This window comes from Micromonospora sp. NPDC005299 (genome assembly GCF_042872345.1).
Classification (GTDB): domain Bacteria; phylum Actinomycetota; class Actinomycetes; order Mycobacteriales; family Micromonosporaceae; genus Micromonospora.
Genome location: NZ_JBIAKG010000008.1, coordinates 110071 through 166579, shown reverse-complemented (window position 1 = coordinate 166579; position 56509 = coordinate 110071). Strand labels below are relative to the sequence as shown.

The window sequence follows — 56509 nt, the reverse complement described above, 5'->3', positions numbered from 1 at the left end:
GGACGAGACGCGAAGATGGCCACCGATGGTGCGATCCGCCAGAGGTTTTCATCGGAGAGGGGATCGTGCCTGCACTCGCAGTGAAGTCGCTCTACAAAATATTCGGTAACCGAGCCGACGAGGCGATGAGGCGCCTCGCGGACGGGGCGCCCCGCGCGGAGGCCCTCGCCGGGCTGCCGGCCACGGCCGCCGTCATCGACGCGAACTTCGAGGTACGCCCCGGCGAGATCTTCGTCGTGATGGGCCTATCCGGCTCCGGCAAGTCCACCCTCATCCGGATGCTCAACGGTCTGCTCCGCCCCACGAAGGGCAGCGTGCGGATCGACGGGGTCGAGCTAACCACGCTCAGGCCCGCCGCGCTGCGCAAGCTGCGCCGTGAAAAGATCAGCATGGTCTTCCAGCACTTCGCGCTGATGCCGCACCGGACGGTGCTCGAGAACGCCGGGTACGCGCTGGAGGTCGCCGGCCTCCCGAAGGCCGAACGGCGCGAGCGCGCACTGGAGGCGCTGCGCATGGTCGGCCTGACCGAGTGGGCGGACAAGCTCCCCCACGACCTGTCCGGCGGCATGCGGCAGCGGGTCGGGCTGGCCCGCGCGCTCGCCGCCGGCACGGACATCCTGCTGATGGACGAGGCGTTCTCGGCGCTCGACCCGCTCATCCGCCGGGAGATCCAGGACCAACTCCTGGAACTCCAGGCCGAGCTGGGCAAGACCATCATCTTCATCACCCACGACCTCAACGAGGCCATGCGCCTCGGCGACCGGATCGCGGTGATGCGGGACGGCCGGATCGTGCAGATCGGCACGGCCGAGGAGATCCTCACCGACCCCGCCAACGACTACGTCGCGCAGTTCGTCGCGGACGTCGACCGCACCCGCATCCTCACCGCCTCGTCGGTCATGGAAAAGGCGCAAACCGTGCTCGACGTCAACGTCGGCCCCCGGGTGGCCGCCCGCGCGCTGCGGGAGAACCAGACCTCGGTGGTCTACGTGACCGGGCCGAGGAAGCAGTTCCTCGGCACGGTCACCGAGGACGAGGTCCTGCGGGCGTTCCGCGAGGGCCGGCAGAGCCTGGAGGGGTACGTCTCGACCGAACAGGTCCGGACGGTCACCGCGGACACCGCCGTGGCCGACCTGTTCGCCGAGTGCGCGGAGAGCGTCCATCCGGTGGCCGTTCTGGACGCGACCGGCCGGCTGTCCGGCGTGATCCCGCGGATCACGCTGCTCGCTGCCCTGGCCAGCACGGCTCCCGACAGCTCACCGACGGACGACGTCGAGCCCGCGGTGGACGACCCCGTCGACAGCCGGCCGGCCGACGCGGCAGCGCCGGACGACCTCGACCTGATCAGCAGGAAGGAGGAGCCGGTATGAGGCTGACCCAGTCTCCGCTCGACTCCTGGCTGCCCCGGGTGCCGCTCGGCACGTGGACCGAGTCCGCCGTCGACTGGGCCACCGCCACCCTCGGCCCGGTCTTCGACGCGGTCGCCACGGTGGTCGAGGCCCTCGTGCGCCCGCTCAACGACCTGCTCACCGGCGTACCCGCGGTAGCGGTCGTGCTGGTCCTCGCCGCGCTCGGCTGGTGGCTGCGCGGCTGGAAGTTCGGCCTCGGCACCGCCGTGGGCCTCGGCCTGGTGGCCGGCATGCCGTACTGGGAGGAGACCATGAGCACCCTCGCGCAGGTGCTCGTGGCCAGCGTGCTCGCCCTGCTGCTGGCGATCCCGCTGGGCGTCTTCGTGGCGGAGAACAAGCGCGCGTCCGCCGTGGCCCGGCCGGTGCTGGACCTCATGCAGACCATGCCGGCGTTCGTCTACCTGATCCCGGCGATCTTCTTCTTCGGCATCGGCACCGTGCCCGGCGTGCTGGCCACGCTGGTGTTCAGCATGCCGCCGGGCGTACGCCTCACCGAACTGGGCCTGCGCCAGGTCGACAAGGAGATCGTGCAGGCCGCCGAGTCGTTCGGCGCGCCGCCGTGGATGGTGCTGCTCCGCACCAAGGTGCCGCTGGCCCTGCCGACCATCATGACCGGGGTCAACCAGGTGATCATGCTGGCCCTGTCCATGGTGGTGATCGCCGGCATGGTCGGCGCTGGCGGCCTTGGCGACGTCATCATGTTCGCGCTCTCCCAGGTCGAGGTGGGCAGCGGCTTCGAGGGCGGGATCGCCGTCGTGGTCCTCGCCGTGGTGCTCGACCGGCTCACCGACTCCGTGGGCGACCGGTTCCCCTCCGCGCGGGCACAGCGCCTCGCGCGGGAGGCCGCCTGACCGTCGCCCCCCGCGCCGGCACGCCAGTTCCCGCGTACGCGGGTCCGCCGGCCTGTTCCGCAACCGGAAGGACAACCCTGTGTTCACGACCATGAAGCGCGTCCTCGCGCTCGCGGTGACCGCCACCCTGGCGCTGGCCGGTGCGGCCTGCACCGCCGAATCGGACGGCGCCGGCAACGGCAAGAAGATCACCATCGGCTACATGGCCTGGGACGAGGCGATCGCCGCGTCGCACCTGTGGCAGCACATCCTGGAGGAGAAGGGCTACCGGGTCCAGCTCAAGAACCTGGAGGCCGGTCTCGTCTACGGCGGTCTCGCCGGCGGCGATATCGACCTGTTCCTCGACGGCTGGCTGCCCCAGACCCACGCCTCCTACCTGGAGAAGTACGGCGACAAGCTGGAAAAGCTCGGCATCTGGCACGACGACGCCAGCCTGAGCATCGCGGTGCCGAAGTACGTCGAGGGCGTCGACACCCTCGACGACCTGGCCGCCAAGGCCGGCACCTTCGGCGGGCAGCTCATCGGCATCGAGCCGGGCGCCGGCCTCACCAAGGCCACCCAGGAGAAGGTGCTCCCCGGCTACGGCCTGGACGGGGCCATGAAGCTGAAGACCTCCTCCACCCCGGCCATGCTCGCCGCGCTCGACGGCGCGATCGCCGACAAGAAGCCGATCGCGGTCACCCTCTGGCACCCGCACTGGGCCTACGCCAAGTACGAGCTGAAGGACCTGGCCGACCCGAAGGGCACCCTCGGCCAGGCCGAGCAGATCAACACCTTCGGCCGGAAGGGCTTCGGGAAGGACTTCCCCGAGGTCACCTCGATGCTGACCAAGTTCAAGATGGACGGTCAGCAGCTCGGGTCCCTGGAGGACCTCATGTTCAACGCCCACAAGGGCGACGAGAAGAAGGCCGTCGAGGAGTGGCTCAAGGCCAACCCCGACTACCTGAAGACGCTCGCCTGACCTGACTGGGGCCCGCCGGATGCCCCGGCGGGCCTCACTGTCATCCCGCACGCCGCCGGCGCAGCCAGGCCACGCCGCCACTGACCACCGTCGCGCCGATGGCGGTGCCGATGGCGACCAGCGCCGCTCCCACCGCCCAGAGCCCGGTGTCGTCCGTCGACGCGGCCCGCGCCGCCCAAGCCGCGGTGAACGCCACCGTCATCACCGGCGCCACCAGCCACGGGCTCCAGAACCAACCACCCACGGCGGCGATCACGATCAGGGTGAGCACGGCGCCGGCCACCTGCCACACCGCGTACGGGCCGCTGGTCGCGCCGGTCTCCGGGTCGACCGTGTAGCCCGACTCCCAGCCCAGCCAGGCCCACCAGGCGCCGACGGTCGCGGCCGCCAGGAGCAGGCCGCCGAGCAGGGTACGCGTCGTCTTCGTCACGGCCCGATCCTGCCGCGTCGCGACCATCGGGCGAATGAGCATCCGTACTCGGGTCGAGCCATCCCGCCGCTCAAGTGCGACGCCGGCCGGTCGCTACGGCGGCAGTATCCGCACCGTGGGCCATCGTCTGCCCGGCTCGTGGCGCGCGAGGCGAGCCCGGGACAGCTCGACCGTCACCCGCTGCGGGTTGCGTCGCCATATCCCGTCGAGCAGGTCGTTCAGCCCGAGCGGGGCACAGACGTGGAGCGTCCCGGCAGCGTCGAGACGTACCGCCACCGCGGTGGCGGTCTCGGGCCAGGTGGCCACCGCCTCGGCTACGGAGCGGAGCGCGTCGACCGGACCGGTGCCGAACACGCTCTCGTACCAGGTATGTACGGCGGCCTGATTGGTCGCTTCCCAGGGGATCGCCGGGTCGTGACGGCGTAGCAGTTCGGTCGCCGCGACGTCACCACTCCGGGTCAGATCGCCGGGATCGAAGAACGCGACGTCGACGTCCCGCACGTTCCGCGGATCGAAGCCGCCGCCATACCGTCGGCCCCAGACCAGGTCCCGCAGGGCACCCGCCCCCACCCATGCGTCCGGTAGGCCTGCTTCCCGCACCACCACCAGCACGTCGAGAAACCACGGACACGCCGCGATCAGCTCGGCCAGCTCGGCTGTCCGGGGAGCGCGTGGCTCAGTGGCAAGTGACATGGTCTTCCCGGGCCTCGCAGCTCATGGATACGGTCGTCGTCAGATTGCTTCCCACTGCGTCCACCGGCCGGATGCGGCTGGTGTCCGTTCGGTGCTGTCAGGACGCAGATCAACCACGAGCGAGAGACACTCTCGATGTCGGGCGGCCATGGGCCCGAGGTGCAGCTCGGCGCGGGGCCTGATCGACCCGGGCGCGCCTCGACCTTGATCTGCCGGGCTCCCTGCTCGCCGCGTTCCTCCGCTTGACGTAGAGCCGCATCTGTTGCGCGCAGCTCCCGCACAGCCCGGTCTTCCCTTACCAAACCTCGACGGTCACTCCAGGGTCCAGCTGATGTGTGGCGGTCGGACCCGGGCACAGAGCGGCCCGCCCTGGGCGTCCGTCAGCCGGAGCCGGCCGACCAGCACGCCGGCACCGTCGTGTCCGGCGCGGAGCAGCTCGGTCGGGATGTCACCGAACATGAGCTTCGCCCGGCGGAACATCTCGAAGCGGTCGTCCGTCACCGACCCCCAGCTGAGATAGAGGAAGCGCGCCCCCACGCGGCCGTGCACCCACGGCCCGCCGACGTCGAGCAGGCCGTCCACGTCGCGGCTGGTGACCTCGAACTGCCAGGACGCCTCCAACGCGTCGGCCGGGATCCGGTCGACCACCTCGGCCTTGCGCTGCATTCCCACGTGCACGTTACGCAGCCGCAGCTCGTCCGCCTCGGCACCGGCGCGCCGCCCTGGCAGGTCGCTGCCCTCGATCCGGATCAGCATCCCCCGACTCTAGGGCGGGACACCGACGAGTTCGGTTACCGGCCCGGTCGGGACCGATCACCTGTCGGGTGGGCTGAGCGTCAGCTTGGCCTGGGTATGGTCGAAAACGGCTGCGGTACCTTGCCGGAGTGAACCGCGAAGAGGTCGTCCTCAGGCTGAGTCACGACCAGGCGCTGGTGCTCTCGAACTGGCTTGAGCGGATGGAGTCCTCGCGAGCATTCGCCGAGGTGGTCGACGATCGAGCCGTCTGGTCTGCCCTGCACCGCATCAGCGGGACCCTCGACAAGTCTCTAGTCGACATCTTCAGGGCGGACTACACGCAGCGCCTCCAGGCAGCCCGCCTGCGGCTGTCGAAGACGCTAGGCGACTTCGATGCGGGGGCTGACGAATAGACGGGCCGCCGGTCTGGCGGGCGAGACGCGGGTCGGAGGGATCGGCGGCGTCGCGGTGAGATTTCTCCGGGGTCGTGTCGATCCGTGGGCCGCTCGTTCGACGTGTGGGTGCGAGGGCCGAGAGGCGGCCGCGCCGGATGAGGAGAACGCGATGGCGAAGTACCTGCTGATCATGCGGGGCACCGACGAGTCGAACGCGGCCATGATGGCCGACATCGACGAGATGATGGCCACGACCGGCCGGTTCATCGAGGAGATGGTCAAGGCCGGTGTTCTCCTCGCGGCCGAAGGGCTCGACGATCCGGGCCGGGGCGTCGTGGTCGACTTCAGCGGCGAGGCGCCGGTGGTCACGGACGGGCCGTACGGCGAGACCAAGGAACTGTTCGGGGGCTTCTTCCTGCTCGACGTCGCCTCCAAGCAGGAGGCGGTCGAGTGGGCCAAGCGGGTCCCGGCGGCCCCCGGGTCCAAGATCGAGGTTCGGCGGGTGCCCGGGAGCGACGAGGTCCCGCAGGTCGACAAGTGATCGTCGAGGACTGGGCCGGGTGCGAGAGCAACGGCCAGATCTGATGGGTACGGCCGATGTCGAGGCCGTCTGGCGGATCGAGTCGGCGCGGATCGTCGCCGCGCTGACCCGGTTCACCGGCGATTTCGGGCTGGCCGAGGACGCGGCCCAGGAGGCGGTGGCCGAGGCGCTGATGTCGTGGCCGCTCGCCTCCCCGGCCAATCCGGCCGGCTGGCTGATGGCCACGGCCCGGCGCCGGGCCATCGACGCGATCCGCCGCCGGACCGCCCTCCAGGACCGATACGCCCTGCTGGCGGCTGACCCGGCGGTCGACGAAGAAATCGACCCCGACAAGATCGACGACGATATCCTGGCGCTGATGTTCATCAGCTGCCACCCAGTGCTCTCCCCCGAGGCCCGGGTGGCGCTGACCCTGCGCGTGGTCGGCGGCCTGTCCAGCGAGGAGATCGCCCGCGCGTTCCTCGTACCCGTGCCGACCGTGCAGGCCCGCATCACCCGGGCCAAGAAGACGATCGCGGCGGCCGGGGTGCCGTTCGAGCTGCCGGCGGCCGGCGAGCGCCGGGAGCGGCTGGGCGGCGTGCTCAGCGTCCTCTACGTGATCTTCACCGAGGGGTCGACGGCCACGTCGGGTGACCGGCTGCTGCGCCCCGACGTCGCGTACGAGGCGATCCGGCTGGCCCGCACGCTGGCCGCGCTGCAGCCGGACGAGCCGGAGGTGCACGGCCTGCTCGCGCTGTGCGAGCTGACCGCCGCGCGCTTCCCGGCCCGGACCGCCCCGGACGGTTCGTCGATCCTGCTGGAGGACCAGGACCGGCGGCGGTGGGACTTCTCGGCGATCCGCCGTGGGCTGGCCGCGCTGGCCAAGGCGTCGACTCGCGGCCTCGGCCCCTACGGCCTGCAGGCCGCGATCGCCGCCGCCCACGCGTCGGCCCCCTCCGTCGAGGCGACCGACTGGGACCGGATCGTCGTGCTCTACGAGGCGCTCGGCCGGGTCGCGCCCTCGCCGGTGGTCGAGCTCAACCGGGCCGTCGCCGTGGCCATGGCCTCGGGTCCGGCGCAGGCCCTGGCCATCGTGGACGAGCTGATCGCCTCGGACCGGCTCCCCGGTTCGCATCTGGTTCCGACCGTACGCGGTGAACTACTGGCCCGACTCGGACGGCGACCGGAAGCGCGCGCCGAGCTGGAGCTGGCGGCCCGGCTGTGCGCCAACCAGCGCGAACGCTCAGTGCTGCTGCGCAAGGCGGCCACGCTGGGCTGACTTCTCCCGACCAGGCCGGCCGCCGACTGCCACGACGTCACCACCGGGCGGCAGCGGGCACACCTCGAACGGCTCTGGGCTGAGCTGCGGTGCCCTGCTCGGCGTCACCCCCGACGCGGCCACCGCCCCCACCGGCTCCGCGACCGTTCGGCACGCCTGGGAACTCGCCGAACAGGGCGTTGGCCCCGATCTTGACGCGGTGCGTCCGGGTCGTCGTCGGCACCCTGCCTGAGCAGGGCGTTCGCGTGGTGGGGCGGGCGGGACTCGAACCCGCGACCGAGGGATTATGAGTCCCCTGCTCTAACCCGCTGAGCTACCGCCCCGCTACCGCGCCGGATCGTAACCTGTTCAACGGATCACCGGCCATCATCCGTCGGGCCGGGTTGATGATCTGGCCGGCACGAAGGGCAACGCGAGGATAACAGCGCGCAGCGGTTCCATCGGTCGCGCCCGCGGTCCCGCTCAACCCGTGCCGCGCAGCTCCGCGAGCACCGCCCCGGCGGCCCGCCAGCCGCTCGCGAGGGCTCCCTGGATCGACGGGCTGTCCCGGTGGTCGCCGGCCACGAAGAGCCCCTCGCCGAGCACGACCGGCTTGCGCAGCCGGCCCTGCGGCGGCGGCGCGGCGGGCAGCGCCTCCGGCACCGACACGGTGGCCAGGTGGGTCCAGTCTGCGGTGGAGCGGCCGTAGAGGCGGTCCAGCTCGCGGCGGACCAGCGGCTCTGGCGGGGCCTGCGGGCCGACCACGGAGGTGGCCACGAGGTGCTTCCCGGCCGGCGCGTACGTGGGTGCCGCGTTGCTGACCACCACCGTGTTGGCGACGAGTTCCCGCCGCTCCCCGTCGAGGAGCAGGATCGGCTCGGCCAGCGGCGGGGTGTCGGTGCTGTGGTAGTAGGTCGTGTAGCCGTGCATGCGTACCCGTTGGAGCTGGGGCAGCAGGGTGGCCGCCGCCGGCGGGTCCGCGGCGACCACGACGGCGCGGCAGGCGATCTCGCCGGCCGGGGTGCGGACCCGGCCGGGCGCGACGTCGGCGACCGGGGTGTCCAGGTCGATCAGCTCGGCGGGGAGCGGGCCGGCGACGGCCGCGGGCAGCGCGGCCATGCCGCGGGCGGGCAGCCCGATCCGGCCCCGGGCGAACGCGCGCAGGAGGACGGCCAGCACGTGGCTGGAGGTGGCCAGCTCGCGGTCGAGCAGCACGCCGGAGAGGAACGGCCGGAGCAGTTCCTCGATGAACGCGGCGGAGAGCCCGGCCCGGCGCAGCGCGGCCTCGCTGGTGGTCTCGGGCGCGTTGAGGAGCCGGCCCATCGGCAGGGTGGCGCAGCCGGTGGCGAGCGCGGCGAAGCGCAGCCGGTCGACCAGCGACCCGACGCCCGCGGCCACCGTGCCGGCCGCGCCGGCCGGGTCGCGCAGCGGGTTGACCAGGCGTTCCAGCCGGGCGCCGCGGCGCACCAGCACCCCGGCCGTGAACCAGCCCAGGTCGAGGCCGCCGAGGTCGACCAGGCCGCCGAGCCGTGGGTACGCCGTGTTGAGCACCTGGAAGCCCCGGTCCAGCAGGTAGCCGTCGACCTCGTCGGTGGCGACCCGGCCGCCGAGCCGGTCGCCGGCCTCCAGCAGCCGCCATGGCACGCCGGCCCGGTGCAGCCGGCGGGCGGCGGCGAGGCCGGCCAGGCCGCCGCCGACGATGACGACGTCCGTCTCAGCGGGCACGCTCCACCTCCGCCCCGGCCCGGTCGCCGTTACGGTTCGTCCGCGACAGCCGGCCCGGCCACCAGATCTTCGGCCCGATGTCGTACGCCAGCGCGGGCACCAGCAGCGACCGGACCACGATGGTGTCGAGCAGCACCCCGGCGGCGACCGCCACGCCCAGCTCGACGAGCACCACCAGGGGCAGCACGGCGAGCGCGGAGAAGGTGGCGGCGAGCACGATGCCGGCGGAGGTGATCACGCCGCCGGTGACGGCCAGGCCGGTGAGCACCCCGGCCCGGGTGCCGCGCCGGACGGACTCCTCGCGGACCCGGCTCATCAGGAAGATGTTGTAGTCGATGCCGAGGGCGACCAGGAAGACGAACGCGAACAGCGGGAACGACTGGTCGACCCCCGGGAAGTCGAGGACGTGTCTGAAGATCAGCGCGCAGAGGCCGAGCGTGGCCAGGAACGACAGCACGACCGTGGCGATCAGCAGCACCGGGGCGAGCAGGGCCCGCAGCAGCACGGCCAGGATGACCGCGATGACCAGCAGCACCACCGGGATGATGACGTTGCGGTCCCGGGTGGACGCGTCGGCGGTGTCCACGTTGATCGCGGTGAACCCGCCGACCAGCGCGTCCGCGCCGCGCACCCGGTGCACCGCCACGCGCAGCTCGCGCACGGCGCGTTCGGCGCCGTTGCTGTCCGGCGGATCGGCGAGAGTGGCCTGCAACTGCACACGCCCGTCGACCACCTCGGGCGACCCGGTCGGTCCCTGACGGCTGAACGGCTGGACCGACGACACCCCCGGTACGCCCTGCGCGACCCGGGCGACCTGCTGGGCGGCGGCCTGGTTGGTGAAGATGGTGGCCGGGCTGCCGGTGCCGGCCGGGTAGTGGCGGGCGATCACCTCCTGCCCGGCCACCGAGTCGGTGCGCTGGGTGAACAGGTCGGACTGGCCGAGGGTGGTGGCGCCGAGCTGGGTCACCCCGAGGGCGAGCGCGGCCAGGACCACCGCGGTGACGATCCAGACGGTACGGGCGCGGCGCGCCACGAAGCCCGCGATCCGCCCCCAGATGCCGTGTTCGGTCCGCGGGTCGGCGTGGTCGAACCGGGGTCGTCGGGGCCAGAACGCCCACCGTCCACCGAGCAGCAGCAGCGCGGGGAGGAAGGTCAGCATCACCAGCAGGGTGGCGGCGATGCCGACGGCGCTCACCGGGCCGAGCGCCCGGTTGGAGTTGAGGCTGGACAGCAGCAGGCAGAGCAGGCTGACGATGACCGTGACGCCCGAGGCGATGATCGCCGGGGCGGCGCCCTTCCAGGCGGCCCTCATGGCGTCCCAGGGCCGGTCGTGCCGGTGCAGTTCCTCCCGGTAGCGGGCGATGAGCAGCAGCGCGTAGTCGGTGCCGGCGCCGAAGACGAGGACGGTGAGGATGCCCTGGGCCTGCCCGTTGAGCTTGATGACCTCGTTCTTCGCCAGGGCGTAGACGAGGAGCGAGGCCAGCGAGTACGACATCCCGGCGGCGAGCAGCGGGAAGGCCCAGAGCACCGGGCTGCGGTAGACGATCAGCAGGATGACCAGCACCACGACCAGGGTGACCAGCAGCAGCGGCCCGTCGATGGCGGTGAACACCTCGATCAGGTCGGCGAGCAGGCCCGCCGGGCCGGCCACGTCCACGGTCAACCCGTCCCGGTCGGAGCCGGCGATGTCCCGCAGCCGGTCGACCACGGCGCCGATCTGTTCGCCCTCGGCCGCGTCGATCGGGATGACCACCTGCACGGCCTGCCGGTCCTGGCTGACGATCGGCGGCGGCAGGGGGCCGACGACGCCCGGCAGTTCGGCGAAACGGGCCGCGTCGGCCCGGATCCGCTCCTGGTCGGCGGGGGTGATGCCGGAGGTGCGCTCGTACACGACGAGCGCCGGGGTGGTCTCCCGTTCGACGAAGCCGGCGGCGAGGTTCTGCGCCCGGGTGGCCTCGGCGTCGGCGGGCAGGAAGGCGGCGTTGTCGTTGGTGGCGACGTCGCCGAGCTTCCCGGAGTAGGGGCCGGCGATGCCGCCGACGACCAGCCAGCCCAGCACCACGACGACCGCGACCAGCGTCGCGGTCCAGCGGCTCCGCCCTCCGGCCATCTCCATCCACCCTTGAATCGACGCAGCAACCGACGCAGCGCGAGCCTCAGTCGACATCGACCATCCTGCCGGGCCGAGCAGCACCGGCGGGCGGAAACCGCGACCGCCACCAGCGACTGGGCGGAGCATGCGGAGGCACCGGGCGGACGGGCACTACGCGAAAACGCCCGTCGGCCTGGGCCGACGGGCGTCGCGTGGAGCGGAGCTCCCCCGTTTGGACTCGAACCAAAAACCTGCCGGTTAACAGCCGGCTGCTCTGCCAATTGAGCTACGGGGGACCGTAGACCGCCCGGCTGCGGATCTCTCCGTGCCGTGCGACGGGGACAAGAGTACAGGACATCGGGGGGTGGTGCGCCAGGGGGTTAACCCGACTTCCCCCGCCGGCGACCCGCTCAGAATATCGGACAAATCGCCATCTCGGCACAGGGAGGCATGAGCGGAGAGCAGGATGGGTAGTTAGCCGCCGACAGTGAATGCAGGCGCGAGAAGGTCGCTCCCGTCGGGAACACCCGCTGGGATCGGCGGCGCGTCAGGTACGGAAGGAGCCGCCATGCGCGGAAAGATCATGTTTCTTGGCGGGCTGGCTGCGGGATTCGTCCTGGGCGCCCGTGCCGGCCGGGAGAAGTACGAGGAGTTGGTGGTCCGTGGCCGCAAGGTGCTCGACCACCCGACCGTCCAGGAGGCGGCGGGGGTCGCGCAGGCCCAGGCGACCCGGCTCTACTCGGAGGGCAAGGACAAGCTGGGGCAGACCAAGCTCGGCGAGAAGCTGGGCACCGGCAACGGCAACGGCGGCAAGCCGGGGCTGACCGAAGCCGACAAGCCGTTCACCGGCACGCCGGCCGCCGTCGGCGCCAAGGCCGGCTCGACCGGCACGGGCTCGACCACGACCGGCTCGTCGACCACCAAGTCGTCCGGCACGAGCACCAACCTCTGACCCACCCGAAGCGGGCCGGTCGCCATTGGGCGGCCGGCCCGCTTTCGTGTGTCCGAACGAGACCCCGCTCCCACTTTCGCTGATCTTGAACAAAAGTGAAGCGGGTTTATCGAAAACTTTCGGCGTCAACCTCTTCTCTTTTGTTCCAGGCGCAAATATCGTCTCGCATAGAACCTGGCCAGGCTCTCGTCACTTCCAGCGACCTCCTCAGCCTCGTCCCGGCGCTGAGGCGGACCCGCCCGACCAGAGCGAGGTTCGATGCGCAGAAGACCGTTCGGCCGCAGGGCCGCCATCCATCTCAGCGTGCTCACGCTCGTCGCCGCGACCCTCGTCGCGACGGCGGAGCGGGCCCCCACCCCGGCGCAGGCCGCGCCGGTGCTCGCCGCCCCCGCACCCGCCAGCAACGGCATCCAGTACAAGGTGCTCGTCTTCACCCGGTCGGCCAGCGGCAACAACGCGGCCACCGCGGCCGGCGTGCAGGCCGTCCAGCAACTCGAGCGGGAGCGCCGCTTCACCGTCGAGGTCACCAACGACCCGCGCAAGTTCGACCAGCCCCACCTGAAGCAGTTCCGCGCCGTGGTGTTCCTGAACACCGCCGGCGACGTGCTCGACGACGCTCAGCAGGCCGCCTTCGAGGCGTACTACCGCGACGGCGGCGGCTTCGTGGGCGTCCACTCCGCCATCGAGGCCGAGCCGGACTGGTCGTTCCTCACCAACCTGCTCGGCACCCGGGCCACCGGCGCGTCGACGGCCGCGAGCCGGGCGACCGTCACCGTCGCCGACCGGGTCCACCCGGCGTCGGAGACGCTGCCGCAGCGCTGGTCCACCACCGACCGGTGGTACAACTTCGCGGCCAACGTCCGGGGCGTCTCGCACGTGCTGGCCACGGTGGACGAGAAAACGTACGCCGGCGGCAGCATGGGCTTCGACCACCCGGTCACCTGGTGCAAGGACTACCAGGGCGGCCGGTCCTTCTACACCGGACTGGGCGCCACCCCGGCGAGCTACGACAGCGCCGACCTGCGGGCCCACCTCGGCGGGGCGATCCAGTGGGCGGCCGGCGTGACCGACGGCGACTGCGGCGCCACGGTGCTCGCCAACTACCAGATGACGGTGGTCGGGGCGCAGCCCAACGTCAACGAGCCGATCGGCTTCGACGTCCTCCCCGACGGGCGGGTCATCCAGACCGACCGGCGCGGCGGCGTCCGGCTGCATGACCCGGAGACCAACCAGACCACGGTGCTGGCCCAGATCCCGGTCTACACCAACAGCGAGGACGGGATGTACGGCCCGGCGGTGGACCACGACTTCGCCACCAACAGGTGGGTCTACCTCTACTACGCGCCCCCGCTGGACACCCCGACGGGCAGCGCGCCGACCACCAGCACCGACCCGGCGGCGTGGGACCAGTGGAAGGGCTACTTCCAGCTCTCCCGGTTCAGGTTCGTCGACGGGGAGACGCCGTCGCTGGACCTGAGCACCGAGCAGAAGATCCTCCAGGTGCCGGTGGACCGGGGCGCCTGCTGCCACGTCGCCGGTGACATCACGTTCGACTCGGCGAACAACCTCTGGCTGGTCACCGGGGACGACACCCCGGCCGGCGGCGGCGGGTCCGGCGGGTTCTCCCCGCACAACGACTCGGTCAGCGCCGCCGGTGTCTACCAGGCCCCGTTCGTCGACGCCCGCCGCAGCGCGGCCAACACCAACGACCTGCGCGGCAAGGTTCTGCGGATCACCGTCGGCGCGGACGGGTCGTACACCGTCCCGGCGGGGAACCTGTTCCCGGCCGGCACGGCGAAGACCCGCCCGGAGATCTACGCGATGGGCTTCCGGAACCCGTTCCGGATCACCCTGGACAAGGACGACGTCGCCTACGTCACCGACTACTCGCCGGACTCGTCGACCGCCCAGGTGGGCCGCGGTCCCGCCGGCACCGGCCGGATGATGGTGGTCGACAAGCCGGCGAACTACGGCTGGCCCATGTGCGTGCAGCCGAACCTGCCGTACATCGAGATGAACTGGACCACCAATCCGATCTCGCCGGTGGCCCCGTTCGACTGCGCGGCCCCGAAGAACACCTCTCGGCACAACACCGGCCTGACCGACCTGCCGCGGGTGGAGAAGTCGGAGCGGTGGTACTCGTTCCAGGCCCCGACGCCCTGCCCGGAGTCCTACCTGTCGACTCCGACGCAGACCTGCCCGGTGCTCTTCCCGGAGCTGGGCACGGGCGGCGTCGGCCCGCACGGAGCGGCGAAATACGACTTCGACCCGGAGCTGAGGTCGGAGACGAAGTTCCCCGAGTACTACGACGACGCGATCTTCTTCGGTGAGTTCACCCGGGACACCCTCAAGGAGATCCGGCTGGACGACCAGGGCGACATCCTGAAGATCAACAATGTGTTGAACTGCGGGCAGGCGCCCACCACCCCGGCCAAGCCGTTCCTCTGCGACAACCCGATGGACATGCGCTGGGGCGCGGACGGCAACTTCTACCTGCTGACGTACGGCGACGGGTTCTTCAACGTCAACCCGGACGCGGCGATACTCAGGTTCAGCTACGTCAAGGGCCTGCGGGCGCCGACGGCCGTGCTGAACGCGACCCCGACCAACGGGCGGGCCCCGCTGACCGTGGCGTTCTCCAGCGACGGCTCGACGGACCCGGACCCGGCGGACTCCATCTCGTTCGCCTGGGACTTCGACGGCAACGGCACCACCGACTCGATCGACCCGAACCCGTCGTTCACCTACACCAGCAACGGCGTCTACACCGCCCGCCTGACGGTGACCGACTCCAGCGGCAAGACCGCGTCGGCGAACACCACCATCACCGTCGGCAACACCGCGCCGACCGTCACCGTCACGACCCCACTGGAGGGTGGCTTCTTCAGCTGGGGCGACGACATCCCGTGGACGGTCACCGTCACCGACCCGGAGGACGGACCGGTCGACTGCGCCCGGGTCGAGGTGACCTTCGTGCTCGGGCACGACAGCCACGGACACGGTGAGGCCAACCAGTTCGGCTGCTCGGGTGTGCTGCCCACGGACGCCGACGACGCCTCGCACGGCGGCTACATCTACGGCGTGGTCAGCGCGTCGTACACCGACCGGGACGCCAACGGCCAGCCGGCGCTGACCACGGTGGACCAGCAGATCGTCCAGGCCAAGCGCCAGGAGGTCGAGTTCGCCACCGCGGAGTCGGGCACCACGGTCGGCACCACCACCGACACCGGGGGCGGGCAGCAGCGCGGCAGCCTCGACCCCGGCGACTGGATCGCGGTCAACAACACCGTGAACCTGAGAAACCTGCAGTCGGTGACGCTGCGCACCTCCGGGGGCAGCGCCGCCACCGCCGGGCAGCCCCGGTTCGGCGTCCAGTTCCGGCTGGACTCCCCCACCGGCCCGCTGCTGGCCACGGCCACGGTCAACGCGACCTCCGGCAACAACGCCTTCACCAGCACCACCGTGCCGGTCACCGACCCGGGCGGGACGCACAAGCTCTACCTGGTCCTGACCACGGTCCCCGGCGGTCCGGCCGGCGGCTTCGGCAACCTCAACTGGGTCGAGTTCACCGGCCAGGGCATCGGCGTCACGCCGTGACGCCCGGGTGGGGTCGCCACCCGGCGGCCCCACCTGACTCTCTCCCTTCCACACCATCCAGCACCGTCAGAAAGGCAGTCAGCACATGAACGACACATCGCACGGCATGAGCCGTCGCCGGGTGCTCGGCACCATCGCCGGGGCGGCGGGCGCCGTCGCCGCCGGCGCCGCCGGGCTCGCCCCGTCGGCCGCCTTCGCCGGCAACGGGGTGCTCGTCCCGACCGGCAAGCGGGGCATCATCCTCTACAGCGTCCGCGACCGGATCAGCACCGCCCCGGACGCCACCGGCGTGCCGTACGGGTTCGAGCGGGTGCTCGCCCGGCTCGCGGAGATCGGCTACAAGGAGGTCGAGTTCGCCGGGTACACCCAGCACACCTCGATCCTCGGCCGGCAGATCACCCCGGCGGAGATCCGCAAGATCCTGGACGACAACGGGCTGCGTGCCAACGGCTCGCACGCCTCCGTCCCAAGCACGGTCACGCCGGACACCATCGCCGCGTTCGAGCAGACGCTGGACACCGCCGAGATCCTCGGCATGACGCACATCGGCACCGGCAACGACCCGACCGGCAGCAACTACAAGGCCGACTGGGACGCCGCCGTGGACCGGTGGAACACCTTCGGCGAGATGGCCGCCGCCCGGGGCCTAAAGCTGTACACGCACAACCACGACGCCGCGTACAACTTCCTGCTGGACAGCGGGCCGCTGGACGGGCTGGGCCGGCCGACCCGGTCCTCAGGCGTGCGCAAGCTGGAGTACTTCATCGCGCGGACAAACCCGGAGTGGGTCTGGTTCGAGATGGACATCTACTGGGCGCACGTGGCCCAGCACCGGTTCCGCAGCTACACCGACCCGGACGGGGGGACCCAGACCAACGTCTTCGACCCGCTGGCCGTGGTCGCCGCCCAGACCATCCGGTTCCCGCTGTTCCACGCCAAGGACGGCACGTACGACCCGGCCACCGCGGCCGGGTACGAGATGGTGCCGCTCGGCCAGGGCGACATCGACTACGGCACCTTCTTCGCGAACATGGGCGCGAAGGGTTACCACAACCCGATGTGGGAGCAGGACAACGCACCGGGCGGCGCCGCCGACCCGGGCCGGTCGCTGCGCTACGCGGAGATCAGCTACCAGCACATGTCGGGTCTGCGGGGCTGACGGACTCGACACCGGGATCGCAGGGGGCCGCACCGGGGAACCGGGGCGGCCCCCTCGCGTCACACCGTCGTGACGCCGGTGTGGCACATTCGGGGGGAGGTGATCGTGATGACGATGGTCGGACCGGAGTCCGCCGACCAGGCGCGGCTGCTGCGCCTGCTGCGCGACGACGGCCCCCGCTCGCGGGTCGAACTGGCCGACGCTCTGGGCCTGCCCCGGGCCCGGTTCACCGCCGAGGCGGACCGACTGGCCGCGCAGGGCCTGGTGGAGACCGCCGGGCCGGCCGCGTCCCGGGGTGGCCGGCGCTCCTCGCTGCTGCGGGTCGGCGGGCAGGTGCGCTTCGGCGCCGTGCGGGTCGGCGACGGGCGGCTGGCGGTCGCGCTCACCGACGGCGAGCTGACCCTGCTCGCCCGCCATGACGAGCCGGTCGACGTCCGGCTCGGCCCGGAGATCGTGATCGGACGGGCGGTCGAGCTGCTCGGCAAGCTGCGGGCCGAGGCCGGGCTGGCCCGGCTGGCCGGCGTCGGGGTGGCGCTCCCCGCGCCGGTCGCGGTCCGCGAGGGCGCCCCGGTCTCCCCGCCCGCCCTGCCCGGCTGGCACCAGTTCCCGGTGCGCGACACGATCGCCGCCGAGCTGGGCTGCCCGGTGCAGGTCGACAACGACGCCAACGTGATGGCCCTGGGCGAGCGGCACGCCGGCACCGGCCGGCCGTTCGACGACTTCCTCTACGTGAAGCTGGGCGACGCGGTGGGCTGCGGGCTGGTGCTCGGCGGGGCGCTGTACCGGGGCGCGGCCAGCGGCGCCGGGGACATCGGGCACCTCCAGCTCACCGAAGACGGGCCGCTCTGCGGCTGCGGCAACACCGGCTGCGTCGAGGCGTACTGCGGGGACGCCGCCCTGGTGCGGGAGGCGGTGACGGCCGCGCGGGCCGGGCGCTCGACGGCGCTCGCCGACCGGCTGACCGCCGCCGGCGCGCTCACCGTGGCCGACGTGGCCGCGGCGGCGACCGCCGGGGATCCGGCCGCGCAGACGCTGGTACGCGACGCCGCCCGCCGGCTCGGGCAGGTGCTGGTCGGCCTGGTCAGCTTCGTGAACCCGGCCATCGTGATCATCGGCGGCGCGGCCCCGGGTATCGGGCCGGTCCTGCTCGCCGAGATCCGAAGCGTGGTCTACCGGCGCTCCACCCCGCTGGCCACCGGCAGCATGCCGATCGTCCTGTCCGACCTCGACGACCGGGCCGGCCTGGTCGGCGCGGCCCGGCTGGTCAGCGACCAGGTCTTCGCCGCCCGCTGAGGGCCGCCTCCGGGGCCGGCCGCGCCGACCCCGGAGGCTCGGACGGGTCAGTCCCGGCTGCTGCTGAACGCCGCGTCGAAGGCGGCGGCCGGGGCGTCGAAGGCGAGCCGGCGGACGAACTGGAGCGCCTCGGGGGCGCCGACCAGGCGGTCCATGCCGGCGTCCTCCCACTCGATTGAGATCGGGCCGGTGTAGCCGATCGCGTTCAACGCGCGGAAGCAGTCCTCCCACGGCACGTCACCGTGGCCGGTGGAGACGAAGTCCCAGCCCCGCCGCAGGTCCGCCCAGGGCAGGTGGGAGGAGAGCCGGCCGCGCCGGCCGTCCCCGGTGCGCACCTTCGCGTCCTTGCAGTCGACGTGGTAGATCCGGTCGGCGAAGTCGAAGATGAAGTTGACCGGGTCCAGCTCCTGCCAGACGAAGTGCGACGGGTCCCAGTTCAGCCCGAACGCGGGCCGGTGGCCGATCGCGTCCAGGGTCCGCCTGGTGGTCCAGTAGTCGTAGGCGATCTCGCTGGGGTGCACCTCGTGGGCGAAGCGCACGCCGACTGAGTCGAAGACGTCCAGGATCGGGTTCCACCGGTCGGCGAAGTCCTGGTAGCCGCGTTCGATCATCGCGGGCGGGACCGGCGGGAACATCGCCAGGGTGTGCCAGATCGACGAGCCGGTGAAGCCGACCACCGTCTTCACCCCGAGCTTCGCCGCCGCCCGGGCGGTGTCCTTCATCTCCTCGGCGGCGCGGCGGCGTACGCCCTCCGGCTCGCCGTCGCCCCAGATCCGGGCGGGGAGGATGTCCTGGTGCCGCTCGTCGATCGGGTGGTCGCAGACCGCCTGCCCGACGAGGTGGTTGGAGATGGCGAAGACCTGGAGGTTGTGCTTGGCGAGGGTGGCCCGCTTGCGGTCCACGTACGACTCGTCGGAGAGCGCCTTGTCGACCTCGAAGTGGTCGCCCCAGCAGGCGATCTCCAGGCCGTCGTACCCCCACTCGGCGGCGAGCCGGCAGACCTCGTCGAACGGAAGATCGGCCCACTGGCCGGTGAAGAGCGTGATGGGTCGCGCCATTGTCCTTCTCCCCTGTCGTGATGATGGGGGGATTCCGTAGCGAACCGAGGCGAGGGCGACCGGGTGCCGGCGACCCCGGCGGGCACCGGTGGACGCGGTCGCGTCTGGGCCCGACGGGTTGCGCCTCCCGCCGGGTCACCGGCCACCTCGCGGTCGCCGCCCTCACTCTAGGTCGGCCGCGGCCGGCGCGGAAGGGCCGGGCCCGATCAGGCGGGCTCCGCCTCGTCCTCGGGGGCGGGCAGCTCGGCGCGGACCAGCCAGCCTCCCTCGGGGCGCGGGCCGGCGTGGAAGGCGCCGCCGACCGACTCGGCCCGCGTCCGCAGGCCGGCGACCGGGATGGCGGGCCCGTCGCCGCGTACCTCGACGGTGAGGCCGGCCGGGTCGTAGCGCAGCCGGACCGCGACGGCCGCGCCCGGCGCGTGCCGGCGCGCGTCGGTCAGCGCCTCCTGGATGATCCGGTACGCGGCCACGTCGACGGCGGCGGGCAGCGGGCGGGGCTGGCCGCCCACCCTCCAGCGCACCGGCTGGCCGGCGGCGACCTCGTCGATCAGCGCGTCCAGCCGGGTGAGGCTGGGCGCGGGCCCGGCGGGCGACGCCGACGGCTCGGCGCGGCGCCGCACCCGCAACAGGGCGGCCCGCAGCACGTCACCGACGCTCGGGCGCGCCCCGGCGACCCGACGCCACCGCTCCAGGCGTCCCACACGGTCAAGGTACGGCAGCACCCCGGCGGCGGACCGGGCGGATCCCGCAGGTCGCCCGGTCCGCCAGCATCCGTCGGATCAGGGCAGGGTCCACTTCTGGTTCGCCGCGCCGGTGCAGGTCCAGAGGTGTACGGGGGGCTGTCGGCGGAGTTGTTGCCGGAGACGTCCAGGCACTTGCCGGACTGCGGGTTGCGCAGCGTCTCAATCAGCGACAAAGGTCGGCGTCAGCGGCGCCGATCCACGGCCCGGGCCGCCAGCTCCGCCAGTGCCGCCCGGGCCGGCTCCGCCAGCGGCAGCCCGTCCAGCGCGGTCAGGGCCGCGTCGGCCCGGGACCGGATCATCCGCTCCACCGCCGCCCGCGCCCCGGATGCCTCCACGATCCCGCGCACCTCGGCGGCGCCCGCCGCGTCCAGATCCGGATCGCCGACCAGCGCCCGCAACCGCGCCACCCCGCTCGGGCCCGCGGCCGCCCGGGCCAGCGCCAGCAGCACGGTCGGCTTGCCCTCCCGCAGGTCGTCCAGGTTGGACTTCCCGGTCACCGCCGGGTCACCGAAGACGCCGAGCAGGTCGTCGCGGAGCTGGAAGGCGTCCCCGAGCGGGTCCCCGAACCCGGCCAGCGCCGCCACCACGTCCGGGTCCGCCCCGGCCAGGGCGGCGCCCACCTGCACCGGCCGGGTCACCGTGTAGCGGGCCGTCTTCAGCCGGACCACCGCGAGGGCGCTCTCCACCGAGCCGTCGCCGGCCGCGGCCACCACGTCGAGGTACTCCCCCGCGATCACCTCGGCGCGCATCCGCGCGAGCAGGGCGTGACCCCGGCGCAGCCGCTCGGTGGCCAGCCCGCAGCCGTGGAACATCTGCCCGGACCAGGCGGCGCAGAGGTCGCCGCAGAGCACGGCCGCCTGCCGGCCGTACGCCTCCGGGTCGCCGCGCCAGCCGGCCCGGGCGTGCCGCTCGGCGAAGACCCGGTGCACGGTGGGCCGGCCGCGCCGGCGGTCGCTGCGGTCGAGGATGTCGTCGTGGATCAGCGCGAAGGCGTGGAACAGCTCCAGCGCCGCCGCGGCCACCACGATCGGGGTGCCGTCGGTGCCGCCGAAGCCTCGCCAGCCCCAGTAGCAGAACAGGGGTCGCAGGCGCTTGCCGCCGGCCAGGACGAACCGGCGGAGCACGGCGTGCACCACCTCCGTACCGTCGTCGTCCGGCCGACCCGGCCGGCGCTCGTGCAGGAACGCGGCGAGCGCGGCGTCGAAGCGGTCCCGCAGCAGGGCCGCATCGGTCGGTGCGACGGTCAGGGTCATGGCGCCTCCCGGGACGCCAGACTCAGGCAGATCCCGAGCCGGTCGGTATCCATGGCTGACAATACCGCGCGTGCCCGTCCCGCGGACTCCATTGGGCAGCCGCTTCAGCCTCGAAGCCCACCCAGGTCGGCGAGGTCGAGCCGGCCGGACTGGCCGTAGAACTCGACCGGGTTGCGCCACAGCACCCGGTCCACGTCGTCCTCGGTGAACCCGGCGAGCAGCATCGCCTCCCCGGTGGCCCGGGTGAGCAGCGGGTCGGAGCGCCCCCAGTCGGCGGCCGAGTTGACCATCATCCGCTCGGTCCCGTACGTCCGCAGCAGCTCGACCATCCGCGGCGGCGACATCTTCGTCTCCGGATAGATCGAGAAGCCGAGCCAGCAGCCGGTGTCCCGGACCAGTTCCACGGTGATCTCGTTGAGATGGTCGACCAGCACCCGCCCGGGGTCGATGCCGGACTCGGCGACCACGGCCAGCGTGCGCTGGACGCCGCGCGCCTTGTCCCGGTGCGGGGTGTGCACGAGGGCCGGCAGGTCGTGCGCCACGGCCAGGGCGAGCTGCCCGGCGAAGGCGGCGTCCTCGGCCGGGGTCATCGAGTCGTAGCCGATCTCGCCGACCGCCACCACGCCGTCCTTGTCCAGGTAGCGCGGGAGCACGTCGAGCACCGGCCGGCAGCGCGGGTCGTTGGCCTCCTTCGGGTTCAGCGCCACGGTGGCGTGGTGCCGGACGCCGAACTGGCCGGCCCGAAAGGGCTCCCACCCGACCAGCGAGTCGAAGTAGTCCACGAAGGTGTCCACGCTGGTGCGCGGCTGGCCCTGCCAGAACGCCGGCTCCACCACGGCGCGTACCCCGGCGGCGGCCATCCGCTCGTAGTCGTCGGTGGTCCGGAAGGTCATGTGGATGTGCGGGTCGAAGATGCGCATCACGCCTCCCCGGCGGTGGTCGAGGGCGAGCCTGCGTCGAGCCGGTCGAGCAGATCCGCGGCGTCGGCGGGCATGCTGCGGCCGGCCGCGTGCCGCTCCGCGGCGAGCCCGGCCAGCATCGCGGCAAGCTCGCCGTCGGCCCGGCCGGCCAGGTCGTCGACGACGGCCAGCGGCACGCCGGTGAAGACGCACTTGAGCACCGCCTGGCGCCAGGCCGGCTGTTCCAGGTGCCGGGCGTACGGACCGAGCGCGGCGGCCACCAGCCGGGTGTCGTCGGTGCGGATCGCGTCGTGCAGCAGCGGCACGCACTCCGCCCCGATCGGCAGCAGCGGCAGGGCCCGCAGCACGGCCCGCTTCTCGGCGGCGTCGCCGTGCCGGTAGAGCGTCTCGGCCGCCGCGGCGTGGTCGGCGGGAAGCGCGGTGAGCAGCAGCGCCCGGGCGGCCTCGTCGACGGTCCAGCCGGGCGGGTCGGGCAGCGGCCCTCGGCCGCACCGCCGGGCCGCGGTGGCGAACAGCCGCGGGATCGCCGCGGGTTCGGTCGCGACGCGGCGCAGGGCCGCGTCCAGCCACCGCGGGTCGGGTACGCCCCGCAGCGCGGTGCGCAGTCGGTGGGGTGTCATGCCGTCTCCCCTCCGAGCCGGGGCGGGGCGGTGGGGACGGCGGCGGCACCCGCCGGAGCTGTCGCGGCGACCGCGCCGGCGGCCGTCCGGGCAGCCGTACGCATGGTGCTCGCCTCCTCCTCGTCGGGCCGGTCGGCCGGTGCGGCCGGGGAATCCCGGTCCGGCCGCACCGGACGGCCGTGCTGCTTCGTGCCGGCCCGCGGGTTCGCAGCGGCGGCACGCTCCCCGGGCCGACCTCGTCCCCGCCGCGGGGCGCAACCGCGGCGGGCCCTCGCCGGTCGGCACCGGAAAGCCCTTCGGGCGGCGCAGGTGCGCCGGGTGGACAGGGCGGCGCGTGGGGCGCCGCGGTGCGGGTCGGTCAGGCGGCCACTTCGGCCAACGCGGGCTCCACCTCCGTCCACGCGGCCCGTTCGGCGGAGCGGGTCACCGCGTCGAGCACGAGTTGGACCTGCAACGCGTCGGCGAACGACGGCGCCGGGTCCACACCGGTGGCGACCGCCTCGACGAAGTCGCGCATCTGGTGGGTGAAGGAGTGCTCGTAGCCGATGATGTGGCCGGGCGGCCACCACGCCGACAGGTACGGGTGCTGCGGCTCGGTCACCAGGATCCGGGTGAAGCCCTGCTCGGCGGCCGGCCGGGTGGCATCGAGGAACTCCAGCTCGTTGAGGCGTTCCAGGTCGAACACCACGCTGCCCAGCGAGCCGTTGATCTCGACGCGCAGGGCGTTCTTGCGGCCGGTGGCGAACCGGGTCGCCTCGTAGGTGGCGAGCGCGCCGCCGTCGAGCCGGGCCACGAAGACGGCCGCGTCGTCCACGGTGACGCGACCGGTCGCCCGGCCGTTGCCGTCGGCCTGCGCGGCCAGGCCGCTCGACCCGGCCGGCAGCGGCCGTTCCTTGACGAACGTCTCGGTGACGGCGCTGACCCCGGTGATCAGTTGCCCGGTCACGTACTGGGTCAGGTCGATGATGTGCGCACCGATGTCGCCGAGCGCGCCGGAGCCCGCCCTGTCCTTCTGCAACCGCCAGACGAGCGGGAACTGCGGGTCCACGATCCAGTCCTGGAGGTAGACCGCCCGGACGTGCCGGATCTCGCCGAGCCGCCCGTCGGCGACGAGCTGCCGCATCAGGGCGACCGCGGGCACCCGCCGGTAGTTGAAGCCGCACATGGCGCGTACCCCGGCGGCTCGGGCCCGGGCGGCGGCGGCGACCATCTCCCGGGCCTCCTCGACGGTGTTGGCCAGCGGCTTCTCGCACAGCACGTGCTTGCCCGCGGCCAGCGCGGCGAGGGCGATCTCGCAGTGGCTGTCCCCCGGTGTGCAGATGTCGACCACGTCGATCTCGTCGGACTCGACGAGCCGCCGCCAGTCCGTGGTGTGCCCGTCCCAGCCGAGCCGGCCGGCGGCCTCGGCCACCTTCGGCTCGTCCCGGCCGCAGACCAGCGCCATCCGCACCTGCGCCGGCAGGTCGTACACGCGGTTCACGGTGCGCCACGCCTGGGAGTGCGCGGCGCCCATGAACGCGTAGCCGACCATGCCGACGCGCAGGACGTTGTCGTGAGTGGACAAGGTGGGTCTCCCCCCGTGTGTCAGAACCCGAGCTTCAGGTAGCTGCTCGCGTTCTCCTTGGTGATCGTCTCGGAGGCGAGCACGATCTCCTTCGGTACCTGGAGTTCGACCAGGTCGGACATGCCCTTGCCCTGGCCGATGAGGCGGGCCAGGGTGATGGCCGAGGAGGCCATCGACGGGCTGTAGGTGACGGTGGCCTTGAGCACCGTGTTGTCGGCCCCGATGTCCTCCATGGCCTTCTTCGAGCCGGCGCCGCCGACCATGAAGAACTCCTTGCGGTTGGCCTGGTTGACCGCGGCGAGGACGCCGATGCCCTGGTCGTCGTCGTGGTTCCAGAGCGCGTCGATCTTCGGCAGGGCCTGGAAGAGGCCGGTGGCGGCCTGCTGGCCCGAGTCGGCGGTGAACTCGGCCGGGCGGCGGTTGGCCACCTTGAGGCCGAGCGAGGCCAGCGTGTCGGCGAAGCCCTTGGAGCGTTCCTGGGTCAGCTCCAGCGAGTCGATGCCGGGGATCTCGCCGATGACCGGGTTGCTGACGCCCTTGGCCTTGAGCTGCTCGGCGATGTAGGTGGCGGCGGCCACCCCCATGCCGTAGTTGTCGCCCTTGATCTGGAGCCGGTAGGCCCGCGCGTCGGGGAAGGCCCGGTCCAGGTTGACAACCGGGATGCCGGCCTTCATGGCCTCCAGGCCGAACGCGTTGAGCTCCTTGCCGTCGTGCGGCAGCAGCACGATCACGTCGGGCTTCTGGGAGATCAGGGTGGACAGCGCCGCGCGCTGGGCCGCCGCGTCGGCGCCGGCCTCCACGCTCTTCAGCTCCACGTCCGAGTACGCCCCGGCCTGCGCCTTGGCGTTGTTGGTGATGGCGGCGATCCAGCCATGGTCGGCGGCCGGGGCGGAGAAGCCGATGGTCACCTTCTTGCCCGGCTCGCTGTTGGCGCCGGTCGCCGCGGCCTTGGTCTGCGCGGCGGTCGGGGCCTGCTCGTTGCTGGTGCAGCCGGCGAGCAGCACTCCGGCGGAGAGCGCGGCCCCGCCGAAGAGCAGCCGGCGGCGTGACAGGTCACTTGTCATGACGGCCTCCTGAATGAGGTGGTGGGGTGTTTTCGGGTGTGGCGGGCCGGACCGCCGTCGGTGCGACGGCGATCTGGCGGACGCGATGGGATCAGGTGGTGGTGGCCCGGTTGCGGGCGAGGAACTGGGAGAGGCTGCGGAACTGCACCTGCTGGACCAGGACGGCCGCGACGATGATGCCGCCCTTGACCATGTTCTGGGCCTCGGTGGAGAGGCCGTTGATGGCGAAGAGGTTGGTGATCGTGGAGAAGATGATCACCCCGAGCAGGGAGCCGATGATGGTGCCCCGCCCGCCGCTGAGCAGCGTGCCGCCGATGATCGCGGCGGCGATCGCGTCCAGCTCGTAGAGGTTGGCCATCGCCGCCTGGGCGGAGGTGGCCTGCGCGGTCAGCATGACCGCGGCGATGCCGCAGCAGAGGCCGGAGAGCGCGTAGAGCAGCACGGTGTGCCGGCGGACGTCGATGCCGGCGAGCCGGGCCGCCTCCGGGTTGCCGCCGACGGCCACCGTCCGGCGGCCGAAGGTGGTCCGGTTGAGCAGCACCCAGCCGGCCGCGACCACTGCGGCGAGGATGTAGACCAGCAGCGGGATGCCGAGCAGCTTCACGGTGGCGATGCCGTTGATGAAGCTGTCGTTGGAGACCTGGGTCTGCTTGTCGGAGATCTCGGCGGCCAGGCCGCGGGCGGCGACCATCATGGCCAGCGTGGCGATGAACGGCACCAGCCGCCCGTACGAGATGAGCAGCCCGTTGACCACGCCGACGGCCAGCCCGACGGTGAGCGCGCTGAAGATCATGCCGCCGGCGCCGTAGCTCTGGGTGGCGAGCGTGGTGGACCAGACCCCGGCGAGCGCGACGATCGCGCCGACCGACAGGTCGATGCCGCCGCCGATGATCACGAAGGTCATCCCGACGGTGACCACGCCGACCACCGACGCGAGCTTGAGGATGGTGAGCGTGTTGCCCCACACCCAGCTCGCGTCGCCATAGAGGTCGGGCCGGGTCAGGATGCCGATGACCACCAGCACCACCAGCGTCGCCAACAGGCCGAGGTTGCGCTTGGCGCCCTCCCCGCCGTCGCCGCGCCACCAGGAGAGCCGCGGCGCCGCGCCGGCCTTCGCTGTCTCCGCGGGGTCGACCGGCGGCGACTGGGCCGGCAGCCCCGCCGCCCGCTCCGGCGCCGCCGTGGGTGTCGTGTCGCTCATGCTGGCGCGCCTTCCATGAGGGACCCCGCCATGACGAGGTCGAGCACCGTGTTCTCGTCGAGTTCGCCGGCCGGGGCCTCGCGGACCACCCGGCCCTCCCGCATCACCAGCACCCGGTCGGCCAGGCCGAGCACCTCGGGCACCTCGCTGGAGACCAGCAGCACCCCGACGCCCCGCGCGGCGAGCTCCCGGATCACCTGGTAGAGCTCAGCCCGGGCGCCCACGTCCACGCCCCGGGTCGGCTCGTCGAGCAGCAGCAGCCGGGTGTCGCCGAGCAGCCACCGGCCGACCACCACCTTCTGCTGGTTGCCGCCGGACAGGGTGCGCACCGGCCGGCGGACGTCCCGGGGGCGCAGCTCCAGCGAGCCGGCGATCCGGTCCGCCGCCGCCCGCTCCCGCCCGACGTCGGTGAAGCCGAGGCGGGCGTACCGGCCGAAGGTGGCCAGCGTGACGTTCCGGTAGATCGGTTCGCCGAGCAGCAGCGCCTGGCTCTTGCGCTCCTCGGGGGCCATCCCCATGCCGGCCTTCACCGCCGCGCCGACGCTGCCCGGGCGCAGCGTCCGGCCGCACATCCGGACCGTGCCGGCCTGCGCCCGGCGGGCCCCGTAGATCGTCTCCAGCAGCTCCGAGCGGCCGGAGCCGACCAGCCCGGCGATGCCGACGATCTCCCCGGCCCGCACGTCGAGCGAGACGTCGGCGAACTCGCCGTGCCGGGTCAGCCCCTCCACCCGCAGCAGCTCCGCGCCGGCGGGGTCGTCGGCCGGGCGGTCCGGGAAGACGTACTCGATGGTCCGGCCCGTCATCCGGGCGACCAGGTCGCGGGTCGGGGTCTCGCGGGCCGGCAGGTTCGCCGCGGTGGTCCGGCCGTCCTTGAGTACGGTGACCCGGTCGCCGATCTCGCGGATCTCCTCCAGCCGGTGCGAGATGTAGATGACCGCGATGCCCTGCGCGGTGAGTTCCCGGATGATGCGGAACAGGTTGCCCACCTCGTCGTGGGCGAGCACCGCGCTCGGTTCGTCCATGATGATCAGTCGGGCCTCGTGGGAGAGCGCCCGGGCCATGCTGACGATCTGCTTGCCGGCGGCCGGCAGGTGGCGGACCAGCCGGCCGGGCGGGATCTCCGGGTGGCCGAGCCGGGCCAGGATCTGCCGGGTCCGCCGGGCCATGTGCCCGCGCCGGATGAAGCCGAGCCGGCGCGGCTCGTGGCCGAGGAAGGCGTTCTCCGCCACCGACAGGTCCTCGACCAGGTCGAGTTCCTGGTAGATGGTGGCGATCCCGGCCCGCATGGCGGCCTGCGGGTTGGCGAAGCCCGCCGGCTCGCCGCGCCACATCACGTCGCCGGAGTCCGGCCGGTGCACCCCGGCGAGCACCTTGATGAGGGTGGACTTGCCGGCGCCGTTCTGCCCGAGCAGGCAGTGCACCTCGCCGGCCCGCACCTCCAGCTGCACCCCGTCCAGCGCGCGTACGCCCGGGAAGGTCTTGACCACGTCGGTGAGGCGCAGCACGACCTCGCCCGCGACGGTGTCGGCGGGCGCCTCGACGAGCGGCTCGTTCGTCACCTCGACCTCCTCGCTGTCGTTCATGCGGCTTCGCCGAAGGCGAGGTCGCTGGCGAGCACGGCCGCGCCGGCGACGCCGGCGCGGGGACCCAGCTCGGAGAGGACGACCGGCAGGTTGCCGGTGGCCAGCGGCAGCGAGCGGCGGTAGACCACGCTGCGGATCTCGGCGAGCAGGATGTGGCCGAGCTGGGCGAGCCCGCCACCGATCACGATCATCGACGGGTTGGTGAAGCTGACCAGGCCGGCCAGCACGCTGCCGACCCGCCGGCCGCCGTCCCGGATGAGCTGGATGCAGGTGACGTCCCCCTCGACCGCCCCCTGCGCCACGTCCAGCGCGGTCACCGTGCCCCGGGCGGCGAGCCGCTCGGTGAGCGCGGGCGACACCTCGGCGCGGGCCGCGGCGGTGGCCGCCCGGGCCAGCGCGGCCCCGCTGAACACCGCCTCCAGGCAGCCGAGGTTGCCGCAGGAGCACATCGGACCGTTCGGGTCGACCTGGATGTGGCCGATGTCGCCGGCGCACCCGTCGGTGCCCCGGTAGACCTCGCCGTTGAGGTAGATGCCGCAGCCGATGCCGGTGCCGATCTTGATGAACAGGAAGTCGTCCACCGAGTGGGCGACGCCGCCGTGCCGCTCGCCGATCGCCATGATGTTGACGTCGTTGTCGACCACCGCCGGGCAGCCGTGCTCGCGGGTGAGCAGCTCACGCACCGGGAAGCGGTCCCAGCCCGGCATGATCGGCGGCGAGACGGGCACCCCGTCCCGGAAGCTCACCGGGCCCGGGACGCCGATGCCGATCGCGTCGAGCCGCTCGTACGCGCCGTCCACCTTGGCCTTGTGCAGCAGCTCGTTGACCCGCTGGAGGGTCACCTTGGGGCCGGAGCGGATGTCGGCGGGCTCGGTGTAGGCGGCCACCGGCTCCAGCCGGCCGTTCACCACCTCCACGTCGATCGAGCTGGCGCCCAGGTCGACCGCGGCGAAGCGCAGGTGCGGGCTCAGCTCGACCAGGGTGGACCGGCGACCGCCCCGGGAGGCGGCCAGCCCGGCCTCGGCCACGTAGCCCAGGTTGACCAGCCGGTCCAGCTCGGCGAGGAGGCGCGGGCGGGGCATCTGGAGGCGGTCGCCCAGCTCGGCGCGGGAGACGGCCCCCTCGTCCCGGAGGGTTCGCAGGAGCCGTACGTGCAGGGGGTCGACCGTCCGCACCGGACTCACCTCCGCATCGGAGTCGTTCACATCGGCGCAACGGCGATGTGTCGTGTCCGACACAGTAGGAGTCTTCCAGGTCACATGTCCATAGCTTCGGCACATCCGGTCAAAACTTTTGTCCATCTGAGCAAAAGCAGCGAGAGGATCATGAAAAGAGGGCCGCCCCGCCGCGTCCAGCGCGGTGGGGGCGGCCCGTGTCTTCGCTGGTCAGCGACGGGTGGCGGCGTTGCGCTTCTTCTTCAGCTTGCGGTCGTCGCGCAGCTCGACGTACGGCTCCTCGTCGGCCGGGTGCCCGGCCGCGATGGCACGGCTGCGCTCCAGCTCGGCGTCGAACTCCGCGCCGAGCAGGATGGCGATGTTGCTGAGCCAGAGCCAGACCAGGAAGATGATCACGCTGGCCAGCGCGCCGTAGGTCTTGTTGTACGAGGCGAAGTTGCTGACGTAGAGGGCGAACAGGCCCGAGATGACCAGCCAGATCACCACGGCCAGGATGCCGCCCGGGCTGACCCAGCGGAAGCCGCCGTGCCGGGCGTTCGGCGAGGCCCAGTAGAGGATCGCGAACATCAGGCTGACCAGCACGAGCAGCACCGGCCACTTGAGGATGTTCCACACCGTGAGGGCGGTCGAGCCCAGCCCGATGGCGTTGCCCACCTGCTCGGCGAGACCACCGGTGAAGACCACGATCACCGCGCTGGCAAGCAGCATCACGCCGATCACCGCGGTCACGCCGAGCCGGATCGGCAGCGTCTTCCAGATCGGCCGCCCCTCCGGCACGTCATAGATGCTGTTCGAGGCGCGCATGAAGGCGGCGATGTATCCGGACGCCGACCAGAACGCGGCCAGCAGACCGATGATCGCCGCGATGCTGGCCAGCCCGCCGGAAGTGCCGGCCTGGTCGATGGCGTCCTCGATGATCTTCTGGATGTTGCCCTCCGGCACCGCCTGGCCCACGGTGTCCTTGACACCCTCGGTGGCCCCTTCGCCGAGCAGGCCGAGCAGGGAGATCAGCACCAGCAGACCCGGGAAGATCGACAGCACCCCGTAGTAGGTGAGCGCGGCGGCCCAGTCGGTCAGGCTGTCGTCCTGGAACTCCCGGACCGTGCGCTTGAGCGTCGCCACCCACCCCGTGCCGGGCAGATCGGTGGGGCTGTCCGGTCCCTCGTCCGGGCCCACCGGCCCGGTGCGGTCGCGCCCCTGCCGGGCGGAAGACTCGTCGGCGGCCATCGCCCCTCCCTCGTCGTCTGTGTCGTCCCACGACATGCCCCGAGGGGAGGGCCGGTTAACCATCTACTTGTACAACAACCTGCTCATCCGCCGGGAGGCGAGCGCGAGCATCCCTGCGGTCAGTGCCACCAGGTAGGCCACGTCGAGCAGCCAGGACCAGCCGGACGCGCCCACGCAGATGCCGCGGATCAGGTGCACCGACCGGTAGAGCGGGCTCACCTCGACCACCCAGCGCAGCACCGCCGGATAGGCCTCCGCCGGGACGAACGTGCCGGAGAAGAGGAAGAGCGTGAACTGGGCCGACCCCATCAGGTCGAAATCCTGCCAGCTGCGCATCAGCGTGGACACGGTCATGCCGAGCGCGCCGAAGGCGAAGCCGACCAGCACCGCGGCCGGAAACGCGGCCAGGGCCCGACCGGCGGTGGTCAGGTCCATCGCCACCATGATGACCAGGAACGCGGCCGAGTAGAGGCTGCCCCGGACCATCGCCCAGCCCAGCTCACCGAGGGCGATTTCGAACGGCTGCACCGGGGTCGCGATGACCCCGTCGTACAGCTTCATGTATTTCATCTTCCCGAAGAAGTTGAAGGTGGTCTCGGAGAGCGCACCGCTCATCGCCGACGAGGCGAGCATGGCCGGGGCCACGAAAGCCGCGTAGGTGACCACCTGACCGCCGGGCAGGGTGAGGTCGCCGACCAGCGCGCCCACCCCGACGCCGATCGAGAAGAGGTAGAGCACCGGCTCCAGGAAGCCGGAGAGCAGCACCAGCCAGTACGCGCTGCGCAGGGCGGTGAGGTTGCGCTCGGCGACCGAGGCCGAGCGGCGGGCCCCCGCGGGGTTGACCAGCCGGGGCAGGACGAGAGCGACCACGACACCCTTCCCTAGACGACGAGCTGACGCTGGAACACGCGCCGGGCCAGCCACCAGCCGGCGCCGGCCCAGACCGCGAGATAGAGCAGGTGGCCGGTGACCGACCACTGCGGAGCGACGCCGAGTGTGGCGGCCCGGCACAGGTCCACCCCGTGCCAGAGCGGGGTCGCGTAGGCGAACTGGCGCAGCCCGACCGGCAGCGACTCGACCGGGAAGAACACCCCGGCGAAGAGGGCCATCGGGATGATCGCGAAGCGGAACAGCAGCGCCAGGTAGCTGTCACCGGGCACCGCGGCGGCGTACGCGAAGGTCGGCGCGGCCACCGCCAGGCCCAGCAGCAGGCTCACCGGCAGGACGGTCACCGCCCAGGGCGAGCGCAGCGCCCCGAACAGCGCCGTCACCAGCAGGAACGCCAGCGTGCTGGTGAGCACCCGGAACAGCACGAAGGCGAGGTGCCCGGCCAGGATGTCGCCGATCCGCAGCGGCGCCGCGACCTGAGCGTGGTAGGTGCGGATCCAGCGGAAGTTGCTGAGCACCGGCCAGGTCGACTCGCCGACGGCGACCTGGAAGGCGGTGGAGGCGATCAGGCCGGGCACCAGCCAGGCCAGGTAGGGCACCCCGCCAACACCCCGGTCCACGTAGGCCCCGACCCCGACGCCGAAGCCGAGCACGGTGAGCGCCGGCAGCAGGAAGGACGAGAAGACGCCGGCCCGCCAGGTCCGGCGGTAGCCGACCAGGTGGTGGGAGAGCACCGCCAGCGCCGGCACCCGGGGCAGTGCCCGGCCGGACCGTTCCGCCACGGTCACGCGGACCACCCCCGTTCTCCGCCCACGTCGCCCTTCCTACCGCTCGGGTACGACAGGACGCCGGTCACCCTACGGCGGGCGGCGGACGGTGTCGTCACGGTTTCCGCCGGTGCCGCCGCGGGCGCGAACGGGATCGGGCCGCTACGGCCGGCCGGCGACCCGCGTGACGAACGCGCGCCACGCGTCCGGGCCGAACGTCAGCACGGGACCGCCCGGGTCCTTGGAATCGCGTACGGCGACCACGCCGGGGAGGTTTCCGGCCACTTCCACGCAGTTGCCGCCGCTGCCGTTGCTGCGGGTGCTCTTGCGCCACTCGGCGCCGGTCAGGTCCATGTCTCCGCCACTTCCGAGATCAACTCCAGGGACTGCTGGTGCGACAGTGCCTCGCCGCGGATCGACTCCCACACCTCGACCATCTGCTGCACGAACTCGGCGCGGTCCACCACCTGGCCGTGACGCTGGCCCTCCAGGTAGACGACGTCTTCCCGGCCGGTCGAGGTGGCGATCACGAAGGGGCCGTCGAGCCCAGCGTAGGCCCCGGCGGAGAGCGGCACGACCTGGATTCGGACCCGGGTCAACGTGCGGCCGAGCTTGACCAGGTACGCCAGTTGCTCGCGCATCACCTCCGGGCCGCCGACCCGGCGGCGCAGCACGTACTCGTCGATGACGGCGGTGAGCAGCGGTGGCCGGTCGCGGGTCAGCACGCTCTGCCGGTCGAGCCGCGCGGCCACCTGCTGGTCGATCTCGTTGGGCGCGAACAGCCCGGCCCCGGCCAGCACGGCGCGGGCGTAGCCCTCCGTCTGTAGCAGGCCCGGCACGTAGAGCGGCTCGAACGACCGCAGCGCAGTGGCCTCCTGTTCGATGCCGGCCCAGTCGCGGAACCACGGCACCACCGTCTCCCGGCTGATCCGGCGCTGGATCCGCTCGAACCGCCCGTCCGCGCCGAACACCGTGTCGCACCGGCGGGCGAAGTCGAGGCCCGGCCGTCGCTCGCAGGTCTCCACCTTGGCCACCAGCGCCCCCGAGTAGCTCAGGGCCTCGGCCAGCGCGCTCTGGGACATGCCGCTGCCGGCCCGGGCGAGCCGCAGCTCCTCGGCGAAGTGGTCCAGCATGGACGAACGGTCCACGGACAGCCTCCGTACATCCTCGTACCGCTCCGGGCCGACCGCCGTACGCCCTGGTCGTCGGCGCGCGGGATCTCCCACCGTAGTCGCCCGCTCACCAGACTGTCACGCAGCGGAACCGCTCACGGGCACCGGACGGCGGGCGGAACCAGGCCGGGGGTGTCCGCGCACGACGAGGTGCGCGGGCACCCCCATCCCACGACGGAGGCCCATCCCGTGCGACCCAGGTTCTTGCGCCCGAAGCCGCGCGGCGGCGAGGAGGGCGTGCGCTGATGCCCCGCTACCGCCCCCACGTCGCGGCGCGGCCGTCCTGGCGCTGCCGGGCCTGCGGCGCCCCGTGGCCGTGCTCGCCGGCCCGGCTGGCGCTGCTCGGGGAGTACCGCGAGGACCGGATCGCCCTGCTCGTCCACCTCGGCACGCTCCTCTGCGAGGCCACGACGGACCTCACCGACCCGCACGGGCGGGACGCACCGCAGCGGCTGGCCGATCGCTTCGTCACCTGGGCGCGGCCGCGGTGACGACCGTGTCGACGGCGTGGATGCGGCCGGCGGCGGAACGCCGATGGCGGAACGGCGGCCGGGTCAGCCGGCCGGGGTGGGGCGGACGGGGAGCAGGTTGCGCTCCGCGAAGACCTTCTTGGCGACGAGGGTGGCGTTGACCGCCCGCGGCACACCGCAGTAGACCACCGCCTGCAGCAGCGCCTCGACTATCTCGGAGGGCGTCAGGCCGGCGTTGAGCGCGCCGTTGATGTGCACCTCGAGCTGGGCCCCGGCGTCACCGAGGGCGGTGAGCACGCCGAGGGTCAGCAGCTCCCGGTCGCGGCGCGCCAGCTCGGGCCGGACGTAGAGGTCACCGTAGGACCAGGCGACCGACCGGTAGCTCAGCTCGGGTGAGACGTCGGCGAGGGCCTCCAGGAGTTTCTGCCCGGCGCCGCTGTCGGCCTGCCGCAGCGCCTCCAGGCCTCGCTCGTACTGTTCGTCTCCGCTCATCGTCACGCCCCGCCTGTGCGCAGTCGTCCGGTCGGCCGGGCCGCGGTTACCCGCGGACGGGCCGGACAAACGGCACAGCTCCGGGCCGGCCGGTCAGGCGACCTGGCGCTCGGCTTCGGCTCCGACGGCCTGCTGGTCGTGGCCGCGCGCGCGGAACAGGGCGAGCACCGCGTAGGCCAGCAGCAGGGTGCCCGCGCCGGTCCCGACCACCAGGCCGGCCGACACCGCCGAGACGAGGTCGACGACCAGGCCCGCGAGCGCGACCAGCGTGACGGCCACCCCGAGCGGCACGAGCAGCCGGTCGCCCAGCACCGGGGCCAGCGGGACGAAGTGGACGCCGACCACGGCGCAGATCAGCACCGGGACGTAGCCGCCGAGCCCGGCGGCGGCCAGGAGCAGGCCACCGATCAGGGCGACGGCGAACTCGGCCACGACGATGAGCCCGTAGCGGCGGTCGGCGGACCGGTCGCGCTCGCCGGCCGGCCGGCGCCCGGCCCGCACCACGAGCACGACGCCCACGGCCGCCGCCAGCAGCGCGCCGACGCTGCCCACCACCAGCAGCGACCGCAAGGGCGGATCGGCCTTCGGGACGCTGAACCAGACGGCGGCGAACACGCCGAGGTAGAGCGCCGTGAGCCCGGCCTGACGCCGCGACAGACCCACCATGTCGGAAACCCCCGTCGACAACCCGGCCGCCCGAGGTGGCGGACCGGGACCCCGCCACCTTAGTCGATCAAGGTGCGGCCGGTGAGGTGGAGGAAGACGTCCTCCAGGCTGCTGCGTCGGACCAGGACGCTGGCCGGGACGAGGCCGCGCGCGGTCACCTCGGCCAGCGCGGCGTCGCCGTCGGGCACGTAGAGCAGGATGCGGTCCGGCAGCACCTCGACCCGCTCCCCCAGCCCGCCGAGCTTGCCGGCGAACGCCTCCTGCGACTCGGCCGCGAAGCGCAGCTCGACCACCTCACGGGTGGAGTGCTGCTCGATCAGCTCCCGGGGCGAGCCCTCGGCGACGATCCGGCCGCCGTCCATCACCACCAGCCGGTCGCAGAGCTGCTCGGCCTCGTCCATGTAGTGGGTGGTGAGGACCAGCGTGACGCCCTGCTGCTTGAGCCGGAACAGCCGCTCCCAGACCAGGTGCCGGGCCTGCGGATCGAGCCCGGTGGTGGGTTCGTCGAGCAGCACGATCTCGGGGTTGTTGACCAGGGCGCGGGCAATGGTCAGCCGTCGCTTCATGCCGCCCGAGAGCGGCTCCACCTTGCTCTCGGCCCGCTCGGTGAGCTGGACGAAGTCGAGCAGTTCGGCGGCCCGCTCGCGGGCCACCCGGCGTGGGATGCCGAAGTAGCGCGCGTAGGTGGTCAGGTTCTCCCGGACGGTGAGCTCGGGGTCGAGGCTGTCGAGCTGCGGGCAGACCCCCAGCCGGGCCCGGATCGCCGGGCCGTCGCGGACCGGGTCCATGCCGAGGATGCGCAGTTCCCCGCCGGAGGGCGGCGAGATGCAGCCGATCATGCGCATGGTGGAGGACTTGCCGGCGCCGTTGGGCCCGAGGAAGCCGAACGCCTCGCCGGGGCGCACCTCGACGTCGATGCCGTCGACGGCGGTGAAGTCACCGAACCGCTTCACCAGCCCTCGCGCCTGGATGAGTGGTTGTGCGCTGGTCACCGGCCGACCCTAACCGCCGGGTCCGACAGGCTCGACCGGTTAACGCGGGGGGCGCGGGCGGACGGACACGGGGTGTGACGCCCGCTACGCAAGGTGATCATCCGGCCGGTAGCCGGCGGCGGCCGCGAAACCGGATCAAACTCGCCATAGTGGACGGATTGCTGCACCACCCCGACCGATTGCCGGAACATTTTTGCGGCTTTCCCGCGACAATTGTGAAGGCCGCTCAGAATTGGCGTGCGGTGAGTGAGCAACCCTTCATTCCGATCACTCAACGCAATCACGCCGGGCAATGTTCCCTTGATGTAGACGATTCGCGTATCGTGCCCCATCGTGCCGCCCGTTCGCCCCTCCGACGCGAATCCCCCGCCGCCCCGTCCCCCTGCGGCGGAATCCACGGCGTCCGACGTGGACACCGCTCCCGTGCCGCTCCCACCCGACGACGGCGCCGTCGCCGATCCGGTGTGGGCCGACGACGGGCCGGCGGAAACACACCACGACACCCGGGAACTGGCGGCCCGGTTCGAGGACGAGAAACCGGGGCGGGTGCTGTCCGGACCGGTCGCACTGCTGTTCACCGGCGGCACCCTCGCGGTCGCCCTGCTCGCGCTCTGGCAGGTGTTCTTCCCGCTTGCGCAGGGCAGCAAGTACTACCTCATCATTTTCCTCGCCGGCGTGCTGCCGATGGTGTTCCTGGCGTACCCCTCCGGGGTGCGGCTGCGTCGCCGGCCGGCCGACGACGACCCGGCGGAGCGGCGCGGTCCCCGCCCGGCCGACTGGCTGCTCGCCCTCGTCGCGCTGCTGGCCTGCCTCTACCCCGTGCTGCCGGTGACCCTCGGCGCGGGCGGTGGCGGCTACGACGCGTTCCTCGACCGGCAGGGCCTGCTGGTGCCGCTGGACGTGGTGCTGGGCACCGTGCTGCTGCTCCTGCTGCTGGAGGCGTGCCGGCGCACCACCGGCTGGATCCTCCCGGCCGTCTGCCTGCTGTTCCTCGCCTACGGCTACTACGGCGGGCTGCTGCCGCAGTCCTGGCCGGTCGCCCACGCCGGGCTCGACTTCGCGCAGTTGGTCGACGCGTTCTACAACTCCGACAGCGGCTTCTACGGCACCCCCCTGGACGTGGCGGCCTCGTACATCGTGCTGTTCACCATCTACGGCGCGGTGCTGGACCTCTCCGGGGCCGGCCGGTTCTTCGTCGAGCTCTCCGCCGCCGCGTTCCGCCGCTCCCGCACCGCCGCCGGGCGGACGGCCGTCGCCTCCGGCTTCCTGCTCGGCACGGTCTCCGGCTCGGGCGCCGCCACCACGGTCAGCATCGGTGCGGTGACCTGGCCGATCCTGCGCCGAGCCGGCTACCCGCCCGAGCGGGCCGGCGGCATGCTGGCCGCCGCGGGCGTCGGCGCGATCCTCTCCCCGCCCACGCTGGGCGCCGCGGCCTTCATCATCGCCGAGTACCTGGGCGTGTCCTACCTCCAGGTGCTCGGCTGGGCGATGGTGCCGACAATCCTCTACTACCTGGGCATCCTGCTCTCCGTTGAGATCGACGCCCGGCGCTCCGCGGTCCGCCCGGTGGTCATCGACACCAACTCGGCTGGTCGGCTGCTGGCCCGCTTCGGCTACCACTTCCTCTCGCTCATCGTGATCATCGTGGTGCTCGCCACCGGCGCCTCGGCGACCCGGGCCGTGGTGATCGCCACGGTCCTGGCCGCCGCGCTCTCCTTCCTGGACCGCCGGCACCGGCTCACACCCGCCCGCCTCGTCGAGGCGCTCAGCGGCGGCGTACGCGGGGTGCTCGCGGTGAGCGCGGTCTGCGCCGCCGCCGGCATCATCACCGCCACCACCACCAAGACCGGCCTCGGCCCGCAGGCCGCCGCGCTGCTGGTCAGCGGGGCGCAGACGGTCAGCTCCGAGCCCGCCGTGGTGCTGGCCCTCACGGCGCTGCTGGCCGCGGTGGCGCTCAGCCTGCTCGGGCTGGCCGTGCCGGTGACCGCGTCCTTCGTGATCGGCTGGGTGATCATCGGCCCGGCGCTGCTGCACCTCGGCGTCGCCGCCCCCGCCGCGGCCATGTTCGTCTTCTACTTCGCGGTGCTGTCCGAGGTCTCCCCGCCGACCGCGCTCGCCGCGGTGGCCGCCGCCGCGGTCACCGGCGGCCGGCTGGTGCCGACCATGTGGCAGACCCTGCGGTACGCGCTGCCCGCGTACCTCATCCCGATCGCCTTCGTGATCACGCCGACCGGCCTCGGCCTGCTCGGCATCGGCGGGGTCGGTCGGATCGCGGCGGCCGCGGTGGTCTCGGCGCTCGGCGTCACCGTGCTGGCGGTGGCGGCGGGCGGCTGGCTGCCCGGCGTCGGTCCGGCCGGCACGCCGGAGCGGATCCTCGGCGCGGTCGCCGGGCTGGTGCTGCTCTGGCTGGAACCCCTGCCCGTCGCGGTCGGCGCGGTGCTCGCCGCGCTGGCCGTCGCGGGCGTGTTCGTCCGACGTGGCTCCGCCGGTCGCGCCGGCGGCCCGTCGGTCGCTGAATTGGTGGACCACCGGGAGGAGAGAGAGTGAGACGGATCGACGTGCGGATCGCCGCAGGCGTCGGGGCGCTGGCCCTGGTCGCGGCCGGCGCCGCCGGATGCGGGGGCCGTCAGGACGGCGCGGCGAAGGACGACGCCGCCCGCGAGATCACCTGCAAGGTCACCAAGGACACCCGGGTCGGCATCGCCACCGGCAACGCCACCGGCGTCTACTACGTGGTCGGCAACGCCCTGGCCGGCCAGCTCGCCGCGGCCACCGGCGGCAAGCTCACCGGCACCGCCGCCGAGACCGGCGCCTCGGTGCAGAACGTCGAGCAGCTCGTGGCCGGCCAGTACGACGTGGCGTTCTCCCTCTTCGACACCGCGGTCAACGCGGTGCAGGGCAAGGACAGCTTCAGCTCCCCTCAGCCGGTCAAGGCGCTGGCCCGGATCTACGACAACTACACCCAGGTGGTCGTCCGGGCCGACTCCGGGATCACCTCGGTGGCCGGCATGAAGGGGAAGAAGATCTCCACCGGGTCACCCAAGTCCGGCACCGAGGTCATCGCCAACCGGCTGCTCACCGCCGCCGGACTGGACCCGGCCAAGGACATCCAGGCACAGCGGCTCGACCTGACCAAGACCGTCGACGGGATGAAGGACGGCAGCATCGACGGCTTCTTCTGGTCCGGCGGGGTGCCCACCGGCGGGGTGACCGACATGTTCACCACCACCGGCGACAAGGTGACGTTCATCGACATCAGCCCGCTGCTGCCGAAGATGGCCGAGCTGAACCCGGCGTACCAGGCCGGCACCATCGGCAAGGACGTCTACCGGACCGCGGCCGACGTGCCCACCATCGTGGTGCCGAACGTGCTGCTGGTCCGCGACAACCTCGACGCCGACGTGGCCTGCGTGATCACGAAGACGGTCTTCGAGAAGAAGGACGCCCTCGCCCAGGCCAACCCGGCCGCCAAGGGCATCGACCTGGCCAACGCCCGCAGGACCGACCCGGTGGGGCTGCACCGCGGAGCGGACCGGGCGCTGAAGGACCTGGGCGCGAGCTGACCCGACGAGCCGGGCCCGGACGCACCGTCCGGGCCCGGCCCCCCGACATCGACCCGGGAGACCCCCGTGCCGCTGCCCCACCCCGCCCGCGTACGCCGGCACCACCGGCCAGCGGACCGCACCGGGCACCTCCGCTCGGTCCGGGTCCAACTGCTCGCGCCGATCCTGGTGGCCACGGTCGGCCTGGTGGTGCTGGGCGCCGCCCAGACCGACGCCGCGCTGGACGCCTCCGCCGACGCCGACCGGGCCCGCGTGCTCGCCGGCACCGCCACCGCCACGGTGCGGCTGGTGCACGAGCTGGAACGCGAACTGGGCGAGACGGCGGCGCTGCGCCAGCGCGGCGGCACCGCCGGCCGGCCGCTGGTCGACGCGCAGCGACGCCGGGTGGACGCCGCGGTCACCCGGTACCGCTCGGCCAGCGGGGACGCCCGGCGGGCCGCACCGGACCTGACCCCGGTGCTCAACGACGCGGACGGGCGGCTCGGCCAGCTCGCGCCGACGCGGGACCTGGCGCTGGGCGGGGACCGGGGTGACCCGGCGTACGGGACGCTGGTCGAGTCGCTGCTCGCCGTCGCCGATGCGCTGCCCGCCCAGCTCCGCGACGCCGAACTGGCCAACGAGGCGCGCGAGGTGGCCGCGGTGGCCGCCCAGGAACACCTCTCGGCGCTGGAACGCGACCTGCTGCGCGGGGTGTTCGTGCGGGGCACGCTGGTCCGGGGCGAGCTGGCCCGGCTCGGCCGGCTCCGGGGCGCCCGGGAGCAGCGCCAGGCCGAGTTCCTCCGGATCGCCGCCGGCCCGGCCACCTCCGCCTGGTACCGGCTGGTCGGCGGCGCCGACGTGGAGACGGCCCGGCGGATGCGCGACGGCGTGCTGGACAGCGACGGCGGGCCGGAGTCGCTGAAGACCGACGGCGACGCCTGGTACGTGGCGCAGAGCGGCACCATCCGCCGCTACAACCTGCTCGGCCGGGAACTGTCCGACGGGCTGGACCGGGACGGCGTCGCGCTGGCCCGGACCGCCCGGCAGCGGGCCCTGTTCACCGCCGGGGCGACCAGCACGGTCGCGCTCGGCTCGCTGCTCACCGCCGTGCTGCTGGCGGTCCGGACCAGCCGGCGGCTGCGCCGGCTGCGGGTCGCGGCGCTCACCATGGCCAACCGGGAGCTGCCGGACCGGATCACCGCGATCGCCGCGGGCGAGGGCGCGCCGGGCCCGGGCACGGCGACCCGGCTGACCGACGGGATCCGTCGGGGCCGGGACGAGGTGGCCCAGGTGGCCGAGGCGTTCGACACGGTCAACAAGGCCGCGCTCCGGCTCGCCGGTGAGCAGGCCGAGCTGCGGCTCGACGTGACCCGGATGGCCGAGGCGCTGGCCCGCCGGATCCGTACGCTCATCACCCGCCAGCTGCGCCTGCTGGACGAGTTCGAACGCGAGGAGACCGACCCGGACGCGCTGGCCCGGCTCTTCGCCCTGGACCACCTGGCCGCCCGGCTGCGCCGTAACGGGGAGAACCTGCTGGTGCTCGCCGGCGGCGAACCCGGCCGTGGGCACGAGGGCGCGCTGCTCCTGTACGACGTGATCCGGGCGGCCGCCTCCGAGATCGAGGACTACCCGCGCGTGGAGATCGACGTGCCGAGAGCCGCCGTGCACGGCGCGGCGGCCGGCAACCTGGTGCACCTGCTGGCCGAGCTGCTGGAGAACGCCACCGTCTACTCGCCACCGGACGCCCGGGTGCTGGTCGACGGGCGGCGCACCGTGGACGGGCTCACCCTGCGGGTGCACGACCAGGGCATCGGCATCAGCGAGACCCGGCTGGCCACCATCAACGAGCGGCTCGCCGCCCCGGCCACGCTGTCCAGCGCCGCGGCCGGCAGCATGGGCCTGCACGTGGTGGCCCACCTGGCCGCCCGGCACGGGATCCGGGTGCAGCTGCACCACACCGCCAGCGGCACGATCGCCCAGGTGGAGGTGCCCGAGTCGGTACTCACCCGGGTCGAGTCGGTGACCCGGCGGCCGGCCGCCGAGCGCGGCCAACCGACCGGCCGCCCGGCGCCCTGGTTCCGGCCCCGCGCCAGCGGCCCGACGCCGCTGCGGCCGGCCACCGGCACCCGGGACCTGGTCGCCACCGCCCCCGAGCCGGCCGCCCTGGGGCTCCGGTCGCCGCCCGGCACGGCGACGGACGACCGGGCAGCGACCGTTGCCGCCGACCGCGCGCCGGCCGTCGCCGGGCCGGTGGCGGGCGGACCACCGCGGCCCGCGGGTGCCGTCCGGGGCGTCGCCGCCGTACGCCCGCCGGGCGCGGCCCTGCTGGCGCCGAGCGCCGCCCGGATCCGGGCGGCGAGTTCCCCGGCGCCCTCGGGAACCACCGGCGCCGGCCTGCCGCGCCGCACCCGGGGCGGGCAGCTTCCCGCGCCGCTGCCCACCACCGCCCCGCCGCCCCGGCCCGCCGACGACCTGCTCGACCCCGAGGTAGTACGCGCCCGCCTGTCCGCCCTCGCCGAGGGGGTGGCCAGCGCGACGCGCCGTGCCCCGCACACCACACCCACCGGGAGAAATCCATGACCTCACCCGTGACTGCCGGGCTCGACTGGCTGTTGGCGAACTTCGCCGAGCAGGTGCCGGACGTGTCGCACGCCCTCGCGGTGTCCGAGGACGGCCTGCGGCTGGCCGCGTCCCCCGACCTCGCGCCCGACCAGGTGGACCAGCTCGCCGCGGTGATCAGCGGGTTGGCCAGCCTGACCGTGGGCGCGGCCCGGCTCATGTCCGCCGGCCGGGTACGCCAGCAGATCGTCGACATGGACGGCGGGGTGATGCTGGTGATGGCGGTCGGCGAACGGGCGCTGCTCGGGGTGCTCGCCGCGCCCGGCTGCGACCTGGGCCAGATCGGCTACGAGACGGCGACGCTGGTCCAGCGGGTGGCGGAGGCGCTGGAACCGGCGGCCCGCCGGTGACCGGCCGCCCGCTGCGGCTGCTCGCCGCCCTCCTGCTGACCGCCCTGGTCGCGGCCTGCGGCGGGGCCGACACCGGGCCGAGGGCCTGGCACGACGGCCGCATCTTCCTCGCCACCGGCAACACCACCGGCGTCTACTACCAGCTCGGCGGCGGCTACGCGGACCTGATCAGCCGGCACCTGCCCGGGTACGAGGCGCGGGCCGAGCCGACCGGCGCCTCGGTGGAGAACATCACCCGGCTGGCCGGCGGCGACATGGAGATCGCCTTCAGCCTCGCCGACACGGCCGCGGACGCGGTCAGCGGCCGGGGCGGTTTCGACGGCCAGCCACAGCCGGTACGCGCGCTGGCCCGGGTCTACAGCAACTACACCCACGTGATCGTCCGGGCGGACGGGAAGATCGACAGCTTCGCCGACCTGCGCGGCAAGCGGATCTCCACCGGCTCGCCGAAGTCCGGCACCGACATCATCGCCGGGCGGCTGCTCACCGCCGGCGGGATCGACCCGGACCGGGACATCCAGCGACTCAACCTGTCGCTGCCGGAGACGGTGCAGCGGATGCGGGCGGGCAGCGTGGACGCGATGTTCTTCTCCGGCGGCCTGCCCACCCCGGGCATCAACGACCTGCTCTCCAGCGCGCCCGGGGTGTTCCGGCTGCTCCCGCTCACCGAGCTGATCGAACCGCTGGCCGCCCGCTACGGCTCGGTCTACACGACGGCCATCCTGCCCAAGGAGGTCTACGGCACCCCGGCGGCCACCCCGACCATCACGGTGGCGAACGTGATCCTGGTGGCGGCGGACATGCCGGACCAGCTCGCGTACGACCTGACCCGGGTGCTCTTCACCTGGCAGGGCGAGCTGATCAGGGTGCACCCGGAGGCGGCGAACTTCACCCGGGACAGCGCCGCCGCGACCGACCCGATCCCGCTGCACCCGGGCGCGGCGCGCTGGTACCGCAGCGGCTGACGGCTCAGAGGTTCGCGGGGGCGGTGGCGGCCCGGGCGGCGGCGACGAGCCGGCCGGTCTCGGCGGCCACCGCCTCGTCGTCGGTGGGCGTGCCCGGGTCGTACCGCACCGTCCAGGTCAGCCCGTCCACTCCGGGGACCCGGCGGGCGGCGACGCGGCCGGCGCCGCCGGGCACCGGGTGGTGCGCGGTGTACGCGACCGAGCGGGTGACCCGGGCCCGCACCTGGTGGGGCAGGTCGCCCGGGTCGAGCAGCAGGTAGGTCTCGGCCGGGCAGTCGGCGACCACGAGGTAGCCGTCCCGCTCGGCGACCCGGTCGGCGGGGGTCACGGTCAGCTCGCGGCCGGACCAGACCGCCTTGAGGACGTCGTGCCAGCCGATCCGCTCGCCCCGGCCGGGCAGCCACAGCCCGAGGTTGCTGGCCACCACGACGCCGTCGCCCTCGCCGTTGCCGACGGCGGCCCAGGCGAGCACCCGCTCGTCGTGGTGCAACGGCGGCCGGTCGGCGGGCGGCAGCTTGGGCTTGCGACTGAACAGTCCCATCACAGCCCTCCGGCGGCCTGCTCGCGCAGCGCCCGCGCGTGCTGCTCCAGCGAGAGCAGTTCCCCGAACAGGGCGAAGTATTCGTCCTTGTTGCTCACCGGGTTGATCCGCTGGATCTTCGACTTGAGGTCCTTGATCCGCCCGGTCACCGAGCCCCACTGCAGGCGGGCCATGGTGATCGAGACGTACCGGGGGTCGGGCTCGCCGTCGATGCGCAGCGGCTCCACGGCCAACTCGCCGACGAGGGCCTGGCCGGCCAGGTCGTCGCAGGCGTCGCGGACCTGCTCGATCCAGACCGCGCCCCCGGTGGCCGTCGCCGCGCCGCCGGCCGCGGCGATGGCCGCGCGGAGGGCGGCGTGCACCGGGTGCCGGTATTCGGCCGCCTCGACCGCGTCGAACATCGGGCCGGCCAGCACCGGCTCCTGGAGGGCGAGCTTCAGCGCCTCCCGCTCGACCATCGAGCGCGGACTGTCCACGTTGGGCGCTGCCGGGGCGTGGCGGGCGGGTGCGGCCGCCGCGCCGGCGGGCTGCCCGTTGGCGGCGGCCAGCACGGCGCGCTGCACCGGCTCGATCTCCATGCCGAGGTCGCCGGCGAGCTTGCGGACGTACTCGGGGCGCTTCTCCCGGTCCTTGATCTTGGCGACCAGCGGGGCGGCGCGGCGCATCGCCTCCACCCGGCCGTCGACGGTGTCGAGGTCGTACCGGTTGATCATGTGCCGGAGCGCGAAGTCGACCAGCGGCTCGCGGCGGGCGACCAGGTCGCGCACCGCGAGGTCGCCCTTGGCCAGGCGCAGCTCGCACGGGTCCATGTTGTCGGGGCTGACCGCGATGAAGGTACGCCCGACGAAGCGCTGGTCGTCCTCGAAGGCGCGCAGGGCGGCCTTCTGGCCGGCGGCGTCCCCGTCGAAGGTGAAGATGATCTCGCCGGCCACCGCGTCGGTGTCCATCAGCAGCCGGCGCAGCACCCCGATGTGATCGGTGCCGAACGCCGTGCCGCAGGTGGCCACGGCGGTGGGCACGCCGGCCAGGTGGCAGGCCATCACGTCGGTGTAGCCCTCGACCACCACCACCTTGCCCTGCTTGGCGATCTCCCGCTTGGCCTGGTCGATGCCGTAGAGGACGTGGGACTTCTTGTAGATCGGCGTCTCGGGGGTGTTCAGGTATTTCGGGCCGTCGTCGTCGTCGAAGAGCTTGCGGGCGCCGAAGCCGATCACGTCGCCGGTGAGGTCGCGGATCGGCCAGAGCAGCCGGCGCCGGAACCGGTCGATCAGGCTGCCCGAGCGGGACGGGCGGGACAGCCCCGCCGTGACCAGCTCGTCGTGGGTGAAGCCCTGCTGGCGCAGGTGCTTGGTGAGCAGGTCCCAGGCGTCGGGGGCGAAGCCGCAGCCGTAGCGCTCGGCGGCGGCCCGGTCGAAGCCCCGCTGGGCGAGGAACTCCCGGGCCGCCCGGGCGCCGGCCGTGGTGAGCTGGGCCCGGTAGAACTCGACGGCGGCGGCGTGCGCGGCCACCAGACGCTGGCGCTGCCCCTGCTGGGGGCGGGCGCGCGGGGCCGAACGGTCGTCCTCGACGTAGCGCAGCTGGAGGCCGGCGCGGGCGGCGAGCCGCTCGACGGACTCGACGAAGCTCAGGTGCTCGGCGTCCATCAGGAACTTGATCGCGTCGCCGCCGGCCCCGCAGCCGAAGCAGTACCAGACGTTGCGGGCCGGCGAGACGTTGAACGAGGGGCTCTTCTCGTCGTGGAACGGGCAGAGGCCCTTGAGGTTGCCGCCGCCGGCCGACTTGAGCGTCACCGTGTCGGAGATGACCTCGTCGATGGAGGTGCGCTCGCGGACCAACGCGATGTCCTCGTCCCGGATCCGCCCCGCCATCTCCGCCACCTCCTCGGCGTACATCCTGCCCTGCCGGACCGACGATCCGGCGGTCGGGGGGACGGGCGTGTGGCGGACACCGCCCGCCTCCGGTCACGCCGAGCGGCCGGCCCCGGCGGCGGCGTCGCCGATCCGCGGGAACGGTTCGATGGAGAAGACCACCTCGACCGGCACCTCGAAGTAGGCGGCGATCCGCAGCGCCAGGTGCAGGCTGGGCCGGAACTCGCCCCGCTCCAGGTAGCCGACCGTCTGGTAGTGCACGCCCAGCGCGTCGGCGAGCTGCCGCCGGGAGATTCCCCGTTCGGCACGCAGCACGGCGATCCGGTTGTGCACGACCTCGCTCATCGGCGCCCTCTCATCCGACCCGCTGCATGGCCCGCTCGCGGCGGGCCGCCACCCGCGAGCCGGACTCGCGCCGGGCCATCCGCCGCAGCACCACGGGGGCCAGCACCAGCCCGAGCACCGCCCACGCGCCGAGCACGCCGAACGTCTCCAGGTGGCGCCAGGAGCCGCCGAGCTCGACCGCGGCCATGCTGTCGGGCAGCAGCGCCGAGCGCATGCCCAACCCTAGCCAGTAGATCGGGAAGACCTGGGCGACGCCCTGGAGCCACCCGGGGTAGCCGTTGATCGGGTAGAAGATGCCGGACAGGGCGATCAGGCCCATGTTCGGCAGCATGACCAGCCCGAGGTTGCGCGGGTTCTCGATCAGCGAGCCGAAGACCGCGCCCATCGGCAGGGTGGCGACCAGGCCGAGCACCGCCACCCAGAGCAGGGTGAACCAGGCCGACACGCTGGCCAGCCGGAGCCCGTCCAGGAAGAACAGCGCCGGGACGAGTTGGAGGAGCATGCTCAGCAGCGCCACCGTCGACATCAAGGTGACCTTGCCGATCAGATAGCCGAGCATCCCGTTCGGGGTGGCCTTGGCGCGCAGCAGGGTGCCGTCCTCGCGCTCCATGACCAGCTGTGAGGCGAGCACCAGCATGCCGCCGAAGGCCAGGCCCATGCCGAGCGCGCTGGGCAGCGTACGGGCGCCGAGCGAGAAGGAGGTCCCGGGCACGGTGGAGCCGCGCATGAAGAACATCGTGACCAGCAGCGCCACCGTCGGGAAGAAGTAGTTCCACAGGTCCTGGCCGTTGCTGAAGGTGTTGCGCAGCTCTATCACGCCGCGCCGGAGACCGGCCCGGACGGCCGCCATCGTCGGGTTCATCGGTCGCTCCCCTGCTGCCACACCCGGTCGGCCCGGCCGGTCCGGACCCCGGATTCCTCCTCGTAGACCAGAGCCATGTACGCGTCCTCCAGGCTGGCCCGGCGGACCTCCAGCTCCTGCACCCGGTCGCCGTGCTCGCGGAGCAGGTCGCGCAGGAAACCGGTGGGATCGGCCGTGGCGTGCACGAACCGTTCGCCGCCCCGGGTCCAGCGGATCTCCGCGTCACCGGCGACCCGGCGGGACAGCTCGTCCGGCGAACCGTCGGCGATGATCCGGCCGCCGGCCAGGATGAGGATCCGGTCGGCCAGCTTCTCCGCCTCGTCCAGGTCGTGCGTGGTGAGCAGGATGGTGGTCTCGTCCAGGTCGGCGAGGCGGTGCACCAGCTCGTGGAACTCCCGCCGGGCGGCCGGGTCGAAGCCGACCGTCGGCTCGTCCAGGAACAGCAGCTCCGGGCGGCCCACGATGCCGACCGCCACGTCGAGCCGGCGGCGCTGTCCACCGGAGAGCCGGGCCACCCGCTTGTCCGCCTGCGCCGTGAGGCCGACGGTGTCCAGCAGGTCGTCGACCGGCCACGGCCGGGCGATCCGGTCGGTGGCGTACGGCGCGTAGAAGTCGCCGAGGTGGGCCAGCAGGTCCCGGACCCGCCACTTGCCGTGGTCGCGCCAGGACTGGAGCACCACGCCCAACCGGGCGCGCCAGCGCTCGTCGCCCCGGCCCGGGTCGACGCCGAGCACCCGGACCGACCCGGCCGAACGCAGCCGGAAGCCCTCCAGAATCTCGATGGTGGTGGTCTTGCCGGCGCCGTTGGGGCCGAGCAGGGCGAGCACCTCGCCGCGCCGGGCGGTGAGGTCGACCCCGTGCAGCACGTCGACGGTGCCGTACCGCATGCGGAGGTCGCGGACGTCGAGGACCAGGTCCTCGTCGGGCGGGTGGGGAGCCGTGGCGGCCCCCGACAGTTCGACCGCAGTCATACCGCGAAATGTAGCACCTCTACTACAATCCGAGGTACACCCGCTCACCGTCGGAAACCGGTCAGGTCAGCGTCCGGGTCGATGGAACCAGCGGGTCACCGGAGGCGGGTTCTCCTCCTCGTACGACCGGGCGGCGCGCACCGCGGCGGCCAGGCCCGACCGGCGCAGGCCGGCCCGCGGCCGCACCGCCGGGTCGGCGGCCATCTCCCGCACCAGGGCGACCGCCAGGCCCAGCATCACCACCACGAACGGCAGCGCCACCAGGATGGTGGCCTGCTGCAACGCGGCCAGGCCGCCGGCCAGCAGCAGCGCCGCCGCGACCGCCCCGATGAGCACGCCCCAGAGCACCACCACCCCCCGGTGGGGCCGCAGCGCGCCCCGGGAGCTCAGCGAGCCGAGCACCAGGGCGGCCGAGTCGGCGCCGGTGACGAAGAAGAGCGCCACCAGCACCGCCGCCACCGCCGTGGTGACCGTCGCGAGGGGCAGCGCGTGCAGCAGCCCGAAGAGGGCGTTCTCGGCGCTCGCCCCGACGTCGGCGACCAGGTCCCGGCGGCCGGTGCGCTGCACCCGCAGCGCGGTCCCGCCCATGATCGCGAACCAGACGACGCTGGCCCCACTGGGCACCAGCAGCACCCCGGTGACGAACTCGCGGACCGTACGCCCGCGAGAGATCCGGGCGATGAAGATGCCGACGAACGGCGCCCAGGAGATCCACCAGGCCCAGTAGAAGATGGTCCACGAGCCCAGCCAGGCCGGGTCGGTGAAGGCCCCGGTCCGGGTGGACATGACCACCAGGTGGCTGAGGTAGTCGCCGACCGAGGCGGGCAGCACCTCCAGCGTGTAGATGGTCGGGCCGGCCACGAAGACGAAGACCATCAGCCCCACCGCCAGCACGACGTTGCTGGTCGACAGCCACTTGATCCCCTTGTGCAGCCCGGTGAACGCGGAGACCACGAACGCGGCGGTGAGCGCGGCGATCACCACCAGCTCGACCCCGATGCTGTCCGGCACACCGGTGGCGCTGTCCAGGCCCGCCGCGACCTGGAGCGCGCCGAGCCCGAGGCTGGTCGCCGAGCCGAACACGGTGGCGAAGACCGCGAGCAGGTCGATCGCCTGCCCCACCGGCCCGTACGCCCGGGCGCCGAGCAGCGGCGCGAACGCCGCCGAGATCCGGCTGCCCCGCCCCTTGCGGAAGGTCGAGTAGGCCAGGGCCAGCGCCGCGACGGCGTAGATGCCCCACGGGTGCAGGGTCCAGTGGAACAGGGTGTACTGCATGGCCGTCGCCGCGGCCTGCCCGGTCTGCGGCTCGGCCCCGGCGGCGGGCGGCGGCGCGGCGTAGTGCTGGATGGGCTCGGCGACGGCGTAGAAAACCAGGCCGATGCCCATGCCGGTGCTGAACATCATGGACACCCAGGCCAGCGTGCTGAACTCCGGCTCGTCGTCGTCGGCGCCCAGCCGGATCCGACCGAACCGGGACGCGGCGAGCACCACGGACAGCACCAGGAAGGCGTCCGCGGCCACCACGAAGAACCAGCCGAAGGTGTCGATCACCCAGGCCAGCCCGGACTTCCCGAACGCCGCCAGGGACCCGCCGCCGAGGACCCCCCAGGCGACAACCGCGAGTACGCCGCCCACGCCGAGCCCGAGCACCACCCGGTCGGCACGTTCCGCCGGCCGGTCCTGCCGCGCCTGCTCCGCCATTGCCTCATCCTCAGCGGGCGGGTGACCCCGCCGGGGCAGAACGACGCAGGATCCCAGGGTCTCGGCGCCGGCGGGCCGATCAGACGGGGAGGACCGCCGACTCCTCGGCCTCGACCTGGGCGTTCCAGGCCGCCTTGGTGGAGCGCCAGCCCTCGTCGTCCATGCCGCGCCGCCAGTAGCCGGAGATGGACAGGTCGCCGCGGGGCACCCCGCGCTCGACCCGCAGGAGCCGGCGCAGCTCCTTGACCGCGCTGGCCTCGCCGTGCACGAAGGCGTGCACCCGGCCGGGCGGGAAGTCCAGCGCGCGGAGCGCCTCGACCAGCGGCTCGCCCACCCGACGGCCGGCACGGTGCAGCCAGCGCAGTTCGACCGCGCCCGCGCTGGCCAGCGGCAGCTCGTCGGCGGGGCCACCCACCTCGACGTAGACCTTGGCAGGCACGCCGGCGGGCAGCCGCTCCAGCGCGGCGGCGATCGCCGGCAGCGCGCTCTCGTCCCCGGCCAGGAGGTGCCAGTCGGCCGCCGGGTCCGGCGCGTACGCCCCGCCGGGGCCGGCGAACAGCACCCGGTCGCCGGGGCGCAGCCCGGCCGCCCACGGCCCGGCCAGCCCCTCGTCGCCGTGGTGCACCACGTCCACGGTCAGCTCGCCGGCCGCCGCGTCCCAGGCCCGCACCGTGTACGCCCGCAGCCGCGGCCACTGCTCGGCCGGGAACTCGCGCTTGATGGTGGCCAGGTCGGTCGGGTGCGGGTAGCGCACCCCGGCCGGCGGGAAGACGAACTTCACGTAGTGGTCGGTGTAGGCGCCCACCGGCAGGCCGGTCAGCTCCGCACCGCCGAGCACGAGGCGGATCAGGTGCGGGGTGGGCCGCTCGGTCCGGACGACCGTGGCGGCGGTGAGCTTCTTCGGGCGCTGCTCCGTCATGCTTCTTAGGCTAGCCTAAGTCCCTGATCCATCCCACCGGGCTGTCCGAGTGCCGACCGGTCGGCAGGGGTCGTCAGCGGCCCGCCACCAGGCGGCCGTGCCAGGCCAGGGCGGCCGGGTCGGTGAGCGAGGCCACCTGGTCGACCACCACGCGCAGCCGGGCCGCGTCGTCCGGGGCGGCCCGCCACAGCGGCGCGAAGACCGGGTCGAGCGCGTCCGGGGCCCGGTCGAGCAGGGCGGCCACCAGGTCGGCGAGGATGTCCCGCTGCTGTGCGTACCGGGGGCCGGCGCCGGGGCGGCGCATCACGTAGCGCAGGGCGATGCCCTTGAGCAGCGCGCACTGGGCCCGGATGCGGCGCGGCACCACGAGGTCGGCGGCGTACCGGCGGTGCGGGCCGGGACCATGGCGCTCCTGGGTGGCGGCCACCACGGTCGACACGAAGCGGCCGGTGAGCACGCTGGTGGTGGTCTTCAGCGCGGCCAGCGCCCGGTGGCTGCCGTCGTACGCGGCGAGCGGGGCGAGCACCGGCTCGGCGAGCAGTTCGGCCAGCACCTCGCCCAGGTCCTCGGGGCCCTCCCCGGAGTACGCGGCCGCCACGTCGGCACAGAGCGCCCGCCGCTCGTCGGCGTCCACCAGCAGCGGGCGCAGGCTGACGTAGCCGCCGTGGATGCCGTCCTCGACGTCGTGCACCGAGTACGCCACGTCGTCGGCCCAGTCCATCACCTGCGCCTCCAGGCAGCGCCGGTCGCCGGACGGGGCGCCCTCGCGCAGCCAGGCGAAGACCGGGCGGTCGTCGGCGTACACCCCGAACTTGCGCCGGCCGGGCCGGCGCTCCCAGGGGTACTTGGCGACCGCGTCGAGCGAGGCGCGGGTCAGGTTCAGCCCGGCGGAACCGCCGTCCGGGGTGAGCACCTTGGCCTCCAGCCGGGTGAGCACCCGCAGCGTCTGGGCGTTCCCCTCGAAGCCGCCGCAGTCGGCGGCGAGCGTGTCCAGGGCGTCCTCGCCGTTGTGCCCGAAGGGCGGGTGGCCCAGGTCGTGCGCCAGCCCGGCGGTGTCCACCACGTCCGGGTCGCAGCCGAGCCGGGCGCCCATCTCCCGGGCGATCTGCGCCACCTCCAGCGAGTGGGTCAGCCGGGTACGCAGGAAGTCGTCGGTGCCCGCGGTGTGCACCTGGGTCTTCGCGGCGAGCCGGCGGAACGCCGCCGAGTGCAGCACCCGGGCCCGGTCCCGCTCGTACGGCGACCGCCCGTACCCGGTGTCCTTGGGCGCCTCGGTGACCAGGCGCGCCGCGTCGTCGGGGCCGGAACCCCCGGTCAACCCGTCATCCCCGCTGCCGCAGAACGCAGAACTCGTTGCCCTCCGGGTCGGCCAGCACGGTCCACTCCACCTCGCCCTGCCCGATGTCGACGTGCCGAGCCCCCATGTCGACCAGGCGCTCCACCTCGGCCTCCAGGTCGGCCGGGCGCAGGTCGATGTGCAGCCGGTTCTTGCCCTCCTTGGGGCCGCTGACCGGGACGAAGACGATGCCGGGCAGCGTGTCGGCCGCGCGGCGGATCTCCACCTCGTCCGGCTTGTCGCTGATCACCTGGTAGCCGAGCGCCTCCGCCCACCAGTGGGCGAGCCGGGACGGGTCCTGGGCGTCGACCGTCAGGTTCTCCCAGACGCTGGTCATGCGGCCACCTTCCTGATCGACACGTACGCGGGAGCCCAGGTTACGCCCGGCGGGCCGGAATGGCGCGCCTGGACGCATGCGGGGCCGCCGACGTAAGCGCCGACGGCCCCGGAAGCGTCACCCCGTCAGCGGGAGTCGGAACCGGTGGTGGTGATCGCCGCGCGGCCGGCCTCCAGCCGGGCGACCGGCACCCGGAACGGCGAGCAGGAGACGTAGTCGAGACCGACCTCGTGGAAGAAGTGCACCGAGTCGGGGTCGCCGCCGTGCTCGCCGCACACGCCGAGCTTCAGCCCCGGGCGGGCCGCCCGGCCCTCCTCGGCGGCGATCCGGACCAGCCGGCCCACCCCGTCGCGGTCGATGGACTCGAAGGGCGAGATGCCGAAGATGCCCAGCTCCAGGTAGCGCCAGAAGAAGGCGCCCTCGACGTCATCGCGGGAGAAGCCCCAGGCCATCTGGGTCAGGTCGTTGGTGCCGAAGGAGAAGAACTGCGCCGCCTCGGCGATCTGCCCGGCGGTCAGCGCCGCCCGGGGCACCTCGATCATGGTGCCGATCAGCACCTCGACGCCGCTGTCCCCGACCACCTCGGCGATGATCCTCTCGGCCTCGGCCCGTACCGTCTCCAGCTCCTGCACCGCGCCGACCAGCGGCACCATGATCTCCGGCTTGGCGACCGCGCCGTCGCGGGTGACCGAGACGGCGGCCTCCGCGATGGCCCGGACCTGCATGGCGAACAGGCCCGGGATGACCAGACCGAGGCGTACGCCGCGCAGGCCCAGCATCGGGTTCTCCTCGTGCATCCGCCGCACGGCGGCGAGCAGCGCCTCCTCCTTGGCGACGTCCTCGCCGCGCTCCTGCGCGACGGCGACGTTGACCGCGAGCTGCTCCAGCGGGGGCAGGAACTCGTGCAGCGGAGGGTCGATCAGCCGGACGGTGACCGGCAGGCCGTCCATCTCGCGGAAGATCTCCTTGAAGTCGTCGCGCTGCAACGGCAGCAGCGCGGCGAGCGCCGACTCCCGCTCGTCGTCGGTGCGGGCCAGGATCAGCCGCTCGACCAGCTCCCGCCGGTCGCCGAGGAACATGTGCTCGGTGCGGCACAGGCCGATGCCCTCGGCGCCGAAGCGCCGCGCCCGGGCCGCGTCCGCCCCGGTGTCGGCGTTCGTCCGGACCAGCAGCCGCCGCGTGGCGTCGGCGTGCGTCATGATCCGGTGTACGGCGCGGACCAGCGGGTTGTCGATGTGCTCCGGGTCGAGGCTGCCCTCGAAGTACTGCACCACCTCGGACGGCATGACCGGGACCTCGCCGAGGTAGACCTTGCCGGTGGTGCCGTCGATGGAGACGACGTCGCCCTCGTTCACGGTCTGCCCGGCGACAATGAACTTCTTCGCCGGCACGTTGACGTCCAGCTCGTCCGCGCCGGAGACGCAGGTCTTGCCCATACCCCGGGCCACCACCGCGGCGTGGCTGGTCTTGCCGCCCCGCGAGGTGAGGATGCCCTTGGCGGCGATCATGCCGTTGAGGTCGTCGGGGTTGGTCTCCCGGCGGACCAGGATCACCGACTCCCCCTCGGCGGCCAGCTCGACCGCACGCGCGGAGGTGAAGACCACCTTGCCCGAGGCCGCGCCGGGTGAGGCGCCGATGCCCTTGGCGACCGGCTGGAACTCGTGGTCGAGCCGGAACCGGGGGAACATCAGCTGGGCGAGCTGTGCGCCGTTGACGCGGTGCAGCGCCTCGTCCAGGTCGATCAGGCCCTCGTCGACGAGCTGCCCGGCGATGACGAACGCGGCGGCGGCGGTGCGCTTGCCGACCCGGGTCTGGAGCATCCAGAGCTTGCCGCGCTCGATGGTGAACTCGATGTCGCAGAGGTCCTTGTAGTGCTCCTCGAGCCGGGCCATGTAGTCGAGCAGCTCGTCGTAGGACTTCTTGTCGATCCGCTCCAGCTCCTGCAACGGCACGGTGTTGCGGATGCCGGCCACCACGTCCTCGCCCTGGGCGTTGGCCAGGTAGTCGCCGTAGATGCCCTGCGCGCCGCTGGCGGGGTCACGGGTGAAGGCGACGCCGGTGCCGGAGTCGGCGCCCAGGTTGCCGAAGACCATGGCCACCACGTTGACCGCGGTGCCCAGGTCGGCCGGGATCCGCTCCTGGCGACGGTAGACCACCGCCCGCTCGGCGTTCCACGACTCGAAGACCGCCCGGATGGCCAGGTCGAGCTGCTCGCGCGGCTCCTGCGGGAACTCCCGCCCGGTGTGCTTTGCGAAGATCTTCTTGTACGCGTCGACCAGCCCGCGCAGGTCGTCGGCGTCCAGGTCGAGGTCGTTCTGCGTACCCTTGGCGCGCTTGGCGTCGTCGAGCGCGTGCTCGAACTCCTCGCCCGGCACCTCGCAGACGGTCTTGCCGAACATCTGGATGAGCCGGCGGTAGGAGTCCCAGGCGAACCGGTCGTTGCCGCCGGCCTGGGCGCTGAGCCCGACCACGCTGCGGTCGTTGAGGCCGACGTTGAGGACGGTCTCCATCATGCCGGGCATGGAGAACTTGGCGCCGGAGCGCACCGAGACCAGCAGCGGGTCCTGCGGGTCACCGAGCTTGCGGCCCATCCCCCGTTCCAGGGACTCCAGGTGCGCCTCAATCTGGGCGGCCAGCCCGTCCGGCTCCCGGCCGGTCCCCAGGTACGCCTTGCAGGCCTCGGTGGTGATGGTGAAGCCGGGCGGGACCGGCAGGCCGAGATTGGTCATCTCGGCCAGGTTGGCCCCCTTGCCGCCGAGCAGGTCCTTGAGGTCCTTGTTGCCCTCGGCGAAGTCGTAGACGTACTTGTGCTCGACCGTCTCTTGCGGTGCCACCAGAGCCTCCCACGCGCGCCATTGACACTTAACGAAGGTTCAGTTCGGACATACCCCGGGAGCGACCACCGGTAATCCCGGCTCGTCAGCGATCGGTGGGCGAAGGTTAAGCGAACTTCGGGGGGCCTGGGACCGTTCGGTGACAATCGGCACAACAGTCACCACTATCCGCGTCCGTACCGGTTTTTGGGAACGCTTCCACGCGCACTATCACGCAATCCCGATTCCCCTCGTACCCTTGACGGCACTGGTTTTGCTGAACCTGACCATTGCCATATCCGGCGCAAATACACCCCGGAGCCGCCGCCGTGCCGACCATCCCCACCACCCCCGCCGAGAGCGGTCCCGAGCCGCTCGACCGCCTCCCCGGCCGGCAACCCGCCGCCGCCGAACTCGCCCACACCGCCGCCCGCACCGCCGGCGACCTGCTCGCCCCGCCCGCGCCGGTCCGCCTCGACGACGTGGTGCCCGCCCCGGAGCGGGTGCTCCCCGACCCGACCGCGGACTTCACGCTGTCCGCGGACGCGGCGATCCGGGTCAGCCCGGCCGGCCGGGACGTCGCCGAGCAGCTCGCCGAGTGGCTGCGCCCCGCCACCGGCTTCCCCCTGCCGGTCGCCGACGCGCTCGTGGCGGACGGCCGGCTCGTGCTGACCCTGTCGGCGGCGGCCACCGCCACCGCGAATCCCGGCGATGCGGCGGCGGGCGTGGCCGACGGGCTGGGTGACGAGGGCTACCGGCTCGACGTGACCGGGTCCGGGGTGCGGATCACCGCCGCCACCCCGGCCGGGCTGTTCCACGGCGCGCAGACCCTGCGGCAGCTCCTCCCCGCCGCCGTCGACAGCACCACCCCGGTCACCGAACGCTGGGCGGTGCCCGGCGGCAGCATCGTCGACCGGCCGCGCTTCCCCTACCGCGGCGCGATGCTCGACGTGGCCCGCCACTTCTTCCCGGTCGAGGACGTGCTGCGGGTGGTCGACCACCTGGCCCGGTACAAGCTCAACCACCTGCACCTGCACCTCACCGACGACCAGGGCTGGCGGATCGCCGTCGACTCCTGGCCCCGGCTCGCCGAGGTCGGCGGGACCACCGAGGTGGGCGGCGGCCCCGGCGGCTTCTACACGCAGGCCGACTACCGGCGCATCGTCGCGTACGCCGCCCGCCGCCACGTCACCGTGGTGCCGGAGATCGACCTGCCCGGGCACACCAACGCAGCCCTCGTCGCCTACCCGGAGCTGGCGCCCGGCAAGGTCCCGCCGCCGCCGTACACCGGCACCGAGGTCGGCTTCAGCTACGTCGACCCCGCCGACGAGCGGACGTACACCTTCGTCGCCGACGTGGTCGGCGAGGTGGCCGCCCTGACCCCCGGCCCCTGGCTGCACCTGGGCGGCGACGAG

General features: G+C 73.1%; 50 protein-coding genes, 2 tRNA genes and 1 pseudogene (1 of these 53 cut by a window edge). 17 read left to right on the top strand and 36 right to left on the bottom strand.

Going from position 1 to position 56509, the window contains the following annotated elements:
* Positions 1-125 precede the first annotated feature (125 nt).
* The 3 genes from ACFYPD_RS22965 (at position 126) to ACFYPD_RS22955 (ending at position 3221) form a co-directional block, all read left to right on the top strand.
* Positions 126-1370: a glycine betaine/L-proline ABC transporter ATP-binding protein gene (locus ACFYPD_RS22965; RefSeq protein ID WP_387117358.1), complete on the top strand. Its 1245-nt coding sequence runs from the start codon at positions 126-128 to the stop codon at positions 1368-1370.
* On the top strand, positions 1367-2260 hold the full coding sequence (locus ACFYPD_RS22960) for an ABC transporter permease (RefSeq protein ID WP_387116923.1): 894 nt from the start codon (positions 1367-1369) through the stop codon (positions 2258-2260). The genes ACFYPD_RS22965 and ACFYPD_RS22960 overlap by 4 nt, the downstream gene beginning before the upstream one ends.
* A 91-nt stretch (positions 2261-2351) precedes the next feature.
* Positions 2352-3221, top strand: coding sequence for a glycine betaine ABC transporter substrate-binding protein (locus ACFYPD_RS22955; protein WP_387117356.1), 870 nt, complete (start codon positions 2352-2354; stop codon positions 3219-3221).
* A gap of 40 nt (positions 3222-3261) precedes the next feature.
* On the opposite strand, the gene ACFYPD_RS22950 is transcribed toward ACFYPD_RS22955, so the two are convergent.
* From ACFYPD_RS22950 to ACFYPD_RS22940, 3 genes are all read right to left on the bottom strand, one after another.
* A complete protein-coding gene (locus ACFYPD_RS22950) occupies positions 3262-3651 on the bottom strand; it encodes a hypothetical protein (RefSeq protein ID WP_387116920.1) in 390 nt (129 codons plus the stop codon).
* A gap of 93 nt (positions 3652-3744) precedes the next feature.
* Positions 3745-4263 (bottom strand): nucleotidyltransferase family protein, encoded by a 519-nt coding sequence (locus ACFYPD_RS22945; RefSeq protein ID WP_387116917.1) that lies wholly within the window; start codon positions 4261-4263, stop codon positions 3745-3747.
* Between the two features lie 393 nt (positions 4264-4656).
* Positions 4657-5100, bottom strand: a complete 444-nt coding sequence (locus ACFYPD_RS22940) for a DUF5990 family protein (protein ID WP_387116914.1) — start codon at positions 5098-5100, stop codon at positions 4657-4659.
* A gap of 128 nt (positions 5101-5228) precedes the next feature.
* Between ACFYPD_RS22940 and ACFYPD_RS22935 the strand changes: the two genes are divergently transcribed.
* From ACFYPD_RS22935 to ACFYPD_RS22925, 3 genes are all read left to right on the top strand, one after another.
* A complete protein-coding gene (locus ACFYPD_RS22935) occupies positions 5229-5492 on the top strand; it encodes a hypothetical protein (RefSeq protein ID WP_387116911.1) in 264 nt (87 codons plus the stop codon).
* A gap of 151 nt (positions 5493-5643) precedes the next feature.
* A complete protein-coding gene (locus tag ACFYPD_RS22930) occupies positions 5644-6015 on the top strand; it encodes a YciI family protein (protein WP_387116908.1) in 372 nt (123 codons plus the stop codon).
* 43 nt (positions 6016-6058) lie between these two features.
* Positions 6059-7273: an RNA polymerase sigma factor gene (locus tag ACFYPD_RS22925; protein WP_387116905.1), complete on the top strand. Its 1215-nt coding sequence runs from the start codon at positions 6059-6061 to the stop codon at positions 7271-7273.
* A 246-nt stretch (positions 7274-7519) separates the two neighbouring features.
* On the opposite strand, the gene ACFYPD_RS22920 is transcribed toward ACFYPD_RS22925, so the two are convergent.
* The 4 genes from ACFYPD_RS22920 to ACFYPD_RS22905 form a co-directional block, all read right to left on the bottom strand.
* Positions 7520-7596: transfer RNA gene (locus tag ACFYPD_RS22920), tRNA-Ile, on the bottom strand.
* 139 nt (positions 7597-7735) lie between these two features.
* Positions 7736-8977: an FAD-dependent oxidoreductase gene (locus ACFYPD_RS22915; protein WP_387116902.1), complete on the bottom strand. Its 1242-nt coding sequence runs from the start codon at positions 8975-8977 to the stop codon at positions 7736-7738.
* Positions 8967-11093, bottom strand: a complete 2127-nt coding sequence (locus tag ACFYPD_RS22910) for an MMPL family transporter (protein ID WP_387116899.1) — start codon at positions 11091-11093, stop codon at positions 8967-8969. The genes ACFYPD_RS22915 and ACFYPD_RS22910 overlap by 11 nt, the downstream gene beginning before the upstream one ends.
* Positions 11094-11292: 199 nt before the next feature.
* Positions 11293-11365, bottom strand: a tRNA-Asn gene (locus tag ACFYPD_RS22905).
* 272 nt (positions 11366-11637) lie between these two features.
* Here ACFYPD_RS22905 and ACFYPD_RS22900 point away from each other — a divergent pair.
* From ACFYPD_RS22900 to ACFYPD_RS22885, 4 genes are all read left to right on the top strand, one after another.
* Entirely contained in the window at positions 11638-12021 is a 384-nt protein-coding gene (locus ACFYPD_RS22900; protein ID WP_387116896.1) for a hypothetical protein, read from the top strand.
* 258 nt (positions 12022-12279) lie between these two features.
* Positions 12280-15618 (top strand): ThuA domain-containing protein, encoded by a 3339-nt coding sequence (locus ACFYPD_RS22895; protein ID WP_387116893.1) that lies wholly within the window; start codon positions 12280-12282, stop codon positions 15616-15618.
* Between the two features lie 85 nt (positions 15619-15703).
* Complete coding sequence (locus ACFYPD_RS22890; protein ID WP_387116891.1) at positions 15704-16777, top strand: sugar phosphate isomerase/epimerase family protein; 1074 nt, start codon at positions 15704-15706, stop codon at positions 16775-16777.
* Between the two features lie 108 nt (positions 16778-16885).
* Positions 16886-18070, top strand: coding sequence for an ROK family transcriptional regulator (locus tag ACFYPD_RS22885; RefSeq protein WP_387116888.1), 1185 nt, complete (start codon positions 16886-16888; stop codon positions 18068-18070).
* 47 nt (positions 18071-18117) lie between these two features.
* On the opposite strand, the gene ACFYPD_RS22880 is transcribed toward ACFYPD_RS22885, so the two are convergent.
* From ACFYPD_RS22880 to ACFYPD_RS22805, 16 genes and pseudogenes are all read right to left on the bottom strand, one after another.
* The gene (locus ACFYPD_RS22880) at positions 18118-19128 is read right to left on the bottom strand and encodes a sugar phosphate isomerase/epimerase family protein (RefSeq protein WP_387116884.1); all 1011 of its coding nucleotides are present in this window, start codon (positions 19126-19128) and stop codon (positions 18118-18120) included.
* A gap of 206 nt (positions 19129-19334) precedes the next feature.
* Positions 19335-19829 (bottom strand): sensor histidine kinase, encoded by a 495-nt coding sequence (locus ACFYPD_RS22875; protein WP_387116881.1) that lies wholly within the window; start codon positions 19827-19829, stop codon positions 19335-19337.
* 78 nt (positions 19830-19907) lie between these two features.
* Positions 19908-20029 (bottom strand): annotated as a pseudogene (locus tag ACFYPD_RS22870) (RICIN domain-containing protein); the annotation flags it as partial.
* 24 nt (positions 20030-20053) lie between these two features.
* On the bottom strand, positions 20054-21124 hold the full coding sequence (locus ACFYPD_RS22865; RefSeq protein WP_387116878.1) for a polyprenyl synthetase family protein: 1071 nt from the start codon (positions 21122-21124) through the stop codon (positions 20054-20056).
* A gap of 104 nt (positions 21125-21228) precedes the next feature.
* Positions 21229-22044 carry a TatD family hydrolase gene (locus tag ACFYPD_RS22860; RefSeq protein ID WP_387116875.1) on the bottom strand — a complete coding sequence of 272 codons (816 nt, stop codon included), beginning with the start codon at positions 22042-22044 and terminating at the stop codon, positions 21229-21231.
* Positions 22044-22664, bottom strand: a complete 621-nt coding sequence (locus ACFYPD_RS22855; RefSeq protein WP_387116872.1) for an EboA domain-containing protein — start codon at positions 22662-22664, stop codon at positions 22044-22046. The genes ACFYPD_RS22860 and ACFYPD_RS22855 overlap by 1 nt, the downstream gene beginning before the upstream one ends.
* A gap of 358 nt (positions 22665-23022) precedes the next feature.
* Positions 23023-24228, bottom strand: a complete 1206-nt coding sequence (locus tag ACFYPD_RS22850; protein ID WP_387116869.1) for a Gfo/Idh/MocA family protein — start codon at positions 24226-24228, stop codon at positions 23023-23025.
* Between the two features lie 20 nt (positions 24229-24248).
* Entirely contained in the window at positions 24249-25292 is a 1044-nt protein-coding gene (locus ACFYPD_RS22845; RefSeq protein ID WP_387116866.1) for a substrate-binding domain-containing protein, read from the bottom strand.
* Positions 25293-25383: 91 nt separating this feature from the next.
* Positions 25384-26493 (bottom strand): ABC transporter permease, encoded by a 1110-nt coding sequence (locus ACFYPD_RS22840; RefSeq protein WP_387116863.1) that lies wholly within the window; start codon positions 26491-26493, stop codon positions 25384-25386.
* A complete protein-coding gene (locus tag ACFYPD_RS22835; RefSeq protein WP_387116860.1) occupies positions 26490-28076 on the bottom strand; it encodes a sugar ABC transporter ATP-binding protein in 1587 nt (528 codons plus the stop codon). Before ACFYPD_RS22835 ends, ACFYPD_RS22840 begins: the two co-directional genes overlap by 4 nt.
* On the bottom strand, positions 28073-29251 hold the full coding sequence (locus ACFYPD_RS22830; RefSeq protein WP_387116857.1) for an ROK family protein: 1179 nt from the start codon (positions 29249-29251) through the stop codon (positions 28073-28075). Before ACFYPD_RS22830 ends, ACFYPD_RS22835 begins: the two co-directional genes overlap by 4 nt.
* Before the next feature lie 210 nt (positions 29252-29461).
* Positions 29462-30478 carry a YihY/virulence factor BrkB family protein gene (locus tag ACFYPD_RS22825; RefSeq protein ID WP_387116854.1) on the bottom strand — a complete coding sequence of 339 codons (1017 nt, stop codon included), beginning with the start codon at positions 30476-30478 and terminating at the stop codon, positions 29462-29464.
* A gap of 63 nt (positions 30479-30541) precedes the next feature.
* Positions 30542-31348: an ABC transporter permease gene (locus ACFYPD_RS22820; RefSeq protein ID WP_387116851.1), complete on the bottom strand. Its 807-nt coding sequence runs from the start codon at positions 31346-31348 to the stop codon at positions 30542-30544.
* A gap of 11 nt (positions 31349-31359) precedes the next feature.
* Positions 31360-32154: an ABC transporter permease gene (locus tag ACFYPD_RS22815; RefSeq protein ID WP_387116848.1), complete on the bottom strand. Its 795-nt coding sequence runs from the start codon at positions 32152-32154 to the stop codon at positions 31360-31362.
* A 141-nt stretch (positions 32155-32295) separates the two neighbouring features.
* Entirely contained in the window at positions 32296-32487 is a 192-nt protein-coding gene (locus tag ACFYPD_RS22810) for a DUF397 domain-containing protein (RefSeq protein ID WP_387116845.1), read from the bottom strand.
* Positions 32478-33281: a Scr1 family TA system antitoxin-like transcriptional regulator gene (locus tag ACFYPD_RS22805; RefSeq protein WP_387116842.1), complete on the bottom strand. Its 804-nt coding sequence runs from the start codon at positions 33279-33281 to the stop codon at positions 32478-32480. The genes ACFYPD_RS22810 and ACFYPD_RS22805 overlap by 10 nt, the downstream gene beginning before the upstream one ends.
* Before the next feature lie 269 nt (positions 33282-33550).
* Between ACFYPD_RS22805 and ACFYPD_RS22800 the strand changes: the two genes are divergently transcribed.
* Positions 33551-33796 (top strand): flavin reductase, encoded by a 246-nt coding sequence (locus tag ACFYPD_RS22800; RefSeq protein ID WP_387116839.1) that lies wholly within the window; start codon positions 33551-33553, stop codon positions 33794-33796.
* 63 nt (positions 33797-33859) lie between these two features.
* Here the strand turns inward: ACFYPD_RS22800 and ACFYPD_RS22795 are convergent, their stop codons facing one another.
* The 3 genes from ACFYPD_RS22795 to ACFYPD_RS22785 form a co-directional block, all read right to left on the bottom strand.
* Complete coding sequence (locus ACFYPD_RS22795) at positions 33860-34267, bottom strand: carboxymuconolactone decarboxylase family protein (RefSeq protein WP_387116836.1); 408 nt, start codon at positions 34265-34267, stop codon at positions 33860-33862.
* A gap of 93 nt (positions 34268-34360) precedes the next feature.
* Entirely contained in the window at positions 34361-34933 is a 573-nt protein-coding gene (locus ACFYPD_RS22790; RefSeq protein ID WP_387116833.1) for a hypothetical protein, read from the bottom strand.
* Between the two features lie 59 nt (positions 34934-34992).
* On the bottom strand, positions 34993-35925 hold the full coding sequence (locus tag ACFYPD_RS22785) for an ABC transporter ATP-binding protein (RefSeq protein WP_387116830.1): 933 nt from the start codon (positions 35923-35925) through the stop codon (positions 34993-34995).
* 408 nt (positions 35926-36333) lie between these two features.
* On the opposite strand from ACFYPD_RS22785, the gene ACFYPD_RS22780 reads away from it, so the two are divergent.
* The 5 genes from ACFYPD_RS22780 (at position 36334) to ACFYPD_RS22760 (ending at position 43401) form a co-directional block, all read left to right on the top strand.
* Positions 36334-38472: a TRAP transporter permease gene (locus ACFYPD_RS22780; protein ID WP_387116827.1), complete on the top strand. Its 2139-nt coding sequence runs from the start codon at positions 36334-36336 to the stop codon at positions 38470-38472.
* Complete coding sequence (locus ACFYPD_RS22775) at positions 38469-39488, top strand: TAXI family TRAP transporter solute-binding subunit (RefSeq protein WP_387116824.1); 1020 nt, start codon at positions 38469-38471, stop codon at positions 39486-39488. The genes ACFYPD_RS22780 and ACFYPD_RS22775 overlap by 4 nt, the downstream gene beginning before the upstream one ends.
* A 66-nt stretch (positions 39489-39554) precedes the next feature.
* Complete coding sequence (locus ACFYPD_RS22770; protein WP_387116821.1) at positions 39555-42047, top strand: nitrate- and nitrite sensing domain-containing protein; 2493 nt, start codon at positions 39555-39557, stop codon at positions 42045-42047.
* Entirely contained in the window at positions 42044-42436 is a 393-nt protein-coding gene (locus ACFYPD_RS22765; RefSeq protein ID WP_148428814.1) for a roadblock/LC7 domain-containing protein, read from the top strand. Before ACFYPD_RS22770 ends, ACFYPD_RS22765 begins: the two co-directional genes overlap by 4 nt.
* Positions 42433-43401: a TAXI family TRAP transporter solute-binding subunit gene (locus tag ACFYPD_RS22760; protein WP_387116818.1), complete on the top strand. Its 969-nt coding sequence runs from the start codon at positions 42433-42435 to the stop codon at positions 43399-43401. The genes ACFYPD_RS22765 and ACFYPD_RS22760 overlap by 4 nt, the downstream gene beginning before the upstream one ends.
* A 4-nt stretch (positions 43402-43405) precedes the next feature.
* Here ACFYPD_RS22760 and ACFYPD_RS22755 read toward each other — a convergent pair whose 3' ends face one another.
* The 10 genes from ACFYPD_RS22755 to ppdK all read right to left on the bottom strand — a co-directional run bounded on the left by ACFYPD_RS22755 (position 43406) and on the right by ppdK (position 55115).
* Positions 43406-43942 carry a hypothetical protein gene (locus ACFYPD_RS22755; protein WP_387116816.1) on the bottom strand — a complete coding sequence of 179 codons (537 nt, stop codon included), beginning with the start codon at positions 43940-43942 and terminating at the stop codon, positions 43406-43408.
* Positions 43942-45834 carry a DNA primase gene (gene dnaG, locus ACFYPD_RS22750; protein WP_387116813.1) on the bottom strand — a complete coding sequence of 631 codons (1893 nt, stop codon included), beginning with the start codon at positions 45832-45834 and terminating at the stop codon, positions 43942-43944. The genes ACFYPD_RS22755 and dnaG overlap by 1 nt, the downstream gene beginning before the upstream one ends.
* 69 nt (positions 45835-45903) lie before the next feature.
* Positions 45904-46155, bottom strand: a complete 252-nt coding sequence (locus tag ACFYPD_RS22745; protein ID WP_262282095.1) for a helix-turn-helix transcriptional regulator — start codon at positions 46153-46155, stop codon at positions 45904-45906.
* Between the two features lie 10 nt (positions 46156-46165).
* Positions 46166-47017 (bottom strand): ABC transporter permease, encoded by an 852-nt coding sequence (locus ACFYPD_RS22740; RefSeq protein ID WP_387116810.1) that lies wholly within the window; start codon positions 47015-47017, stop codon positions 46166-46168.
* A complete protein-coding gene (locus ACFYPD_RS22735) occupies positions 47014-47988 on the bottom strand; it encodes an ABC transporter ATP-binding protein (RefSeq protein WP_387116808.1) in 975 nt (324 codons plus the stop codon). Before ACFYPD_RS22735 ends, ACFYPD_RS22740 begins: the two co-directional genes overlap by 4 nt.
* Before the next feature lie 66 nt (positions 47989-48054).
* Positions 48055-49689, bottom strand: a complete 1635-nt coding sequence (locus ACFYPD_RS22730; RefSeq protein ID WP_387116805.1) for a BCCT family transporter — start codon at positions 49687-49689, stop codon at positions 48055-48057.
* A 79-nt stretch (positions 49690-49768) separates the two neighbouring features.
* The gene (locus ACFYPD_RS22725) at positions 49769-50608 is read right to left on the bottom strand and encodes a siderophore-interacting protein (RefSeq protein WP_387116802.1); all 840 of its coding nucleotides are present in this window, start codon (positions 50606-50608) and stop codon (positions 49769-49771) included.
* A 73-nt stretch (positions 50609-50681) separates the two neighbouring features.
* Entirely contained in the window at positions 50682-51926 is a 1245-nt protein-coding gene (locus tag ACFYPD_RS22720; RefSeq protein WP_387116799.1) for a deoxyguanosinetriphosphate triphosphohydrolase, read from the bottom strand.
* Between the two features lie 4 nt (positions 51927-51930).
* Entirely contained in the window at positions 51931-52281 is a 351-nt protein-coding gene (locus ACFYPD_RS22715; RefSeq protein WP_387116797.1) for a VOC family protein, read from the bottom strand.
* A 125-nt stretch (positions 52282-52406) separates the two neighbouring features.
* Positions 52407-55115, bottom strand: coding sequence for a pyruvate, phosphate dikinase (ppdK, locus tag ACFYPD_RS22710; protein WP_387116795.1), 2709 nt, complete (start codon positions 55113-55115; stop codon positions 52407-52409).
* Between the two features lie 308 nt (positions 55116-55423).
* Between ppdK and ACFYPD_RS22705 the strand changes: the two genes are divergently transcribed.
* Positions 55424-56509: the 5' portion of a beta-N-acetylhexosaminidase gene (locus tag ACFYPD_RS22705; protein WP_387116792.1), read on the top strand. Its footprint extends 624 nt past the window's final position; only the first 1086 of its 1710 coding nucleotides appear in the window; it begins with the start codon at positions 55424-55426; the stop codon falls past the right edge of the window.

Excerpts from the sequence above, each read along its gene's own strand:
- ACFYPD_RS22965 (WP_387117358.1), top strand. The coding sequence starts at position 126 with ATGAGGCGCCTCGCGGACGGGGCGCCCCGCGCGGAGGCCCTCGCCGGG.
- ACFYPD_RS22960 (WP_387116923.1), top strand. The coding sequence starts at position 1,367 with ATGAGGCTGACCCAGTCTCCGCTCGACTCCTGGCTGCCCCGGGTGCCG.
- ACFYPD_RS22955 (WP_387117356.1), top strand. The coding sequence starts at position 2,352 with ATGAAGCGCGTCCTCGCGCTCGCGGTGACCGCCACCCTGGCGCTGGCC.
- ACFYPD_RS22940 (WP_387116914.1), bottom strand. The coding sequence starts at position 5,100 with ATGCTGATCCGGATCGAGGGCAGCGACCTGCCAGGGCGGCGCGCCGGT.
- ACFYPD_RS22930 (WP_387116908.1), top strand. The coding sequence starts at position 5,644 with ATGGCGAAGTACCTGCTGATCATGCGGGGCACCGACGAGTCGAACGCG.
- ACFYPD_RS22925 (WP_387116905.1), top strand. The coding sequence starts at position 6,059 with ATGGGTACGGCCGATGTCGAGGCCGTCTGGCGGATCGAGTCGGCGCGG.
- ACFYPD_RS22910 (WP_387116899.1), bottom strand. The coding sequence starts at position 11,093 with ATGGAGATGGCCGGAGGGCGGAGCCGCTGGACCGCGACGCTGGTCGCG.
- ACFYPD_RS22900 (WP_387116896.1), top strand. The coding sequence starts at position 11,638 with ATGCGCGGAAAGATCATGTTTCTTGGCGGGCTGGCTGCGGGATTCGTC.
- ACFYPD_RS22895 (WP_387116893.1), top strand. The coding sequence starts at position 12,280 with ATGCGCAGAAGACCGTTCGGCCGCAGGGCCGCCATCCATCTCAGCGTG.
- ACFYPD_RS22890 (WP_387116891.1), top strand. The coding sequence starts at position 15,704 with ATGAACGACACATCGCACGGCATGAGCCGTCGCCGGGTGCTCGGCACC.
- ACFYPD_RS22885 (WP_387116888.1), top strand. The coding sequence starts at position 16,886 with ATGACGATGGTCGGACCGGAGTCCGCCGACCAGGCGCGGCTGCTGCGC.
- ACFYPD_RS22880 (WP_387116884.1), bottom strand. The coding sequence starts at position 19,128 with ATGGCGCGACCCATCACGCTCTTCACCGGCCAGTGGGCCGATCTTCCG.
- ACFYPD_RS22865 (WP_387116878.1), bottom strand. The coding sequence starts at position 21,124 with ATGACCCTGACCGTCGCACCGACCGATGCGGCCCTGCTGCGGGACCGC.
- ACFYPD_RS22860 (WP_387116875.1), bottom strand. The coding sequence starts at position 22,044 with ATGCGCATCTTCGACCCGCACATCCACATGACCTTCCGGACCACCGAC.
- ACFYPD_RS22855 (WP_387116872.1), bottom strand. The coding sequence starts at position 22,664 with ATGACACCCCACCGACTGCGCACCGCGCTGCGGGGCGTACCCGACCCG.
- ACFYPD_RS22845 (WP_387116866.1), bottom strand. The coding sequence starts at position 25,292 with ATGACAAGTGACCTGTCACGCCGCCGGCTGCTCTTCGGCGGGGCCGCG.
- ACFYPD_RS22840 (WP_387116863.1), bottom strand. The coding sequence starts at position 26,493 with ATGAGCGACACGACACCCACGGCGGCGCCGGAGCGGGCGGCGGGGCTG.
- ACFYPD_RS22835 (WP_387116860.1), bottom strand. The coding sequence starts at position 28,076 with ATGAACGACAGCGAGGAGGTCGAGGTGACGAACGAGCCGCTCGTCGAG.
- ACFYPD_RS22825 (WP_387116854.1), bottom strand. The coding sequence starts at position 30,478 with ATGGCCGCCGACGAGTCTTCCGCCCGGCAGGGGCGCGACCGCACCGGG.
- ACFYPD_RS22810 (WP_387116845.1), bottom strand. The coding sequence starts at position 32,487 with ATGGACCTGACCGGCGCCGAGTGGCGCAAGAGCACCCGCAGCAACGGC.
- ACFYPD_RS22800 (WP_387116839.1), top strand. The coding sequence starts at position 33,551 with ATGCCCCGCTACCGCCCCCACGTCGCGGCGCGGCCGTCCTGGCGCTGC.
- ACFYPD_RS22795 (WP_387116836.1), bottom strand. The coding sequence starts at position 34,267 with ATGAGCGGAGACGAACAGTACGAGCGAGGCCTGGAGGCGCTGCGGCAG.
- ACFYPD_RS22790 (WP_387116833.1), bottom strand. The coding sequence starts at position 34,933 with ATGGTGGGTCTGTCGCGGCGTCAGGCCGGGCTCACGGCGCTCTACCTC.
- ACFYPD_RS22765 (WP_148428814.1), top strand. The coding sequence starts at position 42,044 with ATGACCTCACCCGTGACTGCCGGGCTCGACTGGCTGTTGGCGAACTTC.
- ACFYPD_RS22755 (WP_387116816.1), bottom strand. The coding sequence starts at position 43,942 with ATGGGACTGTTCAGTCGCAAGCCCAAGCTGCCGCCCGCCGACCGGCCG.
- dnaG (WP_387116813.1), bottom strand. The coding sequence starts at position 45,834 with ATGTACGCCGAGGAGGTGGCGGAGATGGCGGGGCGGATCCGGGACGAG.
- ACFYPD_RS22745 (WP_262282095.1), bottom strand. The coding sequence starts at position 46,155 with ATGAGCGAGGTCGTGCACAACCGGATCGCCGTGCTGCGTGCCGAACGG.
- ACFYPD_RS22740 (WP_387116810.1), bottom strand. The coding sequence starts at position 47,017 with ATGAACCCGACGATGGCGGCCGTCCGGGCCGGTCTCCGGCGCGGCGTG.
- ACFYPD_RS22735 (WP_387116808.1), bottom strand. The coding sequence starts at position 47,988 with ATGACTGCGGTCGAACTGTCGGGGGCCGCCACGGCTCCCCACCCGCCC.
- ACFYPD_RS22730 (WP_387116805.1), bottom strand. The coding sequence starts at position 49,689 with ATGGCGGAGCAGGCGCGGCAGGACCGGCCGGCGGAACGTGCCGACCGG.
- ACFYPD_RS22725 (WP_387116802.1), bottom strand. The coding sequence starts at position 50,608 with ATGACGGAGCAGCGCCCGAAGAAGCTCACCGCCGCCACGGTCGTCCGG.
- ACFYPD_RS22715 (WP_387116797.1), bottom strand. The coding sequence starts at position 52,281 with ATGACCAGCGTCTGGGAGAACCTGACGGTCGACGCCCAGGACCCGTCC.